This window comes from Amycolatopsis sp. NPDC049252, assembly GCF_043197175.1.
Classification (GTDB): domain Bacteria; phylum Actinomycetota; class Actinomycetes; order Mycobacteriales; family Pseudonocardiaceae; genus Amycolatopsis.
Genome location: NZ_JBICSQ010000002.1, coordinates 374,875 through 430,801 on the forward strand (window position 1 = coordinate 374,875; position 55,927 = coordinate 430,801).

The window sequence follows — 55,927 nt, forward strand, 5'->3', positions numbered from 1 at the left end:
GGGATGCTGGAAGGCGTCCACGGGAGTCCGAGTGATCGGGATCCCACAGGGGTGTAGCTCAATTGGCAGAGCAGCGGTCTCCAAAACCGCAGGTTGCAGGTTCAAGTCCTGTCACCCCTGCGTAACGGAACTGGTGGAGCGAAGGAGTGGTCGTGAGCGACAGCGACGCCAGCGGCGGCGAGCAGGAGCAGGACGGCACCGGGCAGAAGCCCGAGAGCCAGTCCCGTCCCGTCACAGCTGCTGCCCGGCGTGAGCGCCGCGCGACCGCTCGTCCGGCGGGCAAGTCCGCGGCACGTGCGGACGACAAGACCCGGCCGGCCGGGAAGTCGGGGGAGAAGACCGCCCCCGACGCGAAGGGCGCTGCGACCCCCAAGCGGGACCAGAAGCCGAAGAAGGCCTCCGTGTTCGCGCGGCTGGTGCGCTTCATCCGCGAAGTTTGGGCGGAGCTGCGCAAGGTCATCTGGCCCAACCGCAAGCAGATGGTCACCTACACCGCGGTCGTGCTGGTCTTCGTGGTGTTCATGGTGGCCCTGGTGAGTGGCCTGGACCTGCTGTTCAAGTGGGGCATCGGCCACGTCTTCGGCTGACGCGCCCCGGCGCGCGCCGAGTGGGGCTCAGGTCCCGGCCTGACCCCGGCAATGATCAACTGAGAGGACGGAACGTGACCTCCGACAACGGCACAGCAGCCGGTCAGGAGCTGACCGAGCTTTCCGACGAGCAGGTGCACGCGGCACTCGGTGACGAGGAGTCCGAGCACCTGGAGCCCGTCGACGTGCCCGAAGCCGAAGAGGTCGACGAAGCCGCCTCCGAGGAAACCGACGTCACCGACGAGGTGGCCGACGCCGCCGAGGCCGAGCCCGCGGTGGACGACGACCCCGTCGCCACGCTGCGCGCCGAGCTGGTCGCCGCCCCCGGCGAGTGGTACGTCGTGCACTCCTACGCCGGGTACGAGAACAAGGTGAAGACCAACCTCGAGACCCGGACCACGACCCTGGACGTCGAGGACTACATCTTCCAGATCGAGGTCCCGACCGAAGAGGTCACCGAGATCAAGAACGGCCAGCGCAAGCAGGTGCAGCGCAAGGTGCTGCCCGGCTACATCCTGGTCCGGATGGACCTGAACGACGCCTCGTGGAGCGCGGTGCGCAACACGCCGGGTGTCACCGGGTTCGTCGGCGCCACCTCGCGGCCGTCGCCGCTGACCGTGGACGAGGTGCTGAAGTTCCTCGCCCCGAAGGTCGAGAGCGAAGCCCCCGCGAAGGGCGGCAAGGGCGAGTCCGGCACGACTGCGGCCCCGCTCGGTGGCCCGGCCGTCGAGGTCGACTTCGAGATCGGCGAGTCGGTCACCGTCATGGACGGTCCGTTCGCGACGCTCCCGGCGACGATCTCCGAGGTCAACGTCGACGGGCAGAAGCTGAAGGTCCTGGTGTCGATCTTCGGCCGGGAGACCCCGGTCGAGCTGTCGTTCACGCAGGTCTCCAAGATCTGACGGCTGCAGCGCGGCCGCAGTCCCCACGTCCACGGCAGGTACGCGGGGAACGTAGTACAGGACAGGAAAAGAAATGCCACCCAAGAAGAAGAAGCTTGCGGCGATCATCAAGCTGCAGATCAAGGCGGGCGCGGCCAACCCCGCTCCGCCGGTCGGCCCGGCCCTGGGCCAGCACGGCGTCAACATCATGGAGTTCTGCAAGGCCTACAACGCCGCGACCGAGTCGCAGCGTGGGGACGTCGTCCCGGTCGAGATCTCCGTGTACGAAGACCGGTCGTTCGACTTCAAGCTGAAGACGCCGCCGGCCGCGCGCCTGCTGCTCAAGGCCGCTGGTGTCGAGAAGGGCTCCGGCGAGCCGCACAAGACCAAGGTCGCCAAGGTCACTTGGGACCAGGTCCGCGAGATCGCCAAGACCAAGGAGACCGACCTCAACGCGCACGACATCGACCAGGCCGCGAAGATCATCGCCGGCACCGCCCGCTCCATGGGCATCACGGTCGTCGACGCCTGACGTCTGCAGCACCGGTAGTACCGCGAGATCGCGCCGGTTTCTGACCGAGTGATTTCGATCGGCCCCAGGGCCGAGCGAAATCGGGAGGGAAGAAATCGGCTCGGGGCGATCTCGCCGCCTCGACGGAGTCGAGGCAGACAACACCGTGGGAGAGCCAGTGCTGGCTCCTACCACACTGATCCGTTTTCGAAGTTAAGGACAGAAGCATGACCAAGCACAGCAAGGCATACCGCCAGGCTGCGGAGCTTATCGACAAGGCGCGGCTGTACGCGCCCCTCGACGCCGCGAAGCTGGCGAAGGAAACCTCCAAGACCAAGATGGACGCGACCGTCGAGGTCGCGATGCGTCTCGGTGTGGACCCGCGCAAGGCCGACCAGATGGTCCGCGGCACCGTGAACCTGCCGCACGGCACCGGTAAGACCGCCCGCGTCATCGTCTTCGCCGTCGGTGACAAGGCCGCCGAGGCCGAGGCCGCCGGCGCGGACGCGGTCGGTACCGACGAGCTGATCGAGCGCATCCAGGGTGGCTGGCTCGACTTCGACGCCGCGATCGCGACGCCGGACCAGATGGCCAAGGTGGGCCGCATCGCCCGCATCCTCGGCCCGCGTGGCCTGATGCCGAACCCGAAGACCGGCACGGTGACCCCCGCGGTCGAGAAGGCCGTGAAGGACATCAAGGGCGGTAAGATCAACTTCCGCGTCGACAAGCAGGCCAACCTGCACCTGGTGATCGGCAAGGCTTCCTTCGACACCGAGAAGCTGGTCGAGAACTACGCGGCGGCGCTGGACGAGATCCTCCGCGCCAAGCCGTCGTCGGCGAAGGGCCGTTACCTGAAGAAGGTCACCTTCACCACCACGATGGGCCCGGGCATCCCGGTCGACCCGCTGCGGACCCGCAACCTCCTTTCCGAGGACGCGAACGTCTGAGTCGGACATCACCAGAAAGGGCGCTCCCGCTTACTGCGGGGGCGCCCTTTCTTCGTGTCTTATTGACGGCATGCCGACATTCGCGTCGTTCGACGGGCTCCAGCTGAACTACACCGTGTGGGAGGGCGACGCCGCCGTCCGCCTGGTGCTGCTGCAGCACGGCTTCGCGGCCGACACGAACGCGAACTGGATCGCCACTGGCGTCGTCGCCGCTCTGCGCAAGGCCGGTTTCACGGTCATCTCCCTGGACGCCCGCGGCCACGGCCGTTCGGAGAAGCCCCACGACGAGTCCCGCTACACCGAGACGACCATGGCGCGAGACGTCTCCGCGCTGCTGGACGAGCTGGCCCTCGACGAGGTCTCGATGGTCGGCTACTCGATGGGCGCGATCATCGCCCTGGCGGCAACGGCGGCGGACAAGCGCATCCGCTGCCTGGCCACGGGCGGAGTGGGCTCGGGCATCGTCGACTTCGGCGGCGTCGACCTGCGCGTGGTCAAGCCGGCCGACATCGCCTCGGCCCTGCTGGCCGAGGACCCGACCACGGTCCCGCCATCGGGAGTCCCGTTCCGCCTGCTGGCCGACGCGGTGGGCGGCGACCGCCAGGCCCTGGCGGCGGTGGCCCTGGCCTCCCGCGAGGGCGTGGTGGACCTGTCGGGGATCAGCGTCCCGACTCTGGTCCTGGCGGGCGACCAGGACGTCTTGGCCGCGGAACCCGAGCGCCTGGCGGCCGCCATCGCGGGAGCGAGGCTGGTCCGAATCCCGGGCGACCACATGACGGCGGTCATGTCCCCGGCGTTCTCAGAGGCCCTGGTCTCGTTCCTGTCGGCCCCACAGCCGCGCTAACGGGTCGTCGGTGTCGGCGCGGGGCACGGTGTCTGCTCGTTCGTGTGCCCGACGATCAGCCACTGGTTCTTTTCGACCTTCTGCACGGTGAACGCGCCGAGCGCCGGGCCGCCGCGGATGCCGAACTTGCACGAGCTGATCGTGAAGCTGTCGCCCGGGAGAGGCTCCGAGACGTACGAGGGCATCGACTCGGCGTAGTCGTTCTTGCTCTTGACCTGCCGGTTCAGCTCGTGCACCGCGACCTGGCAGTCGGCGTAACCCATGTCCTGGGCGAACTTCTGCTGGATCGGCTCGTCCATCCGCCCGCACGCCTGCGGGACGAGGTTCTGGGCGACGGCGTCGTAGACCTCGCGGACCGCCTCGTACGGGCTGGTCGAGAGGATGTGGTTCGTGTGGTAGGTCCCGCCGCCCTCCTGGGCGAGCTGCTCCGACGTCTTCCCGGTGTCATTGGGGAAGAAGTGGTTGTACAGCCAGGTTCCCGCCACCGCGAGGACCACGAACGCCAAGACCCAGGCGATGACCTTCTTGCCCAGCCAGGTCAGCCACTTCGGCGCCGGACGTCGACGGCGTTCGGCCGGGATGAGATCTCGCGGCGGGCCGGGTGGGACCGGTGGCTGGCCACCGGAGTATTGCTGGACCTGCCCGGTACCCGGCGCCGGCGCGGGCTCGTTGCCCTGCTGGGCTTGGGTGAACCTCAGGTAGTCCTGGAACTGCTGGAACTGGCGGAACTGCTCCAGCTGCGCCGGATCCATCGGCGGCTGACCAGGCTGAGCAGGCGGAGGGGGAGAAGCGGGCGTGTGAGAGCCCGCCGGTTCGACTTCCGCGCCCGGCTTTCCGTCATCACGCTGCTCCGCCACGTGACCATGATGCCTGCCGGAGCCCGTGAGGGAACCCCCAGGCGCCTTAAACGCAGGTCCCTGCAGACCCCGAGAGACCGCAAGGTACAGTGGAGAGAGTTCTACCGAAGACCGCTGGTTATCCGAGTGCCCCCACGGACACGAGGAACGAAGGTCCCGCATCGCCGGGCGGCCCGCGCAGGAGGAACGAGGCTCGGCACGTCTTGTGTCGTATTACGCCCCGCGCCTGTCTGCGCGAGGGCGTTTTGTCGTTTCGGGGGCTCTTCGGGCCAGTGGAAACACTAGCCAAGAGAGGAGGCGACCATGGCGAAGCCCGACAAGGTGGCGGCCGTCGCCGAGATCGCGGAGAGCTTCCGCAGCAGCTCGGCCACCGTCGTTACCCAGTACACCGGCCTCTCCGTGTCCCAGCTGTCCCAGCTGCGCCGCGCTCTCGGCACCAGTGCCAAGTACCGGGTCGCGAAGAACACCCTCGTGAAGCGGGCCGCCGAGGACGCCGGCGTTGCCGGGCTCGACGACCTGTTCGTCGGCGCGACCGCCATCGCCTTCGTCGAGGGTGAAGCGGTCGACGCCGCCAAGGCGCTTCGCGACTTCGCGAAGGACAACAACGCGCTTGTGATCAAGGGCGGCTACATGGACGGCAAAGCGCTGTCCGTGGACGAGATCAACCGGATCGCCGATCTCGACAGCCGTGAGGTCCTGCTCGCCAAGGCGGCGGGCGCGTTCAAGGCGAAGCTCTCCCAGGCCGCCGCGCTGTTCCAGGCGCCGGCGTCCCAGGTCGCCCGCCTGGCTGCCGCGCTGGAGGAGAAGCAGCGCAACGCCACCGGTACCGAAGCAGCCGAAGCACCCGCCGAGAGCTGAACCACCCCCACCCCGAACGTCTAGTTCGTTTTTCTGAGAGGAAGCCATCATGGCGAAGCTGAGCACCGCCGAGCTGATCGACGCCTTCAAGGAGCTCACCCTCCTCGAGCTGTCCGAGTTCGTGAAGGAGTTCGAAGAGGTCTTCGACGTCACCGCCGCCGCTCCGGTCGCCGTCGCCGCCGCCGGCCCCGCCGGTGCCGCTGCCCCGGTCGCCGAGGAGCAGGACGAGTTCGACGTCGTCCTCGAGGGCGCCGGCGACAAGAAGATCCAGGTCATCAAGGTCGTCCGCGAGGTCGTCTCCGGTCTGGGCCTGAAGGAGGCCAAGGAGCTGGTCGAGGCCGCTCCCAAGGCCCTCCTGGAGAAGGTCGACAAGGAGGCCGCCGAGGCCGCCAAGGAGAAGCTCGAGGCTGCGGGCGCCAAGGTCTCCATCAAGTGATCCCGGGCGCGCAAGCGCCTACGCACCACCTCGTGAAGGGGCGGGCATCCAGCGGATGCCCGCCCCTTTCGTCGTTCCCCCTAGGGGTGTTGTCCGATTGGCCCCGGGTCCCTAAATCGCGGATTCCGGGCTGGGTGAATCTGCGCCACTGCCCCGTTTGGACTACCGTGCTGCCAGTCGGCGATCACGGCGGGGTGACGATGCCGTCGGGGCTGGCCAGAAAAGAAAACTCGTGAGTAACCTGTTCGCACTCAGCTCGTTGCACCTGGTTGACGCGGGTTCTCGGGGCGCCTGGCCCGCACCCGCCGACAGGGTGTGGCAGCGGGCGCAATGACGCGGAACAGCTCCTGGAGGTGCGATGGGTGCCGAGGTGGTCATCGAAGGTCTGACCAAGTCCTTCGGTAAGCAGGCCATCTGGCGGGACGTCACGTTGACCCTGCCTCCGGGCGAGGTGTCGGCGATGCTCGGGCCGTCGGGAACCGGTAAGTCGGTGTTCCTCAAGTCGATGATCGGGCTGCTCAAGCCCGACCGCGGCCGCTGCGTGATCAACGGGGTGGACATCGTCACCTGCTCCGAGCACAAGCTGTACGAGATCCGGAAGCTCTTCGGCGTCCTCTTCCAGGACGGCGCGCTGTTCGGCTCGATGAACCTCTACGACAACGTCGCGTTCCCGCTGCGGGAGCACACGAAGAAGTCCGAGACCGAGATCCGGCAGATCGTGCGCGAGAAGCTCGAGATGACCGGTCTCGCCGGCGCCGACAAGAAGCTCCCGGGCGAGATCTCCGGCGGTATGCGCAAGCGCGCCGGCCTGGCCCGCGCCCTCGTGCTGGACCCCGAGATCATCCTGGTCGACGAGCCGGACTCCGGCCTCGACCCGGTCCGCACCACCTACATCTCGCAGCTGTTCCTCGACGTGAACGCGCAGATCGACGCGACGTTCCTGATCGTCACGCACAACATCAACCTGGCCCGGACCGTGCCGGACAACCTGGGCATGCTCTTCCGCAAGGAACTGGTCATGTTCGGCCCGCGCGAGGTGCTGCTGACCAGCGAAGAGCCGGTCGTCAAGCAGTTCCTCAACGGCAAGATGCAGGGCCCGATCGGGATGTCCGAGGAGAAGGACTCCGCGCAGATGGCCGCCGAGCAGGCGATGTTCGACGCCGGGCACCACGCCGGTGGGGTCGAGGACATCTCGGGTGTGCCGCCGCAGATGCAGACGACGCCGGGTGTTCCGCAGCGGATGGGCGCGGTCCGCCGCAAGGACCGCGTCATGGAGATCATGCACCGGCTGCCGCAGGCCGCCCAGGAGGGCATCATCGCCTCGCTGAGCCCCGAGGAGCAGCGCCACTACGGCGTCAGCCCGCGTCGCGTCGCGCAGGCCCAGCAGCAGCAGCAACAGCAGCAGGTCCCGGCCGGCGCCCGCCAGGGTGACGGCGTCCCGAACCAGCACCACGGCCAGCTGCCCGCCGACCAGGTGGCGCGCATCCCCGGCGGCCAGCAGCCGAGACCCGGCGGCTCGCACCGGATGCCACCGCCGCCGAACAACGGGCCAGGTGGCAGGTGAGTTCTCCCGCTTCACAGGCGAAGATCCCCGGGATCGGCATCCTCCGCGAAACCGGGAACCTGTTCGCCCTCGGCCTCGACATCGTTCGTGGCATCTTCCAGCGCCCGTTCCAGCTGCGGGAGTTCATCCAGCAGGCCTGGTTCATCGCGAGCGTGACAATCCTGCCGACGGCGCTGGTGGCCATCCCCTTCGGCGCGGTCATCTCGCTGCAGTTCGGTTCGCTCGCCCGCCAGCTGGGCGCGCAGTCCTACACCGGCGCGGGCTCGGTGCTCGCCACCGTGCAGCAGGCCAGCCCGCTGGTCACCGCGCTGCTGGTGGCGGGCGCAGGAGGAAGCGCGGTCTGTGCTGATATCGGGGCGCGGACCATCCGCGAGGAGATCGCCGCGATGGAGGTGCTGGGCGTCTCCGCGGTGCAGCGGCTGATCGTGCCGCGCACGCTCGCGATGATGCTCGTCGCGCTGTTGCTCAACGGCATGGTCAGCGTCATCGGCGTGCTGGGCGGCTACTTCTTCAACGTCGTGCTGCAGGGCGGGACGCCGGGTGCGTACCTGGCGAGCTTCTCCGCCCTGGCCCAGCTGCCCGACCTGTGGGTCGGTGAGCTCAAGGCGCTGATCTTCGGGTTCATCGCCGCCGTCGTCGCGTCCTACCGGGGTCTGAACCCCTCCGGCGGCCCCAAGGGCGTCGGGGACGCGGTGAACCAGTCGGTGGTCATCACGTTCCTCATGCTGTTCGTCGTGAACTTCGTGATCACCCTGATCTACCTGCAGATCGTGCCCGGAAAGCTGGACTAGCGGATGACGTTCCTCCAGGGCGCGAAACGCGTCGCCAACCGACCGTTGCAGACACTGGACACCCTCGGTGACCAGATGTCGTTCTACGGCCGCGCGCTGCTGTGGACGCCGCGGACGCTGCGCCGCTACACCAAGGAAGTCCTGCGGCTGCTGGCCGAGGTGAGCTTCGGCTCCGGCTCGCTGGCGGTCATCGGCGGCACGGTCGGGGTCATGGTCGGCCTGACGCTGTTCACCGGTGTCCTCGTCGGCCTCCAGGGCTACTCGGCGCTGAACTCGATCGGGACGTCGGCCTTCACCGGCTTCCTGACGGCGTTCTTCAACACCCGCGAGATCGCGCCGCTGGTCGCGGGGCTCGCGCTGAGCGCCACGGTCGGCGCCGGCTTCACCGCGCAGCTCGGCGCGATGCGGATCTCCGAGGAGATCGACGCGCTCGAGGTGATGGGCGTGCCGAGCCTGCCGTACCTGGTGACGACCCGGATCATCGCCGGGTTCGTCGCGGTCATCCCGCTCTACATCATCGGCCTGCTGAGCTCGTACCTCGCGTCGAGACTGGTCGTGATCTACATCTACAACCAGTCAGCGGGTACCTACGACCATTACTTCGACCTCTTCCTACCGCCGCAGGACGTGCTCTATTCGTTCATCAAGGTGCTGCTCTTCAGCGTCCTGATCATCCTGTCGCACTGCTACTTCGGGTACCGGGCCACCGGTGGCCCGGCCGGCGTCGGCGTCGCGGTCGGCAAGGCGGTCCGGCTCTCGATCGTCACGGTCTCGATCATGAACTTCTTCATCGGGTTCGCCATCTGGGGAACCGACGTCACGGTAAGGATCGCGGGATGACCACGTTGCGACGCAGGCTGCTGGGCCTGCTGCTGGTCGCCGTGATGGTCGGCGGCGTGGCGCTCTCCATCGCGCTCTACGACAAGGCGTTCACCAAGTTCGTCACGGTGAAGCTGCAGGCCGACAAGATCGGCAACCAGCTGATCCAGCAGTCCGACGTCAAGGTCCGCGGCCTGATCGTCGGCTCGGTGAAGGACATCTCGGCCACCGCCGACGGCGCGGAGCTGACGCTCGCGCTGAACCCGGAGTCGGCGAAGCTGATCCCGGAGAACGTCTCGGCGCGGTTCCTGCCGAAGACGCTCTTCGGTGAGCGCTTCGTCTCGCTGGAGATCCCGGCCAAGCCGTCGTCGAAGACGCTGACGAACGGCGACGTGATCCCGCAGGACCGGACGTCGAGCGCGATCGAGCTGGAGCAGGCGTTCGCGCACCTGATGCCGGTGCTGCAGGCGGTCCAGCCGCAGAAGCTGTCGGCGACGCTCACCGCGATCTCGACCGCGCTGTCCGGCCGCGGCGACCAGCTCGGCGACACGCTGACGCAGCTGGGCAGCTACATCGGCGAGCTGAACCCGCACGAGCCGGAGCTGCAGCACAACCTCAAGGCGCTGGCGGAGTTCTCCGACCACCTCAAGGACTCGGCCCCGGACCTGGTGCAGAGCCTCGACAACCTGAGCACGACCACCCGCACCGTGGTCGACCAGCAGCAGAACCTGTCGAGCCTCTACGGCACCTTGACCCAGGCGTCGGTGGACCTGCAGACGTTCCTGCAGAACAACAAGGACAACATCATCTCCCTCGCCTCCACCGCCCGGCCGACGGCCGAGCTGCTGGCGAAGTACGCGCCGGAGTACCCCTGCGTGATCTCCCAGATGGCCAAGAACGTCCCGCTGATCGACCAGGCGCTGGGCAAGGGCACCAACCAGCCCGGCCTGCACGCGACCATCGAGGTCGTCGTGCCGCGCGCGCCGTACCAAGCGGGCAAGGAAGAGCCGCGGTTCGACGACAAGCGCGGCCCGCGCTGCTACGACTCGGACAAACTGCCGAACCCGTTCCCCTCGGAGCCGCCGGACGGCGCCTTCAAGGACGGCACGATCCACCAGACCGCGCCGAAGACCGTCGGTGAAGGACTCAACCCGGCCAACTTCAAGGCCGACGCCACCGGCGGCAACGGGTCCGGCGGAAACCTGGCCTACTCGACGGCGGAGCAGGGCTTCCTGGCCGACCTGCTGGGCCCGCAGCTCGGCATGAACGCCGCGGACGTCCCCAGCTGGAGCGCGCTGCTCGTCGGCCCGCTGTACCGGGGCGCGGAGGTGACGGTCAAGTGAGGGGATTGCTCGCGCCGCTGATCAAGCTCGGCATCTTCGTGGTGGTCACCGTGCTGTTCACGACGATCCTCGGGATCAGCATCGCCAACATCAACACGACCAGCACCAACGCCTACAAGGCGCGCTTCACCGACGCGACGCTCCTGCTGCCCAACGACGACGTCCGCATCGCCGGTGTCCGGGTCGGGCAGGTCAAGGACGTCAAGATCGTCGACAAGCGCCAGGCCGAGGTCGAGTTCGAGGTCGACGCCGGACGGCAGCTGCCCGCCGGGGTGACCGCGCAGATCAAGTTCCGCAACCTGGTCGGCCAGCGGTACGTCTCCCTTGGCGAGGGCGACGACACCTCCGGCAAGACGCTCGGCCCCGGTGGCACCATCCCGCTGGAGCGGACGCAGCCGGCGCTGGACCTGACCGAGCTGTTCAACGGCTTCAAGCCGCTGTTCACCGCGCTCAACCCGGACGACGTCAACAAGCTGTCCTACGAGGTCATCCAGGTCCTGCAGGGCGAGGGCGGCACCGTGGAGAGCCTGCTGTCGCACACCGCGTCGCTGGCCACCACGATCGCCGACAAGGACCAGGTCATCGGCCAGGTCATCGACAACCTCAACTCGGTGCTCGACACGGTCAACGCGCACACCCCGCAGCTCAACGACCTGATCGTGAAGCTGCAGCAGCTGGTGTCCGGGCTGGCCGCGGACCGCAAGCCGATCGGCGACGCGATCGAGAGCCTCGGCAACCTGGCCCAGACGACCTCCGGCCTGCTCGGCGAGGTCCGCGAGCCGCTGAAGAACGACATCAGCGCGCTGGGCACGCTCACCGACAAGCTCAACAAGAACCAGCCGGAGCTGGAGCACTTCATCCAGTTCCTGCCGGAGAAGGTCAGCACGCTGACCCGCACCGCGGACTACGGCTCCTGGTTCAACTTCTACGCCTGCGAGTTCTCCGGGAGCGTCAGCTTGCCGCCACTGATCAACGACGTCGCGATCCCGCTGATCCCGGTCAACCGGGAGAGGTGCACGGGATGAAGTCCTTCCAGAAGCGCAACCCCGTCCCGATCGCGCTCGTCGGCATCGCCGTCCTCGCGCTGGCCTTCGTCGCCGCGCTGAACTCCGACGACCTGCCGGTGATCGGCGGCGGCACGACCTACACCGCCGAGTTCAGCGAGGCCTCCGGGCTGCAGACCGACAACGACGTCCGGATCGCCGGCGTCAAGGTCGGCAAGGTCAGCGACATCAAGCTCGACGGCGCGTCGGTCAAGGTGTCGTTCAAGGTCAAGGACGCCTGGCTGGGCGACCGGACCAGCGCCGCGATCAAGATCAAGACGCTGCTTGGGCAGAAGTACCTGTCGCTGGACCCGCAGGGTGAGGGCGCGCTCAACCCGGGCACCGGGATCCCGCGCGACCGCACGATGGCCCCCTACGACGTGCTCGACGCCTTCCGCGGGCTGTCCCAGACGGTCGACAACATCGACACCAAGCAGCTGGCGCAGAGCTTCGACACCATCTCGCAGACCTTCGCCAACACGCCGCAGGACGTGAAGGGCGCGCTGTCCGGGCTGTCGAAGCTGTCCGACACGATCGCCTCGCGCGACACCCAGCTGTCCAACCTGCTGGCCAACACCCGCGAGGTGTCGCAGACGCTGGTCGACCGCGACGCCGAGGTGCAGAAGCTGCTCACCGACGGCAACGCGCTGCTCGGCGAGCTGGCCAAGCGCGAGGACGCGATCACGTCGCTGCTGAACGGCTCCCGCGAGCTGGCCACGCAGCTGCAGGGCCTGATCGACGACAACGGCAAGCAGCTGGACCCGGTGCTCACCCAGCTCGACCAGCTGACCTCGATGCTGCAGCGCAACCAGGACGCGCTGGGCCAGGGCATCGCGAAGTTCGCGCCGTTCATCCGCGTCTTCACCAACACCATCGGCAACGGGCGCTGGTTCGACAACTACATCTGCGGCCTGGTCCTGCCGTCGTTCGGTCCGCTGAATGAAGAGGGGTGCTACACGAAATGAGTGACACCCGCTTCGGCCAGTCCCTGACCCGGGCCTTCACCATCGCGATCGTCCTCGCGCTCGTCGTCGCCGGCGGGATCTGGTGGACCCTCAAGGACGCCGGCCGCAACCACCTGACCGCGTACTTCGCCGGCGCCGTCGGCCTGTACGAGGGCAACAGCGTGCGGATGCTCGGCGTCGACATGGGCACGGTCACCAAGATCCAGCCCATGGGCAACCAGGTGAAGGTCGAGTTCGAGTACGACCGCTCGGTCGCCGTCCCGGCCGACGCGAAGGCGCTGATCGTCGCGCCGTCGCTGGTTTCGGACCGCTACGTCCAGCTGGCCCCGGCCTACACCGGCGGCCCGCGGATCGCCGACGGCGCCACCATCGGCCTCGACCGCACCGAGGTGCCCCTCGAGGTCGACCAGCTCGCGTCCAGCCTGGCCCGGGTCAGCGAGACCCTCGGCCCGAACGGTGCCAACAAGAACGGGTCGCTGTCGAACCTGCTGAACACCGCGGCGGCCAACGTCGACGGCAACGGCCAGGCCCTGCACGACACGATCACCAAGCTCGGCCAGGCCGCGGGCACGCTCGCCGGCAACAAGGACGACCTGTTCTCCACGGTCGAGAACCTCGGCAAGTTCTCGCAGACGCTGGCCGACTCCGACAGCCAGGTCCGGAACTTCGAAGGCCAGCTCGCCGACGTCAGCGGCTACCTGGCGTCCGAAAAGGACAACCTGGCCGCGACCGTGCAGCAGCTGGGCACCACGCTCACCTCGGTGCAGGCGTTCATCGACCAGAACCACGACCGGCTCAAGTCCAATGTGGACAAGCTGGCCGGGATCACCAACGTGCTCGTCGACCAGCGCAGCTCGCTGGCCGAGATCCTCGACGTCGCGCCGGTCGGCCTGAGCAACCTGGTCAACACCTACAACGGCGCGGCCGGCACGCTCGACGCCCGGCCGAACCTCAACGAGCTCACCCAGCCGCCGCTGGTGATGATCTGCCGGCTGCTCAAGCAGGTCGGCAGCAAGGGCATCCCGGACGTGCTCGGCAACGCCTGCGAGAGCATCGCCGGCGTGGTCGACAAGGTGATCCCGCTGCCGTCCGTGGCGCAGACCCTGCAGGCCCTGCAGTCCGGTCAGCTGCCGCCCTTGCCGCTGCCCATCGCCGGGCAGGTCTACGGAGGTGGCCAGTGAGGAAGCTGCTGACCGTCGGAGCGCTGGTGACGGCGTCCGCGCTGGTGCTCACCGGCTGCTCGTTCAAGGGCATCTACGACCTGCCGCTACCCGGCGGCGCCGACCTCGGCGACCACCCGTACACGGTGAACGTCGAGTTCCGGGACGTCCTCGACCTCACGCCGAAGGCGGGCGTGAAGGTCAACGAGGTGCCGGTCGGGCAGGTCGAGAACGTCGGCCTCACCAAGGACGGCTGGCACGCGCTGGTGACGCTCAAGGTCAACGGTGACGTCAAGCTGCCGGCCAACGCGCTGGCCAACGTGAAGCAGTCCAGCCTGCTCGGCGAGAAGTACGTCGAGCTGGCCTCGCCCGGTGACGACCAGGCCCAGGGCAAGCTCGCCGACAACGCGACGATCCCGCTGGCCCGGACGAACCGCAGCGTCGAGGTCGAGGAGCTGCTGGGCGCGCTGTCCCTGCTGCTCAACGGCGGTGGGGTCGACCAGCTCAACACCATCACCAAGGAGCTCAACAACGCCACGTCGGGCCGCGAGCCGGACATCAAGGCGCTGCTGGACAACGCGAACCTGCTGGTCACCAACCTGGACAACCAGTCGAAGAACATCACCCGGGCCATCGACGGGCTGAACCGCCTGTCCTCGACGCTCAACGACCAGAAGGACAAGCTGGTCGGCGCGGTCGACAACCTCGGGCCCGGCCTCGGCGTGCTCGAGTCGCAGCGCGGCCAGCTGGTCACCATGCTGAACGCGCTGGACAACCTCTCCGGGGTGGCCACCGAGACGGTGAACGCGTCGCAGAAGGACCTCGTCGCCGACCTGAAGGCGCTGACGCCGACGCTGCAGAAGCTCGGCGAGGCGGGCAACGACCTGCCGAAGGCACTGCAGATCCTGCTGACGTTCCCGTTCAGCGACCAGGCCGTCAACGGCGTCAAGGGCGACTACTTCAACCTCTACGCCAAGGTCGACCTGAACCTGCAGACCATCGTCAGCAACCTGGGCAACAGCCGCCAGAACATCCTGAACGGCCAGCTTCCGCTCCCAGGCCTGACCGGTGGCGTCCAGGGCACGCCGTCCAACCAGCCGCCGCCGCTGCCCATCCCGGGTGAAAGCGGTCAGACGGGACAACCCGGGAAGTCGCAGTCCGGCCTGTCCGGGCTCTTCGGTCTCCTGTCGGGAGGTGCCGGCTGATGCTGGTGCGCAGGACGAGGATCCAGCTGGTCGCGTTCGCGGTCATTTCGATCGTCGCGATCGTGTACGCCCTGATCCGGTTCGCCGGGCTCGGCACGGTGTTCGGCAACAGCGGGTACACGGTGAAGCTCGAGCTCAACGAGTCGGGCGGCATCTTCACCAACGCCGAGGTCACCTACCGCGGCTACAACGTCGGCCGGGTGGGGGAGCTGCGGCTCACCCAGACCGGCTTGGAAGCCGACCTCAACATCGACCCGTCGGCACCGCAGGTCCCCGCGGACCTCGACGCCGTCGTCGCCAACCGCTCGGCCGTCGGCGAGCAGTACGTCGACCTGCGGCCCAAGGCCGACAAGGGCCCGTACCTCGCGGCCGGCTCGGTCATCCCGGCGAACAAGACGACCACCCCGGTCAGCACCGACCGGCTGATCGGCGACCTCGACTCGCTCGCGGCGTCGGTTCCGGTCGACTCGCTGCGCACGGTCGTCGACGAGTCCTACGACGCGTTCCGCGGCACCGGCGGCGACCTGCAGAAGCTGCTCGACACCGCGCGCAGCTTCACCACGACGGCGCAGCAGTACCTGCCGCAGACCATCCAGCTGCTCGACGCCGGCGGCCAGGTGCTCGACACGCAGAACGACGAGGCGGCGAACTTCGCGTCGTTCAGCAAGAGCCTCAACGAGCTCACCGGCACGCTGAAGAACTCCGACGGCGACCTGCGCAAGCTCATCGGCATCACGCCGCAGGTGGCGTCGCAGATCAGCCAGGTGCTGAGCGAGTCCGGCCCGGGCCTCGGCGCCCTGACGGCGAACCTGCTGACCACGGCCAACCTGACCGTGACCCGGCTGGACGGCATCGAGCAGGGCCTGGTGACGTACCCGGCGCTGGCCGGCGCGGCCAGCAGCGTGGCGCCCGGTGACGGCACCGCGCACCTCGGGCTGGTGCTCAACCTGTTCAACCCGCCGGCCTGCACCAAGGGCTACATCCCGTACCAGCAGTACCGGACCGGGGCTGACCTTTCGGCGAAGCCGGCCAAGGAAGACGCGTACTGTGCCGAACCGAAGGGCAGCCCGATCAACGTGCGCGGCGCGCAGAACGCGCCGTACAACGGCGTGCCGGTCGCCCCGAGCAACGGTGAAGTCGCGGCGAACGCGAACCGGCCGGCGGAGGAGCTGGCCGAGGAGCGGGACACCCGCGGCGTGCCGGGCATCGTCGGCAGCCCCGGCGTCAGCCTGAACAGCCTGGGTTCGCTGCTCGGACTCGCCTGACGTGGATTTGATGACCGTTACCTACCCTGGAGTGTTATGAGTGCGGACGAGCAGGCCGCCGTCGCGGTGGCGGAGCCCGAAGAGGAGTCGTCGGGTGCCACGAAGGCGCCGTCGAACGAGTCGTCTTCGCGGATCCTCGTGCTCGGTGCCGCGGCGCTGGCGCTGGCCGCGCTGATCGCCGCGATCCTGTTCGGCGTGCTGTGGTGGGTGGCGGCGAACGACGACAACGCCGATCTGGCGGCGTCGCGCGAGGCCGTGGTCAAGGCGGGCACCAACGCGCTGAAGGCCTACACCGAGGTCGACTACCAGGATCTCGACGGCTTCTTCGCCCGGCAGAAGTCCGTCTCGGACGCCACGATGTCGCAGCAGATCGACCAGTCGGCGCCGACGTTCCGCAAGGCGCTCTCCGACGCCAAGACGAAGGTCACCACCGACGTCCAGGACATCGCCGTCGAGGAGCTCGACGACCACGAAGGCAAGGCCAGCTTCCTCGCCGCGATCGCCACGACCGTCACCCAGGGGGACAAGAGCAGCGCGAAGCCGCTGCGCCTCGAGGTGTCGATGACCCGCGTGGGCGACGAATGGAAGCTGTCCGGCATCGACAGCGTCCCCCTCGTCGCGGCCGGCCAGTAGAGCGTCACCCAGAAGGAGCTTCGTAGTGCCCCCCTCCCGCCGCCAGCCGCCTCGCAGCAGCACCCCGCCGCCGCGCCGCCCCCGCGTGGCCGGCCTGCGCCGGCCGGCCACGGACGAGTCGCCCGCCGAGCGGACCGGCCAGATTCCCGCCGTGCCGCCGGCCGAGACGCCCTCCGAGACCTCCACGACCGCCGCCGAGACCCGCAAGCCGCGGCCCCGGCCGGCGCCGCGCCCGATGCCGCGTCCGGTGGCCCCGGTCGCGAAGCCGCGGGCCGAGGAGCCGTTCGAGCCGGCCAGCGGGCGCATCGACACGGCGTCCGCCGAGGACACCGCGGTGTTCGCCGCGGTCGGCACCGAAGAGGCCGAGAAGGTCGACGCGCTGACGGGTGAGCCGGAAGCCCCCGAGGCTTCCGCGGAAGCTCCGGCCCGCCCGGCGCCGCGGCGGAAGAAGCGCGACACCGGGATCGCGAAGCCGACCGAGGTCGAGGAGGTCCCGGCGGCGGCCGACGACGAGCCGGAGCGCCCCGCGGGCGCCCGGACGCAGCGGCCGTACCTCGTGGCGGGCGCGCTGGTGCTCGTCGCGATCCTGCTCGGTGGCCTGGCGTTCTGGTTCCACACCAAGGAGAGCGCGATCTCGAACGCGACCAGCAACACCGCGCTGCTGGACGTCGCGAAGACCGCGCAGGTCAAGGACGCCGTGTCGAAGGCGGCCGAGTCGCTGTTCTCCTACGACTTCAACAACATCAAGAAGACCGAGGACGCGGCGAACGACCTGCTCGCCAACGACGACGTCCGGAACAAGTACAACTCGCTGATGGGCGAGGTGAAGCGGCTCGCGCCGGCGCAGAAGATGGTCGTCACGTGCAAGGTCACCCGCGCCGCGGTGATCATGCTGAACGACGACCTGGCGAAGGTGATGGTCTTCGTCGACCAGACCTCGACCCGCACGGACACCAAGAAGACGACCGCGGGCACCGCCCAGCTCCACCTGAACGCCCAGCTCCAGGGCGACAAGTGGAAGATCACGGACATGGACACCTACAACGCGCCCAAGGTCCCGGCGGCGACGCAGGCCCCTTCGTCGCCGGCTCCCGCTTCGCCGTCCCCGTCCAAGTAAGCCGCCGGGCGACGCTCGGTGCCGCTCGTCGATCTCGGCGGTCAGCGGGCGGTGGCCCCGCCGCTACGGTGGGCCGATGGGATTAGAACAGGCGTACGCCAGTCTCGTCGGCCTCGCCGTCGGTGACGCCTTCGGCGCGCAGATCCTCGAGCCCGGCGAGCACCCGGACGTCCTCGGCAGACAGCTGCCGGCCGCGCCGTGGAACTGGACCGACGACACCGAGATGGCGTGTTCGATCGTGGCCGTCCTGCAGCAGCACGGCCACGTCGACCAGGACGCGCTCGCCGGCGAGTTCGCCACCCGCCTCGACTCCGCCCGCGGTTACGGCCCGGGCGCGGAGTGGCGCCTGAACCAGATCCGGAACGGGCGGCCGTGGCAGGAGGTCAGCGAGAAGGACGGCCACGGCTCCTGGGGCAACGGCGGCGCGATGCGCGTCGCCCCGCTGGGCGCGTGGTTCGGCGACGACCTGCCGCAGGCGCTGCGCCAGGCGGAGCTGTCCGCCGTGGTCACGCACTCGCACCTCGAAGGCATCGCGGGCACGGTGGCCGTCGCGGCGGCGGCCGCGCTGCGGGCCGCGTCCCCCGGGCTCGCCGGGGCGGACCTGCTGGACGGCGTGATCCCGCTCGTCCCGCCCGGCCGCGTCCGCGACGGCATCACCTGGTCCTTGAAGTTCTCGGACGCGCGTGACGTCGCGGCCAAGCTCGGGACGGGCCGCGAGATGGCCGCACACGACACGGTCCCGCTGGCCCTGTGGATCGCTGCCCGCTTCGCGGACAGCTTCACCGAGGCCCTGTGGACGGTGGCCAGGTTCGCCGAAGACGTGGACACGGTGGGCGCCATCGTGGGCGGCGTCCTCGCCGCGGACGGGTCCGAGGTCCCGGAGGAGTGGCGAGCGGCTTGTGAGCCGCTGCCGGTTTGGGTGGCTGGACCGGCCTGAGGGGCGCTTGGGTCTGGCTTGAGGGGCTCGAGCGGAGCACCCGCCCGAGCCCGCGTTCCTTGGGCGCGGCCACGCCCCGGCGGCGGTTCGGAGTGACTGCGAGCTGCGGGTGGCTGGCCAGATCGACCTGAGGGGCCTTCGCCTGGCGTGTGAGCTGCGGATGGTTCGCTGGATCGGCCTGAGGAGGCTTTCGCCCGGCTGGCGAGCCGCAGGCGGCTTGCCGGATCGGTCTGAGGGGCCTTCGCCCGGCTGGCGAGCCGCAGGCGGCTCACCGGATCGGTGTGAGGGGCCCTCGTCTGGCGTGTGAGCTGCGGATGGTTCGCCGGATCGGCCTTAGGGGGCTTTCGTCCGGCTTGCGAGCCGCAGGCGGCTGGTCGGTTCGGCCCGGGAGCGCCCACGCCCGGCGTGTGAGCTGCGCGTGGCTGGCCAGATCGACCTGAGGGGCCTTCGTCCGGCATGCGAGCCGAAGGCGGCTGGCCAGATGGGACTGAGGGGGCCTTCGCCTGGCGTATGAGCTGCGGGTGGCGGGTCGATCCGGGCCCGGGCGTGCCCACACCCGGCGTGTGAGCTGGGTGTGGCTGGCCCGGCCTGAGGTGCCTTCGCCCGGCATGCGAGCCGAAGGCGGCTCGCCGGATCGACCTGAGGGGCCTTCGCCCGGCCGGCGAGCCCGCAGACGGCTCGCCGGATCGGCCTGAGGGGCCTTCGCCCGGCAGGCGAGCCGCGGGTGGCTCGCCGAACCGGCTTGAGGAGGCTTCGCCCCAGTGCGAGCCGCGGACGGCTCGTCGCGGCGTTCTGAAGGGCCTGCGCCCGGCGTGCGACCCCGTGGGCGGCTCGCCGGATCGGTCCGAGGGGCCCGCGCCGAGGCGTGCGAGCGGTGGACGGGGCTCCCCGAATCGGCCCGAGGCGCCCGGGCCCGCGGTGCCGCCGTGGGCGTCCGACCGGACCGGCGAGCCGCTCCGGGTCACGATCCGGTCGGCATCGAGCGGCCCGGCGTGCTCCCGGGGGCACCCGCGCGGTGTTCCGAAGCGACCACGAGCCGCCCTTCGTCCGCGCCGCGGCCCCTGAGGGCGCCGTAGCGCCTCCGCCGGACCGAGGGCGTCGAACCGGACCAGTGAGCCCTCAGCAGCCCCGGGACGGACGGGGCGCCTGGTGCGGGTGTGACATCACCCGCGCCGGCCCCGGAGCGGTTACCGAACTCCCCGCGACACGCCGCCAACGGAGGAACCCGAGGCCGTCCGAAGTGGCCTGGAGCACAGGCCGCACGTCCGAAGAACCGGGTAAATCCGCAGGTCCAGACGCAGTGGTGGCGCTACTGGCCGGTAACTGGGAGGATATTCGGCCGCTCACGCTCCGCAGACCTACTTCCACGCTGCGCCAACCGGCGGGACCCCCGTGTGGCATCTTGACTCTCGCGCCCGGTGGGTTCACGCTTACTCCCGAACGGCGAAACCGGGAGCCCTTGCGGGAGGGACCACCGGCTCGCCTGGAGGCATACCTGAAGACGTCGCGAAGCAGGCTGGGCCCCATCGGGAGCGCCCCCTGGACAGACCGCGCCGTTCGGGCTAGACTGCTTCTTTGCGCTGCCCTCTTTCAGGCTGCCCGGAGCCGGTAGTTAGGATAGTGGGCACACGGCACCCTTGACAGTCGCTGATAGCTGTTGCTATGGCGGCCGTCACCGCTCATTGTCCCCGGAAGGACGCATCTTGGCAGTCTCTCCCGCGAACCAGGCCACTGCTGCGACCACCTCGGCTGAATCTCGCTCGGAGTCCACGGGAATCCCCGGCGCGCCCAAGCGGGTTTCCTTCGCAAAGATTCGCGAACCGCTCAACACCCCCAACCTGCTCGACGTCCAGATCCAGTCGTTCCAGTGGTTCACCGGGGACGAAGCGTGGTTCGAACGCCGTGTCGAAGAAGGTGAAGAAAACCCGGTCGGCGGCCTCGAAGAGGTCCTCAACGAGATCTCCCCGATCGAGGACTTCTCCGGATCGATGTCCCTGTCCTTCTCCGCTCCGCGCTTCGACGAGGTCAAGGCCTCGATCGAGGAGTGCAAGGACAAGGACATGACGTACGCGGCCCCGCTGTTCGTCACGGCGGAGTTCGTCAACAACAACACGGGCGAGATCAAGAGCCAGACGGTCTTCCTGGGCGACTTCCCGGTCATGACCGACAAGGGCACGTTCATCATCAACGGCACCGAGCGTGTCGTCGTGTCCCAGCTGGTCCGCTCGCCGGGTGTCTACTACTCGAAGGACGTCGACAAGACGACCGACAAGGACGTCTTCAGCGTCCGTGTGATCCCGAGCCGCGGCGCGTGGCTCGAGTTCGACGTCGACAAGCGCGACACCGTCGGCGTCCGGATCGACCGCAAGCGCCGCCAGCCGGTCACCGTGCTGCTGAAGGCGCTGGGCTGGACCACCGAGGCGATCCGCGAGCGCTTCTCCTTCTCGGAGACGCTGCTGGCGACCCTCGAGAAGGACCACACCGCCGGCACCGACGAGGCCCTGCTCGACATCTACCGCAAGCTGCGCCCGGGCGAGCCGCCCACGAAGGAGAGCGCGCAGACCCTGCTGGAGAACCTGTTCTTCAAGGCGAAGCGCTACGACCTGGCGAAGGTCGGCCGGTACAAGGTCAACAAGAAGCTGGGCCTGACCACGCCGTACGACACCGGGACGCTGACCGAAGAGGACATCGTCACCACCATCGAGTACCTGGTCCGGCTGCACGCCGGCGAGGACAAGATGAACGAGGGCGACCTCGAGGTGCCGGTCGAGACGGACGACATCGACCACTTCGGCAACCGCCGCCTGCGCACCGTCGGCGAGCTGATCCAGAACCAGATCCGGGTCGGCCTGTCGCGCACCGAGCGAGTCGTGCGTGAGCGCATGACCACGCAGGACGTCGAGGCGATCACCCCGCAGACCCTGATCAACATCCGCCCGATCGGCGCGGCGATCAAGGAGTTCTTCGGCACCTCGCAGCTGTCGCAGTTCATGGACCAGAACAACCCGCTGTCGGGCCTGACGCACAAGCGTCGTCTGTCCGCTCTCGGCCCGGGTGGTCTGTCCCGTGAGCGCGCCGGCATGGAGGTCCGGGACGTCCACCCGTCGCACTACGGCCGGATGTGCCCGATCGAGACGCCGGAAGGCCCGAACATCGGCCTGATCGGCTCGCTCTGCTCCTACGCGCGGGTCAACCCGTTCGGCTTCATCGAGACGCCGTACCGCAAGGTCGTCGAGGGCCGGGTCACCGACCAGGTCGACTACCTGACCGCGGACGAAGAGGACCGGTACGTCAAGGCCCAGGCCAACGCGCCGATCTCGGACGACGGTACCTTCGTCGAAGACCGGGTCATGGCCCGCCGCAAGGGTGGCGAGGTCGAGCTGATCGATCCGCTCGACATCGACTACATGGACGTCTCGCCGCGGCAGATGGTCTCGGTCGCGACGGCGATGATCCCGTTCCTCGAGCACGACGACGCGAACCGCGCCCTGATGGGTGCGAACATGCAGCGCCAGGCCGTGCCGCTGCTCCGCAACCAGGCGCCGTACGTCGGCACCGGGGTGGAGCTGCGCGCCGCGGTCGACGCCGGTGACGTGCTCGTCGCCGAGCAGTCCGGTGTCGTCGAGGAGCTCTCGGCGGACCTGATCACGATCATGCACGACGACGGCACGCGGAAGAGCTACGGACTGTACAAGTTCCGCCGCTCGAACCACGGCACCTGCTTCAACCACCGCCCGATCGTCAACGAGGGCGACCGGGTCGAGCAGGGTCAGGTCATCGCCGACGGCCCGTCCACCGAGAACGGTGAGATGGCGCTCGGCAAGAACCTGCTCGTCGCGGTCATGCCGTGGGAGGGCCACAACTACGAGGACGCGATCATCCTCTCGGAGCGCCTGGTGCAGGACGACGTGCTCACGTCGATCCACATCGAGGAGCACGAGATCGACGCCCGCGACACGAAGCTGGGCGCTGAGGAGATCACCCGGGACATCCCGAACGTCTCCGAGGAGGTCCTGGCCGACCTCGACGAGCGCGGCATCATCCGGATCGGTGCCGAGGTCCGCGACGGCGACATCCTCGTCGGCAAGGTCACGCCCAAGGGCGAGACCGAGCTGACGCCGGAAGAGCGCCTGCTCCGCGCGATCTTCGGGGAGAAGGCCCGCGAAGTCCGCGACACCTCGCTGAAGGTGCCGCACGGCGAGACCGGCAAGGTCATCGGCATCCGCGTGTTCTCGCGCGAGGACGACGACGAGCTGCCCCCGGGCGTCAACGAGCTGGTCCGCGTCTACGTGGCCCAGAAGCGCAAGATCCAGCCGGGCGACAAGCTCGCCGGCCGGCACGGGAACAAGGGCGTCATCGGCAAGATCCTGCCGGTCGAGGACATGCCGTTCATGGAGGACGGCACGCCCGTCGACATCATCCTGAACACCCACGGTGTGCCGCGACGGATGAACATCGGCCAGATCCTCGAGCTGCACCTGGGCTGGCTGGCCTCGCAGGGCTGGACGATCGAAGGCGAACCGGACTGGGCGAAGAACCTGTCCCAGGAGCTCTACGACGTCGCGCCCGGCACGAACACCGCGACCCCGGTGTTCGACGGCGCGAAGGAAGAGGAGCTCACCGGGCTGCTCGGGGCGACCAAGCCCAACCGCGACGGCGAGCGCATGGTCAAGGAGAACGGCAAGGCGACGCTGCTGGACGGCCGCTCCGGCGAGCCGTACCCGTACCCCGTCGCGGTCGGCTACATGTACATCCTGAAGCTCCACCACCTGGTCGACGACAAGATCCACGCTCGCTCCACCGGCCCGTACTCGATGATCACGCAGCAGCCGCTGGGTGGTAAGGCGCAGTTCGGTGGCCAGCGCTTCGGTGAGATGGAGTGCTGGGCGATGCAGGCGTACGGCGCTGCCTACACGCTGCAGGAGCTGCTGACGATCAAGTCGGACGACGTGGTCGGCCGCGTCAAGGTGTACGAGGCCATCGTCAAGGGGGAGAACATCCCCGAGCCGGGCATCCCGGAGTCGTTCAAGGTGCTCCTCAAGGAGCTCCAGTCGCTGTGCCTGAACGTCGAGGTGCTCTCCAGCGACGGTGCGGCCATCGAGATGCGCGACTCCGACGACGAGGACCTCGAGCGCGCTGCCGCGAACCTCGGCATCAACCTGTCCCGCAACGAGTCGCCCTCGGTGGACGACGTCGTGCACTGATCGCGAGCTGAGCGAGGGAGGACCGGCCTCCCGCAGGTCCTCCCTCGCTCGCCCGCCAACCCCCTCTAGCCGAAACAACCCCAAGGGGATCTAGACGTGCTGGACGTCAACTTCTTCGATGAGCTCCGCATCGGTCTCGCCACGGCTGACGACATCCGTCAGTGGTCGTACGGCGAGGTCAAGAAGCCGGAGACCATCAACTACCGGACGCTCAAGCCCGAGAAGGACGGCCTCTTCTGCGAGAAGATCTTCGGTCCGACCCGGGACTGGGAGTGCTACTGCGGCAAGTACAAGCGCGTCCGCTTCAAGGGCATCATCTGTGAGCGCTGCGGCGTCGAGGTGACCCGCGCCAAGGTGCGCCGTGAGCGGATGGGCCACATCGAGCTGGCCGCGCCGGTGACCCACATCTGGTACTTCAAGGGTGTTCCGTCCCGCCTGGGCTACCTGCTCGACCTGGCGCCGAAGGACCTCGAGAAGATCATCTACTTCGCTGCTTACGTCATCACGGGCGTGAACACGGAGCTGCGCCACAACGACCTGCCGACCCTCGAGAACGAGATCGGCGTCGAGCGCAAGAACCTCGAAACCAAGCGTGACGCGGACATCGAGACCCGCGCGCAGAAGCTGGAAGCCGACCTGGCCGAGCTGGAGGCGGAGGGCGCCAAGTCCGACGTCCGCCGCAAGGTCAAGGAGGGCGGCGAGCGCGAGATGCGCCAGCTGCGTGACCGTGCCGGTCGCGAGCTGGACCGCCTCGAGGAGGTCTGGACGACCTTCACGAAGCTCGACACCCGTCAGCTGATCGCCGACGAGCTGCTCTACCGCGAGCTCGTCGACCGCTACGGCGAGTACTTCACCGGCGGCATGGGCGCGGAGGCCATCCAGAAGCTGGCCGCCGAGTTCGACGTCGCGGCCGAAGCCGACAACCTGCGCGACACCATCCGCAACGGCAAGGGGCAGAAGAAGCTCCGCGCGCTGAAGCGGCTCAAGGTCGTCGCGGCCTTCCAGGCGACCGGCAACGACCCGCGCGGCATGGTGCTCGACGCCGTCCCGGTCATCCCGCCGGACCTGCGCCCGATGGTGCAGCTCGACGGTGGCCGGTTCGCGACGTCGGACCTGAACGACCTGTACCGCCGCGTGATCAACCGCAACAACCGCCTCAAGCGGCTGATCGACCTCGGCGCGCCCGAGATCATCGTCAACAACGAGAAGCGGATGCTGCAGGAGGCCGTCGACGCGCTGTTCGACAACGGCCGCCGCGGGCGTCCGGTCACCGGCCCGGGCAACCGGCCGCTGAAGTCGCTGTCCGACCTCCTCAAGGGCAAGCAGGGCCGGTTCCGCCAGAACCTGCTCGGCAAGCGTGTCGACTACTCGGGCCGTTCGGTCATCATCGTCGGCCCGCAGCTGAAGCTGCACCAGTGCGGCCTGCCGAAGGACATGGCGCTCGAGCTGTTCAAGCCGTTCGTCATGAAGCGGCTGGTCGACCTGAACCACGCGCAGAACATCAAGTCCGCCAAGCGGATGGTGGAGCGCTCGCGGCCGCAGGTGTGGGACGTGCTCGAAGAGGTCATCACCGGTCACCCGGTGATGCTGAACCGCGCGCCGACCCTGCACCGCCTCGGCATCCAGGCCTTCGAGCCGCAGCTGGTCGAGGGCAAGGCCATCCAGCTGCACCCGCTGGTCTGCGAGGCGTTCAACGCGGACTTCGACGGTGACCAGATGGCGGTACACCTGCCGCTGTCGGCCGAGGCGCAGGCCGAGGCCCGGATCCTGATGCTGTCGGCGAACAACATCCTCTCGCCGGCGTCGGGCCGTCCGCTCGCCATGCCGCGTCTGGACATGGTGACGGGCCTGTTCCACCTGACCCGTCTCAACGAGAAGGCCGAAGGCGCGGGCGGCGCGTACTCCTCGCCGGCCGAGGCCATCATGGCCTTCGACCGCAAGGCGCTGGGCCTGCACGCCCCGATCAAGATCCGCGTGTCCGACCGTCAGCCGGCGAAGGCCGACGAGGCGCGGCTCGCGGAAAAGGGCTGGGAGCCGGGCAAGACCTGGCTGGCCGAGACGACCCTGGGCCGCGTGCTGTTCAACGAGCTGCTGCCGGCGGACTACCCGTTCATCAACGAGCCGATGCCGAAGAAGCGTCAGGCCGCGATCGTGAACGACCTCGCCGAGCGGTACTCGATGACCCAGGTCGCGCAGACCCTGGACCGGCTGAAGGACGCCGGTTTCTACTGGGCGACCCGGTCGGGCGTCACCGTCGCCATCTCGGACGTGCTCACCCCGGTGGGCAAGAAGGCCATCCTCGACGAGTACGAGGGCAAGGCCTCCCAGGTGGAGAAGCGCTACCAGCGTGGTCAGCTGTCGCACACCGAGCGCAACAACGAGCTCGTCAAGGTGTGGACGCAGGCCACCGAAGAGGTCCACAAGATCATGGAGACGGCGCTGCCGGACGACAACCCGATCGCCATGATCGTGAAGTCGGGCGCGGCGGGCAACATGACGCAGGTCCGGTCGCTGGCCGGCATGCGTGGCCTGGTGTCGAACCCGAAGGGTGAGTACATCCCGCGTCCGATCAAGGCCAACTTCCGTGAAGGCCTGTCGGTGGCGGAGTACTTCATCGCGACGCACGGTGCCCGCAAGGGCCTGGCGGACACGGCGCTGCGTACCGCCGACTCGGGTTACCTGACCCGTCGTCTGGTGGACGTCTCGCAGGACGTCATCGTCCGCGAGATCGACTGCGGCACGACCCGCGGCATCATGATGCCGATCGGCGAGGACATCGGCGACGGCAAGGTCCTGCGCGACCAGCACGTCGAGACCTCCGTGTACGCGCGGAACCTCGCGACGGACGCGGTGGACGCCAAGGGCAACGTCGTGCTGAACGCCGGTGACGACATCGGCGACCCGGCCCTCGACAAGCTGCTCTCCAGCGGCATCTCGAAGGTCAAGGTCCGCTCGGTGCTGACCTGCGAGTCGGCCGTCGGCATCTGCGCGACCTGCTACGGCCGCTCGATGGCGACCGGTCAGCTCGTCGACGTCGGCGAGGCCGTGGGTATCGTCGCGGCCCAGTCGATCGGTGAGCCGGGTACGCAGCTGACGATGCGTACGTTCCACCAGGGTGGTGTCGCCGGTGACGACATCACGACCGGTCTGCCCCGTGTCCAGGAGCTGTTCGAGGCCCGGGTCCCGAAGGGCAAGGCGCCGATCGCCGACGTCGATGGCCGCGTGCGCATCGAGGAGAGCGAGCGGTTCTGGAAGATCACGCTGATCCCGGACGACGGCGGCGAAGAGATCGTCTTCGACAAGCTGTCCAAGCGTCAGCGGCTCGCGAACACCCCGAACGGCCCGCTGGGCGACGGTGACCACGTCAACGTCGGGCAGCAGCTGCTCGAGGGCACCCCGGACCCGCACGAGGTCCTGCGCGTGATGGGCCCGCGTGAGGCGCAGATGCACCTCACCGACGAGGTCCAGAAGGTGTACCGGGCCCAGGGTGTGTCGATCCACGACAAGCACATCGAGGTCATCGTCCGGCAGATGCTGCGCCGGGTGACGGTCATCGACTCGGGTGGCACGGACTTCCTGCCGGGCGAGCTGCCCGAGCGGACCAAGTTCGAGGCACGCAACCGTTCGACGGTTTCCGAAGGCGGCGAGCCGGCTTCGGGTCGTCCGGTGCTGATGGGGATCACGAAGGCGTCGCTCACCACGGACTCGTGGCTGTCGGCGGCGTCGTTCCAGGAGACCACGCGCGTCCTGACCGACGCGGCCATCAACGGCCGCTCGGACCGGCTCGTGGGCCTCAAGGAGAACGTGATCATCGGTAAGCTGATCCCGGCCGGTACGGGCATCAACAAGTACCGCAACATCCAGGTGCAGCCGACGGAAGAGGCCCGGGTCGCGGCGTACGCGATCCCGTCCTACGACGACGGTTACTACACCCCGGACGTGTTCGGTACGGGTACCGGTGCCGCGGTGCCGCTGGACGACTACGACTTCGGCCGCGACTTCCGCTGACCGAGTCCCGCTCAACGGGAAAGGCCCTCGCCGGGTTTCCGGCGGGGGCCTTTCCCGTTTCCGAAATGTCACCTCCGCCTTTCCGAATCTCGCTAGAGTGGCCCGGTTCACGCGGTTCGGGGGCTTTGCGCGTTTCATCGGGTAATCAGGGGTGACTGTTCGTGAACAGAGTGAGTTCTATTGTGCGAAGAACGGCGATCTACGTCGCTGTACTCGCCACCGCGTCGGCGTTGACCGGTGTGTTCGCCGCACCGGCGGGAGCCGAGGAGCCGGATCCGGCGTCGACTTCCGTCGCGCCGTCCACATCGGAGGCACCGAGCAGTTCCACGGTGCCGGAGCCCAGCGCGCCGGAGTCCGCTGTGCCGTCCACCGCGCCGCGGTCCGATGCACCCGCTCAGGGTGAGCAGCCCGCGGCGCCGAAGGCAGCCGCGGAGCGCGCACAGGTCGACGTCTCGATCGCCTTCGACAAGGACCAGTACGGCACCGACGAGGATGTGCGGTTCACCGTCAAGCTGACGAACACCGGCGAGACGACCGCGACCGGCCTCACGGTCTACCAGATGATGATCGACACGACCGACCTGGCGGTGCCGAACGGCTGGGGTCCGCTTCAGAACCAGCCGGGTGTGACGCTTGAGCCCGGGAAGACGTTCGAACTGGCGCTCTCCGGGAAGGTCCGGGACCTCGAGGCGAACACCGCGGTCGTCCGCGGCATCGTGTTCGACGGGAGCGGGAACAGCGCCGGTCCGCAGTTCACCTTCAGCGTTCCGGTGACCAAGGTGGCCGGGCACGCGGCGGGCACCGTGTTCGGCGACAAGAACGGCAACGGTGCCCTCGACGGCGGCGAAGAGCTGGCCGGCATCGAGGTCACCCTGCGGTACGTCAACGGCACCGGCACGTACACCGCGACGAGCGGTGCCGACGGCAAGTTCACCTTCGACGTCCCGGCCGCGGACTACTACCTCGGCGGCGAAGTGGTCGGCGGCTGGCTGTTCCCATGGGACACCGTCCGGATCGGAGCGGACACGAAGGACCTGCTCGTCCGCGGCGCACCGCCGCTGAACGGCGCGCTCACGGCGTCGATGGCGTTCACCCAGGACAGCTACAAGGTAGGCGACCTGGCGCACGTCACCGTGACACTGTCCAACTCCGGCTCGACCCCGCTCACCGGCATCGTGGCCGAGTGCAACCGCGTCGGGAACGACTACATCCTGAAGGGCACCGGGCCCGGCTGGGGTGACCTGGTCCGGACGCGCGGGGTGACGCTCGCCGCCGGCGAGACCCGTTCGTTCGACGTCACGGAGACGGTGCCGAAGGCCGCGTACAGCCGCGGTTTCGTCGCTGCGGCCTGCGACTTCGGGTACTACGAAGTCGACATCGACAACCACGCGCAGGCCGACGACCGCGCCGTGGTGCCGGGCGCCAAGGCCGCGGTCGCCGGTGACGTCACCCACGGCGCCGGCGAGGGACTGGCCGGGGTCAAGGTGGTGCTGGTCTCCGACCAGCATTGCCCGGTCACCGGCGAGCAGACCACCGACGCGAAGGGGCACTTCGAATTCCACGACGTGGTGCCCGGACCCGAGTACCGGCTGTACCTCCTTCCGCCGACGGGCTGGAAGGTCCGGTACGAGAACCCGACCGCGATCGACGTCTGGGGAGACCAGGTTTCCCAGGTCGGGATCGACGTCGTGGAGGGCGACGCGCCGCTGCCGTCCGTGCCGGCCAACCCGGCGGACTGCGCACCCGGGGCGCCGACCACGACGACCGGCGCCGCGGGTGGTTCCGGTGGTGGTGAGAGCGGTGGCGGACTGGCCAGCACCGGTGTCGACGCGCTCGGGCTCGGCGCGCTGGCGCTGACCGCGCTGGCGCTCGGCGGTGGCCTGGTGATCGGCGCCCGCCGTCGCCGTCACTCGGCCTGATCGAACCGAGAGGGCGCCCCCGGTCCACTGTGGACCGGGGGCGCTTTCCGTCTAGCGGAGACTGCGGTGGCTCACCGGGAAGTCGAAGTAGGTGTCCGGGAACGGCTCGTTGTCGAGCGTGTAGTGCCACCACTCCTCGGGCAGGTTGTGGAAGCCGGCGGCGATCATGGCGGTCCGCAGCAGGTCGCGGTTCTGCCGCGCGACACCGGTGATCGCCGGGTTGTCGGTGTGGGCGAGCGGGTCGAAGCAGTCGTAGCCGGTGCCCATGTCGACCATGTTGTCGGGGAAGCGCTGGTTCTGCGGGTTGAAACAGGGCCGGAGCGGCTCTCCCGGGAAGTACGGCCGCTGGGGCCGCGGCGGGATCCGGACGATCGTGAGGTCCATGGTGCTGCCGCGGCTGTGCCCGGACTTCTCGGCGATGTAGCCGTCCTCGAAGAGCCGGTCCTTGGCGACGTTCGGGTAGAACTCGGCCTTCATCTTCTCGTCGGCGAGGTCCTTCGCCCACCGCACGAAGTGGTCGACGGCGCGCTGCGGCCGGTAGCAGTCGTAGACCTTGAGGGTGTAACCCTGCTTCCGCAGCTGCGCCTGGACCGTGCGGAGGCCGTCGGCGGCCTGCCGCGTCAGGATGCAGGTGGGCTCGAGGTACCCGTCGACGCGGGCGCCGACGAAGTTGTGCCGGGTGGCGTAGCGGATGTCCTGCAGGATCGAGGGCGCGACGTCGGACAGCGCGACGAACGAGCGGGTCGGGGTGGTCGCCTCGGCCGGTGCGGGGACGGCGAAGGCGGTCAGGGCGGCGAGGGTGACGGCGAGGGTGCGTATCCGGGTGGAAATCGGCATACCGCACGTCTAGCAGGAAATCGGCTCGCGATCAGCCGCCGCTCAGGGTGAAACCCAGCCCTGCGACGTCGTCGCGCGCAGGAAGTCGTCCGACGGCGGCTGGACCGGCCGGCCCTCGTACTGCGTCGACAGCACCACCGACGACCGCAGTTCGCCGTGCGTGCCGAGGCGTTCCAGCAGGCCCTCGAAGTGCTCGAGGGACGCCGCCCGCACCTTGAGCATCGTGCAGTGGTCGCCGCTGAGGCGGTGGATCTCGACCACCTCGGGGTAGTCCTCGGACTTCGACGTCTTGAGCAGGCAGCGGCTCAGCGCGCAGCGCATCTCGACGAACGCGTGCAGCGGCTGGCCCGCGCGCCGCGCGTCGACCTCCGCGCGGTAGCCCGTGATCACCCCGGTCTCCTCGAGCCGACGGACCCGCTCGGCCACCGCCGGCGCCGACAGGTTGATCCGCCGGCCCAGTTCCTTGAACGACAACCCCCCGTCGGCCTGCAGGGCTTCCAGCAGCCGCCAGTCGACGTCGTCCAGCGGCTTTTCCGAACGCAAGGTCATGGGCCCCATCTTCCTTCCGAACGGGGGCTGGAGCGACCGAATTGCCGTTGATCGCCCCTTCGTCCGGCGCCCGGAAATCCCTAAAGTTGCTGGTCATGGGGACTTTGACGACAGCGGGCCGGACCCGGTCGATGGCGGCGCTCTTCACCGGCGTCGCGCTGCTCAACACGGCCACGGTCGGGCTGAGCACCGCGGCCACGCTGATCGTCGCCGCGGGCAGCGGACCGGGGTGGAGCGGCCTGCCGAGCGTCGCGAGCGTTCTCGGGACGGCCGCCGGCGCGCTCGGCGCGGGCCTGCTGCTCCCGGCGCACGGCCGGCGTCGGGTCCTGGGTGTCGGGTACGGCGTCGCGGCGGCCGGCGCGCTGGTCGCCTTCGCGGGCGCCCTGACGACGTCGCTGGTGCCGCTGCTGCTCGGGATCCTCCTGGTCGGCGTCGGCAACGGCGGTGCGCAGCTGTCCCGCTACGTCGCCGCGGACCTGTACCCCGAGGTACGCCGGGGCCGCGCGCTCTCGACCGTCGTCTGGGCGGGCACGGTCGGCGCGCTCGCCGGGCCCGCGCTGATGGCGCCGGCGGCGAACGTCGTGACGCGGTTCGGCTGGCCGTCGCTGTCGGGGCCGGTCGCCGTCGCGGTGTTCGCCACGGCGGGCGCGGCGCTCGCGGCGGCGTTCCTGCCGCGCGGCGTCCCCGAACGCCTCCCGGACCGGCCGGCGGTGTTCGCCGCCGGCGGGCCGGTGCGTTCGCCCGCGGTGCTGAAGCCGTTGGTGGCGATGGTCGCCGCGCAGCTGACGATGGTCGCGGTGATGACGATGACGCCGTTGCAGCTGCAGGACCACGGGCACGGCCTCGGCGTCGTCGGCTGGGTGCTGAGCGCGCACCTGGTCGGCATGTTCGCGCTGGCGCCGCTGAGCGGCCGGATCGCCGACCGCTGGGGCCCGCGGGTGACGATCAACGCGGGGCTCGGCGTGCTGGCGCTGGCGTCGGCGACCGCGGTGGCCGCCCCGACCGCGCACACGACCGGCCTGCCGGTGGCGCTGTTCCTGCTCGGTTACGGCTGGAACCTGGTGTTCGTCGGCGGCAGCGCGCAGCTGAGCCGCGACCTCGCGCCGGAGACGCGCAGCCGGGTCCAGGGCGTGGTCGACGCGGTGGTCTGGTCTGCGTCCGCTTTGGCCGGTTTGGGGTCGGGACAGCTGTTTTCGGGCGGTGGGTACGGTTTGGTGGCGGTTGTCGGTGGTGTCCTCGCGCTGCTGCCGCTCGTTCTGTTGGCCCCACGGCGATCGTGACGTCCGGTAGCCGAGCCGTTGTCGGCAAATCTTCCGTCGCCGGGTGCGCGGCCGGCTGGGGAAGATGCGCTGTGGCTGACTCTGTGCCCTTCACGGACAACTTCTCGGACCTCTCCAACACGCAGGGGTACCAGTTCGAGTTCCGCTGTGAACGCTGCGGGAACGGTTTCCGTTCCGCGTTCCAGCGCGACAACATGGAAACCGGGCGAAGCGTGCTTCGCACCGTCGGCTCGTTCTTCGGCGGGACGCTGCGGGACCTGAGCAACTCGGCCGACCAGTGGCGCTACGACCGCGCGACGAACTCGCCCGCCAAGGACCGCGCGCTCGCGGCGGCGGTCAAGGAGATCACCCCGAGCTTCCGGCAGTGCCGCGGCTGCGGCGACTGGATGTGCCACGACCAGTGCTGGAACGAGGAGATCGGCCAGTGCCTGCGCTGCTCGCCGAGCGTCGCCGAGGAGATCTCGCGCGCGCAGGCTTCGGCGCAGCGCGACCAGATCTGGGACAAGGCCCGCGAGAAGGACTGGACGTCCGGCCTCGACATCGACACCCGCGCGAAGGTGTCCTGCCCGGGCTGCGGCCTCAAGGCCGAAGGCGGCAAGTTCTGCCAGTCGTGCGGCACCGCCCTGGCGCTGAAGGTCCGCTGCGGCGGCTGCGGCAGCGAGACCAACAAGGCCGGCGCGATGTTCTGCTCGGACTGCGGCACCAAACTCTGACCCACCGCAATCCGGCGTTTCTCCGCGAGTTCCCACGAAATCCGTCAGGTTCCTGATGTGCGGCCCGCTTCGGCGGGCAGTGAGCTTTCTCGAGCATCGACAACGGCCCGTGCTGCCGGTATTTGTCGGGGGTGCGCGAGGGGGCTCGTGGCACGGAACCGGATCGGGCGGCCGTTCCGGAACTCGTGGAGGAGGGTGCGGCGTGGGTGCCGACGGGCCGGGCGGAAACGAAACGGAATGGCCGGACGGCACGGTGCTGTCGCGCCTGCCGGGTGCGCTCACCAATGAGCTGCTGCTGCTGGGACCGCCGAAACCGTGCCGGGCCGGCACGGTTTTGCTGCACCAGGGTGAGCCCAGTACGCACGTTTTCGTCCTCGGACACGGGAAGCAACCCCGCCTGGCGTGCGTCAAGGTGACCGTGGCCGCCCGCAACGGCACCGAGAGCCTGCTGGGCATCAGGATCAGCGGCGACCTGGTCGGCGAGATGGGCGTGCTGCGCGAGGGGCCGCGGTCGGCCACGGTGACGACGTGCCGCGCGATGACGGTGCACCGGATCCCGATCGAGAGCTTCCGGCTCTTCCTGCGGCGCAGGGAAGAAGCGTGGCGGGTGGTGTGTCACATGATCGCCGACCGGCTCGACTGGGCCAACCGCCGTCGCCTCGACTTCGCCGGGTACGACACGGCTGTGCGGCTCGCCCGGGTGCTGGTCGAGCTGGCCACGCACCACGGCACCCCGGGAGAGGGCGGGATCCGGCTGGGAATCGAGCTTTCGCAGGCGGAATTCGGCAAGCTCATCGGCGCCGGCCGCGACTCGACCCAATTGGCTGTCCGCCAATTGCGGGAACTGAACTATATTGGGCACAGATACCGGACAGTAACCATTCTTGACCTGAACGGGCTAGCGGCGTTCGCTGATCCTGACTAACGAACAGGTACAGATCACGGAATTTTCCGGAGTCTTGGTCACGGAGTGGAGGCAGACTCTGCGCTCACCTCCCACCAGATCCGAAAAGGACAATGACCTTGGCTCGTGCCAGCGATTTCACTCGCCATCTTCTTGTTTCCATGGACGTGCAGGGTTACGGCAGCCGGGACGACCAGCAGCACGCCGCGATCCAGTCCGGCCTGCTCAGCGTGGCGGACACGGCCGCCGCCCGGTGTGGCCTGGACCGGTCGGTGTGGCACCGGCAGGGCGCCGGCGACGGCGAACTGGCGATCCTTCCCGGTGCCGTGCCCGAACCGGCCGTCACGGACGACTACGTCCGCGAGCTGGTCGCCGGGCTCGCCGACCACAACCACGATCTCGCGCCCGAAGCCCGGATGCGGATCCGGATCGCGATCCACCACGGTGTGGCGATGCCCGGCGCGAACGGCTGGACGGGGCAGGGCGTCGTCGGCGTCAGCCGCCTTGTCGACAGCGCGCCTCTTCGCGCCGCCCTGAACGCGTTCCCGGAAGCCGACCTGGCCGTGGTCGTCTCGCGGCAGATCTACACCGACGTCGTTGCCCAGCGGCACACCTCCCTGAAGCCGGCCGAGTTCCGGGAAGTCGTGGTGCAGCAGAAGGAATACACCGACGTTGCGTGGGTGCGGGTGCCGGGCTACGACGTGCACGGCGCCACCCTCGCCGCGGATCCGCCGGAGCGGCCGCCCGCCGCGGCGGCTGCCCCGGCCGGGCAGCACTACCGCGCCGAGGCGATCACCGTGCTCAACGGGAGTGTCGACGCGCGCGACGCGGTCTTCGGGATCAAGCGCGGCCGATGAGCGAGGAAGAATCGGCGGAGACGCCGGCCGAGGAGCCGGACCCGGCTCCCGGCGACGACTACATCGAACAGCTCACTGGCGCGGTGAACCAGTTCAACGGGCCGATCTACGCCGACGGCGCCCAGTTCGGCATCGGGCTTCAGCGGCCAGGGCGGGTCAAGGCGGCGACCGGCAAGCTCGACGACGCCGACGTCGTGGCCGAACTACGCGGCTACGTGCCACCCCGCTGTTACGACACTGCGCTCACCGCGCTGGGCAAGGACCACGTCGTCGGCCTGCACGGGGGCCAGGGAACCGGGAAACGGGCCGGCGCGACCGCCCTGCTGCGCGAGGTCACCGACGGGCCGCTGTACCTGCTGTCCCCGATGAATCGGCTGAAGAGCCTTGCCGAGCGCGAGTACACGGCCGGGAGCGGCTACATCATCGCCGACCGGATCGCGGAGCGGAAAGCCGTCGACGTCGACTTCACCTGGCGCACGGTGCGCGACCGCGTCCGTGACCAGGGGGCCTACCTGGTGGTCACGACGACCAGGCCGACCGGGCCGGGCGAAGTCGACTCCGTGGCCCAGGTCTGCTGGGAGCCGCCCGACCTGCGGACGGTGTTGCGCGCCCGGCTCGCCGGCCACGCGGGCAGCGAGGACGTGATCGAGCAGGTCCTGCGGGCCTGGCCGGACGGCGGGCGGTTGCACGACCTCGTCGGCGTCGCGGCCGACATCGCCGGAGGCACGCCGGTCGCCGAGGCGCTCCCGAAACTGGACGCGTCGCTGCAGGAGCAGGTCCGGATCTGGTTCGACGACGAGCGGGACGAGCGGGATTACCTGGCTGTCACTGCGCTGGCCTTCCTGGACGGGGCGCGCCAGCGGACGTTCGAGTCCGCGCTCGTCCAGCTCGAAGGCAAGCTCGCCGAGGCGGTCGTCGGCGGGGAGCCGGACGTCGTCGAACGCTCGCAACCCGAACTGCTCCGGCAGCACCGCCTGAAGCTCTACGCGCACGACAGCTTGATCAAGATCGAGCGGGTCGGCACGGACGGCGTGGCGCGGCACTGCCCGCGGTTCAGGGAGCCGAGGTACCGCGGCTTCGTGCTGGCGGAGCTGTGGGCTCGCGAGGAAGCGCCGTTCTGGGACGGCGTCTCCGCGTGGCTGGACGAAGTCATGCCGAAGGAAGGCCTGCGCGTCGCCGCCGGTCTCGCCGAGCTCGCGAGGTCCGCTTTCGACGAGGTCGACGACATCTTGGCGCCCTGGGCCGACGGGCGCCGGGGCTGGCCCGGCCAAACCACCGCGACGCACGTGCTGTGGTTGCTGAGTTACGACGACGCGCTCGCGCCGGAGGCGCTCCAGCTGGCCGCGCACTGGGCGGGCCGCGGCAGCCCGGCCGAACGGTGGACCGGTGCGGTCGCGCTGAGCGGGGAGCTCGGCGCCCGGTACCCGCACGAGGCGGCCAACCGCCTGTGGCAGCTCGTCCTGCAGAGCCACACCGTCACGGGAGACGCGCACGTCGCGCTCGCCGGCCTGTTCGTCACCCTCACCAGGCGGACCGACGACGCCGGGGTCGTGCTGACGTTGCTCGACGGGAAGCTGAGACGGCTGGCGAAGCCGGGTGCCACTCCCGGGTACATCCGAGCGACCACGCGGGCAATCCTCAGTGTGCTGTCCGCACGAGATCGGATCGCCGGCCGGCACGCCGCGATCGAGCACCTCTGCGCCGCGCCGGACCGGGCCGCGGCGGTCGAAGGCCGGCTGTGGGCCGCCGCGCTGTGCAACCGGCCGACCCGCAAGCGGGCGCTCACCGTGTTGCGGGCGTCCCTCGACGACCTCAAGCACCTCTGTGACGACCCGGTCGCCATCGCGACCTCGCTGGGCACGGCCATTTCGGACGCCTTGCCACCCGGCGAAGCCGACCTGCTCTTCACGGACTTCGCCGCGCTCGAAGCCCGTACCCGCAAAGACAGTTCCCCGCTGGTCGAGCACCTGCTCGCCGCGATCGCCCACCTGAACCGAGAGGCCGCCGCACTGCCATGACCCACCCCTACCCGATCGTCGAGCAGCGCTCCCTGGACCCCGCGCGGGTGAAGGGGAAGTGGCTCTGGCGCAAGGAGTTCCGCGACCACGGCGAGCTGCCCAGGCCGAACGCGCACCACGTGTTCGTGTACCGCGTGGACGGCGAGTACATCCTCGACAGCGCCCAGCGGCGCCTGGACGAGGAACAGGTCGTCAACGCCACGCACGTCAGCCTGGTGGACCTGACCCGCGACGCCGAGGTGCTCGTCGAGCTGGCCATCCCGTGCGCCGAGGCCGACGACTTCACCATGCGCGTCACGTTCGTCTGCACCGTGACCAATCCCATCAGCGTCGTGCGCGAAGGACGTGGTGACGCGCAGACGCTCCTGCGGGCCTACCTCAAGAGCCACCACCGGATCTTCGAACTCGGTCTCGAGTACCGGCTCGACCAGGTCAACGAGGTCCGCCGGGACGTGAACGCCCAGGTGAAGGCCTTCACGACGCTCAAGCCGCCGGTGATCTCCGGGATCGCCGTGGAGCTGCGCAGCGTCGAGGTGCTGACGCCGGTCGAGTACCAGAAGCTCATGGGCAACCGCCGGAGCATCGAATACCAGTACGAGCTGGACACGACGCAGCAGCGCCTGGACCACACGCTGACCACCGCGCGCCAGCACAACGACCACCACCTCGAACGGGACCAGACCGGCCACGACCACCTGCTCGGCAGCGAACGGCTGGTCCACGAGCAGCAGCTGGAACGGGCACGCGTCCACCACGAAGGATCGGTCGGGGCCCAGCGGCAGGGGTACGAGCTCGACCGGCTGGCCGACCGGAAGGCGTTCGACCGGGAGCAGCGCGGGCACGACCGCGAAGAGATCACGGCGCTGGCCGAGGTCATCCGCAACAACCCGGACAGCGCGCTGGCCAATGCGTACGTGGCCGGTTCGCTCGATGCGACCGACATGGCCGAGCGGCTCCTGACCGAGAACCGCTACCGCGCCGAGACCGAGCGCACCGACCGGCAGGCCGAGTTCGACCGGAAGCACGAAGAGCGGCTCTACGAAATCGAGCAGCGGAACGAGCAGCGCCGGTGGGAGCGGGACCAGACCCGGGAGGACCGCAAATGGCGGCGTGAGGACCACGGCCTGGCCCGGGCCGAAACCCGGCGCAAGGAGGAGATCACCCTCGAGGTCATCCGGGAGCTCGGCAAGCACGGCTACCTCGACATGACGAACCTCGACCCGAACCTGCTGATCTCCAAGCTCACCGGGGCCAAACCACCCGAGCGGCTCGACCGGGGCCGCAAACCGGAGGAGCTGGCTACCGGCGAACGCGCCGAGGCGGCCCCCGCTGCTGAAGACGGCGACGAAGACGACGACACCGGGGTGAGGGAAGAGGATGTCAGTTGACACCGAGGCGCCCGCACGGGGCGCCTTGCCGCCGGACGTCCCGCTCGGGACTTACCGGCCGGTGGACCCGCACCGCGGGTTCGGACGGCGGCTGCGGGCCCTCGCGGGGATCCGCGAGGAGATCCTGGACTGGGTGCCGGAGGAGCGGCCGCGGTACACCCGCCTCGGTGCCATCGTGTTCAACACCGGCCTGCTCGCCGGGGTGTCGCTGCTGGTCGCGCTCACCAGCCTGTCGACGGTGCCGTGGATCTTCCTGGTGCCGGCCGGGGCGTTGTGGGCCTACGTCATCATCAGCTTCGACGGCTGGCTGATCGCCAGCACGCACGGGATGCTCGGCGGTGGCAAGGCCAAGGTGTTCGTGCCCCGGCTGGTGATCTCGCTGCTCATGGGCGCGGTGATCGCGGAACCGCTGGTGCTGTGGATCTTCTCGCCCGCCATCCACAAGGAGGTCCTGGACGGCCGGGAGAACGAGCTGTCCGCCTACGAAAGCCAGTACCGGCGCTGCAACCCCGAAGGCGCGCCGGCGCTGAAGACGGACGACTGCGCCAACTACCAGTTGACGATCAAGGACTCGCCTGAGGCGGCGAAGGAGGAGCTGGACAAGGCCGTCAAGAACCGCGACGCGGCGAAGAAGGAGTACGACGGCCTTTACAGCCAGTGGGACGCATTGGAAAAGCTGGCGCGCGGGGAATGCAGCGGCGCTCGGGGTGACGGGCTCACTGGCGTCGCGGGCGACGGCCCCGAATGTGACCGGAACCGGACGGTGGCGGACCGCTTCCGCACCGACAACCAGCTGGACAAGCGCCAGGCCGACCTGACCGCCGCGAACGGCCGGATCGACGAGCTGACCAAGAAACTGGGAAGTGCCCAGCAGACCGCCGGGCAGCAGGTCAGCGCGGCCATCACCGCGAAGGTCACGGCGATGCGCGAGCACCAGGGCACGATCGGCATCCTCGACGAGTCCGCCGCGCTCGAGCGGCTGGCCGATCGGAGCGGGTTCGTGTTCGCGGCGCAATGGCTCGTGCGGCTGCTGCTCATCGCGATCGACTGCCTCCCGGTGCTGACGAAGCTGATGAGCGGGTCGACGGCGTACGACGTGCTCGTCTCGAGACAGGTCGAGGTCGCGCGGCGGCTGCACGACAAGCACGTCACGCTGCGGGAGCGGCAGGACACCGCCGACAACGACGTCTGGCTGCAGCGGACCGAGTACAACCTCCGGACGCGGATCGACAGCATCGAAGAGAAGGATCGCTCTGCCCGGGCCCGGCGCGAGTCGGACCTGGACACCGAGATCGACAAGCTCGCCGCGAAGCTGCGCAGCCAGCAGTAGTTCCCGAGCTTCGTGACGACTACCTAACCAGCAGCCCCGGCGTCCAGGCGCCGGGGCTGCTGGTTTTCGACTACCCGTGACGCTGGCGGACGACACAAACGCAGTGACGTAGTCGCGCCAACCCGTTCGGCGCGATGGTGGTGCGCAACTAGTCCGAGTCGCAGGAGATTCACCCGCTCGGGCCACGCCTCATTCTTTGATCACGACTGGACGCTGCCGCTGGCCACGGCGGCCGTGTTCACCGGCCTGGCCGGTGGTGTCGACCCGACCGATGGCTCGGTCTGAGTCGTGCCCAGCCTTCGCCGGTGTTCGACCTCATCACCGCCGTCTCCTGACACGAAAGGACAGAACCATAAAGAAGACCCTCATCCGCGCGGCCGGTGCCGCGGTGCTCACCGGCCCAGCGGCCGACACCCCCGGTCCGCCGGGGCCGAAGCTTTCCCCGGGAGTCCCCGTGGACCGGCAGCTGATCGGCAGGCTCGGCATCGCGGCGATCGCCGCCTGCATCAGACGCCTCAGCTGAGGGCCTTCGCGAACCAGTGCTCCGCGTACTTGTCGTTGTTGAAGGGCTCGACCTCGGCGTATCCGGTCCGCGTGTAGAGCGCCCGCGCCTCGACGAGGTCGTGGCGGGTGTCGAGCCGCATGAGCCGGGAGCCGAGCCGGCGGGCCGCGTTCTCCGCCGCCGCGACCAGGCGTGGTGCCGCTCCCGAGCCGCGGTGGGCGGGCTTGACGTACATCTTCGTCAGCTCGCTGAGCCCCGGCTCGAGGACGCGGGTGCCGACGCAGCCCGCGAGGACGCCGTCGCGCCAGCCCAGCAGGAACGCCCCGGTCGGCGCGACCAGGTCCGTGCCCGGCTCGTCGGCCAGCGCGGCTTCCAGTTCCGCGTCGGTGGCCGGGCGGCCGTAGTAGCGCGAAGCGACTTCGTCCATGTACTCGCGCATGATCGCGACGGCGTCCGCGTCGCCGACGGGGACCTCGGTGATGTTCCACTCCACGTCCCCATCCTGGGGAAGCTGTCCACCGAATTCAGCGGGCGCGGCCGACCCCGGGCACCATGGGGACATGACGACTGTCACGAAGCGCCTCACGGTGGTGGCCGTCCTGCTGATCACGGTGGGCGCGGTCCTGCTGTCGGTGGGCGCCATCGGGTTCCGGGCCACGTCCGACGAGCCCGACGCCAACATCGGCGCCGGGTTCGCGCTGCTCGCCGGGCCGTACGTCGTCGGCCTCGGCCTGGTGTTCGCGTTGTCGGCCGGGCTCACGCACCTGACGACGCGCCGCCGCTGACGCTCAGCGCGGTGAGTGCGCCCACAGCGCCGCGGGCAGGCTGCCGGCCAGGTCGACGAGGTAGTCGGCCTCGGCCACGAGGTTCTGCCGCGTCGCGCAGCCCTGGCCCCACGTCCGCGCGGACCCGTGCTCGATGACGACGTCCCGCTGCGCGAACCGCGGGTTCGCGGCCAGCCACCGGACGAGCTCGCCCTCCAGCCGGTCGTCCGGCGGCAGCGTCGGCATGGTCATCGCCTTGCCCGGCACGATTCGCAGCTCCGGGCACGGCGGCACCTGCACCTGGATGACGTGGGTGTCGCGGAAGTAGACGTGGTCGTCGAAGTGCCGGTACGACTCCTGGTCGTCGATCCCGATCAGCGGCCGGCGGTGAACTCGACGTCGAGGACCGCGCCACCCGGCCCGGTGGTCGCGGTGACCCCGCCGTCCGGTGACGACGCGCTCGCCCGCAGCTCGGTCAGCTTCTGCCGCATCGCGCCCAGCCCGGCGAACCGGTCGTCGACGTTCCGGATACTCGCCTCGAACCGCCGGAACTCGGCTACCACCTGGTCGAACTCGGCCGACATGTCCTGCTTCCTCCCCGAACGCCCGGTACGTGGTCCACCCATCGTGGCCACTTGACGACGGTGTGACGTACGGAACTGCGGATCCGATCCCACTGCGTCACCCGACCGGGTAATGGGTAGTTTCGGGCCCGAGGGAAGCAGGGGACGAGCGCTAGGAGTGTGTGATGAGCAGCACCGAAGGGGCCGGACGGTCCGAAGAGGAATCGAAGTCGCGCGGCAGCCACGCGGCGCCCGAGGGGGCCGACGTGCACCCGCTGATCGACCTTTCGCGCGACCCGAACCCGGGCAAGCCGGACCACGCGAAGCCCGACGAGGACTGAGCCGCCGGCCGCGAATCGGGCCCCTGGCGGGATTCCCGGCTCGCGCCGGTGCCCGCCGGGCCTCCGCGCGCCACCCCGTGGAATGTCCGGCGCGCCGTCGGCGTTGAGAGGTAGGCTGAAGGTTCGTCACCTTCAGACCCCCCGCTGCGCCCGTCCGGTAGATGGGCGGGTATCTTTGGAGACCGTGCCCGGCAGGCGTCGGGCCGCTCCGCGTGCCGTGCGGCATGGGCGGGGTGCTCAGGCACCCGGTCACCGGCTTCGGCAGGTCGGGGTTCCGACGGAAAATCCCTCCGGGAAGTTACCGGTCGACAGACCGTGACGCGGGCCGACACGCCCGACCGCGGGGGCCGGTGAAGACACGAAGAAGCAGATCACGACAGGAAGCTGGTCCATTGCCCACGATCCAGCAGCTGGTCCGCAAGGGCCGCCAGGACAAGGCTGCCAAGCAGAAGACCGCGGCCCTCAAGGGGAGCCCGCAGCGGCGTGGCGTGTGCACTCGCGTGTACACCACGACCCCCAAGAAGCCGAACTCGGCGCTGCGCAAGGTCGCGCGTGTGAAGCTGACCAGCGGCATCGAGGTCACCGCCTACATCCCCGGTGAGGGCCACAACCTGCAGGAGCACTCGATGGTGCTCGTGCGTGGTGGTCGTGTGAAGGACCTTCCGGGTGTCCGTTACAAGATCATCCGCGGTTCTCTCGACACCCAGGGTGTGAAGAACCGCAAGCAGGCGCGCAGCCGGTACGGCGCGAAGAAGGAGAAGAGCTAATGCCCCGCAAGGGTCCGGCCCCGAAGCGGCCGCTGATCTCCGACCCCGTCTACGCCTCCCCGCTGGTCACCCAGCTGGTGAACAAGGTGCTGAAGGACGGGAAGCGGTCCCTGGCCGAGCGCATCGTTTACGGCGCGCTCGAAGGCGCTCGCGAGAAGACGGGCACCGACCCGGTCGTCACGCTGAAGCGCGCCCTCGACAACGTGAAGCCCACCATCGAGGTGAAGAGCCGCCGCGTCGGTGGCGCCACCTACCAGGTGCCGATCGAGGTCAAGCCGGGCCGCTCCACGACCCTGGCGCTGCGCTGGCTGGTCTCCTTCTCGCAGGCCCGCCGCGAGAAGACGATGATCGAGCGTCTGCAGAACGAGCTCCTCGACGCTTCCAACGGCCTCGGTGCCAGCGTGAAGCGCCGCGAGGACACGCACAAGATGGCCGAGTCCAACCGGGCCTTCGCGCACTACCGCTGGTGATGACCGCCCGGCTGTCGACCAAGCCATGCCGGGCCCCAAGCATGAGAACAGGGGAACACTCTCGTGGCACGTGAAGTGCTGACCGACCTGAACAAGGTCCGCAACATCGGCATCATGGCCCACATCGACGCCGGCAAGACGACCACCACCGAGCGGATCCTGTTCTACACCGGGGTCAACTACAAGATCGGTGAAGTCCACGACGGCGCCGCCACCATGGACTGGATGGAGGAGGAGCAGAAGCGGGGCATCACCATCACCTCGGCTGCGACCACCACCTTCTGGGACGACCACCAGATCAACATCATCGACACCCCGGGCCACGTCGACTTCACCGTCGAGGTGGAGCGCAACCTCCGGGTGCTCGACGGTGCGGTCGCCGTCTTCGACGGCAAGGAAGGCGTCGAGCCGCAGTCCGAGCAGGTCTGGCGGCAGGCGGACAAGTACGACGTCCCGCGCATCTGCTTCGTCAACAAGATGGACAAGCTCGGTGCGGACTTCTACTACACCGTGAAGACCATCGTCGAGCGCCTCGGTGTCCGGCCGCTGGTCATCCAGCTGCCGATCGGCGCCGAGAACGACTTCGAAGGCGTCGTCGACCTGGTCCGCATGAAGGCGCTGACCTGGCGTGGCGAGGTCCAGAAGGGCGAGGACTACTCCGTCGAGGAGATCCCCGCCGAGCTGGCCGAGCTGGCCTCGGAGTACCGCGAGAAGCTCGTCGAGACCGTCGCCGAGGCGGACGACGCGCTGATGGAGAAGTTCCTCGAGGGTGAGGAGCTCACGGAAGCCGAGATCAAGTCCGGCATCCGCAAGCTCACCATCACCAGCCAGGTCTTCCCGGTGCTGGCCGGTTCCGCGTTCAAGAACAAGGGCGTGCAGCCCATGCTCGACGCGGTCATCGACTACCTGCCGACCCCGCTGGACGTCCCGGCCGTCGAGGGCCTGCTGCCCGACGGCGAGACCGTGGCGTCCCGCAAGGCGTCGGTCGACGAGCCGTTCGCCGCGCTCGCGTTCAAGATCGCCGCGCACCCGTTCTTCGGCAAGCTGACCTACATCCGGGTGTACTCGGGCAAGGTCGCCGCCGGGGCGCAGGTCGTCAACGCGACCAAGGAGCGCAAGGAGCGCATCGGGAAGATCTTCCAGATGCACTCCAACAAGGAGAACCCGGTCGACGACGCCCAGGTCGGCCACATCTACGCGGTCATCGGGCTGAAGGACACCACCACGGGTGACACCCTGGCGGACCCGCAGAACCCGATCGTGCTGGAGTCGATGACGTTCCCCGAGCCGGTCATCCGGGTCGCGATCGAACCGAAGACGAAGGCCGACCAGGAGAAGCTGTCCCTGGCGATCCAGAAGCTGGCCGAAGAGGACCCGACGTTCCAGGTCAAGCTGGACGAGGACACCGGCCAGACGATCATCGCGGGTATGGGTGAGCTGCACCTCGAGGTGCTGGTGAACCGGATGAAGTCCGACTACAAGGTCGAGGCGAACATCGGTAAGCCGCAGGTCGCCTACCGCGAAACGATCAAGAAGACGGTGGACAAGCTCGACTACGTCCACAAGAAGCAGACCGGTGGTTCCGGCCAGTTCGCGAAGGTCATCGTGAAGCTGGAGCCGCTGGAGCGCACCGACGGCGCGCTCTACGAGTTCGACAACAAGGTGTCCGGTGGCCGCGTGCCGCGGGAGTACATCCCGTCGGTCGACGCGGGCGCCCAGGACGCGATGCAGTACGGCGTCCTGGCCGGCTACCCGCTCGTCGGGTTGAAGTTCACCCTGTTGGACGGTGCTTACCACGAGGTCGACTCTTCGGAGATGGCGTTCAAGATCGCCGGTTCCATGGCGATGAAGGAAGCCGCGAAGAAGGCCCACCCCGTGATCCTGGAGCCGATGATGGCGGTCGAGGTGACCACGCCCGAGGACTACATGGGTGACGTCATCGGTGACCTCAACTCCCGTCGTGGTCAGATCCAGGCCATGGAGGAGCGGGCGGGCATCCGCGTCGTGAAGGCGCTGGTCCCGCTGTCGGAGATGTTCGGCTACGTCGGTGACCTCCGGTCCCGCACCCAGGGCCGGGCGAACTACTCCATGTTGTTCGACTCCTACGCCGAGGTTCCCGCGAACGTCGCGAAGGAAATCATCGCGAAGGCGACGGGGGAGTAACTCCCCCACCGCGCGCGGGCATTAAGGGACTCTCCTGAACGTCCGCTAGCACCGACGAAGGAACATTCGGGGGTCGGCAGCCACGCCGGCCCCCGAGCACAAAGCGAAATCAGTCCAGGAGGACATTCCAGTGGCGAAGGCGAAGTTCGAGCGGAGCAAGCCGCACGTCAACATCGGGACCATCGGTCACGTCGACCACGGCAAGACCACGCTGACCGCGGCGATCACCAAGGTTCTGCACGACAAGTACCCGGAGCTCAACGAGTCGCGTGCGTTCGACCAGATCGACAACGCGCCCGAAGAGCGCCAGCGCGGTATCACGATCAACATCTCGCACGTCGAGTACCAGACCGAGAAGCGTCACTACGCGCACGTCGACGCCCCCGGTCACGCTGACTACATCAAGAACATGATCACCGGTGCGGCCCAGATGGACGGTGCGATCCTCGTGGTCGCGGCGACCGACGGCCCGATGCCGCAGACGCGTGAGCACGTGCTGCTCGCCCGCCAGGTCGGCGTGCCCTACATCGTGGTGGCGCTGAACAAGGCCGACATGGTCGACGACGAGGAGATCCTCGAGCTCGTCGAGCTGGAGGTCCGCGAGCTGCTGTCCTCGCAGGAGTTCCCGGGCGACGACGCTCCGGTCGTGCGCGTCTCGGGCCTCAAGGCCCTTGAGGGCGACGAGAAGTGGGGCGAAGCCGTTCTCGAGCTGATGACCGCCGTCGACGACAACGTGCCGGACCCGGTGCGCGAGCTCGACAAGCCGTTCCTCATGCCGATCGAGGACGTCTTCACGATCACCGGTCGCGGCACCGTCGTCACCGGCCGCGTCGAGCGTGGCGTGGTCAACGTGAACGAAGAGGTCGAGATCGTCGGCATCAAGGAGAAGTCGACCAAGACGACTGTCACCGGTGTCGAGATGTTCCGCAAGCTGCTGGACCAGGGCCAGGCGGGCGACAACGTCGGCCTCCTCGTCCGCGGTATCAAGCGCGAGGACGTCGAGCGCGGCCAGGTCGTCGTGAAGCCGGGTACCACCACCCCGCACACCGACTTCGAGGGCCGGGTCTACATCCTGTCGAAGGACGAGGGTGGCCGTCACACCCCCTTCTTCAACAACTACCGCCCGCAGTTCTACTTCCGCACCACCGACGTGACCGGCGTCGTGACCCTCCCCGAGGGCACCGAGATGGTCATGCCGGGCGACAACACCGACATCTCGGTGGCGCTGATCCAGCCCGTCGCCATGGACGTGAACCTGCGCTTCGCCATCCGCGAGGGTGGCCGCACCGTCGGTGCGGGTCAGGTCACCAAGATCATCAAGTGATTCAACGCCCGGCCCGGGGGCAATACACCCCCGGGTCAGGGGCGTCAAATCACGTGTGCGACACTATTCAGGTTGCTCGTCCTGGGGCGGCCGATCCTCATCGGGGTTTTCCCGACAGGGGTCCGGCCGCCCTGGCGCGAGTGGCCACGGTCCGCCGAGCTCTTCCTTCGGGTAGGCGAGCGGGCAAAGGCAGTGAGACGGTCAGCCGGCTCATAGCCTCCTCACGTTGAGGAAGACCAGGCAAGACGACGATCCCGCGGGATCCGTCTGTGCGTCGGGCGCGACACGCCCGACCGCGTGGACCGGGGACAGGGCCGTTGAACTGCGGAAACTCGGGCTCGGGTGGGGACATCCAGCACGGGTTTGTGAGATAGCGGCACGAGACGACAAGGAACGAGCAGCCACCATGGCGGGACAGAAGATCCGCATCCGGCTCAAGGCCTACGACCACGAGGCGATCGACACCTCGGCGCGCAAGATCGTGGAGACGGTCACGCGCACCGGCGCCCGTGTTGTCGGGCCGGTGCCGCTGCCCACCGAGAAGAACGTTTACTGCGTCATCCGCTCGCCGCACAAGTACAAGGACTCGCGCGAGCACTTCGAGATGCGCACGCACAAGCGTCTGATCGACATCCTCGACCCGACGCCGAAGACGGTCGACGCGCTCATGCGCATCGACCTGCCGGCGAGCGTCGACGTCAACATCCAGTAAGCGTTGGGCGAGCGGCGGAGATAAGAGACTCATGTCTGACAGGCAGATGAAGGGCATCCTGGGCACCAAGCTCGGCATGACCCAGGTCTTCGACGAGCAGAACCGGGTTGTCCCGGTCACCGTCGTGAAGGCCGGTCCGAACGTGGTCACCCAGGTTCGGACGCAGGAGAAGGACGGCTACAAGGCCGTGCAGCTGGCGTTCGGCGCGGTCGACCCGCGCAAGGTGAACAAGCCGCGCACCGGCCACTACGACAAGGCGGGCGTGACCCCGCGGCGCTTCCTCGCGGAGCTGCGTACCACCGACGCCGAGACCTACGAGGTCGGCCAGGAGATCACCGCCGAGGTGTTCGCCGCCGGCGTCGAGGTCGACGTGACCGGTACCAGCAAGGGCAAGGGCTACGCCGGTGTCATGAAGCGCCACGGTTTCAAGGGCCAGGGCGCGAGCCACGGTGCCCAGGCCGTGCACCGCAAGCCGGGTTCGATCGGTGGCTGCGCCACCCCCGGCCGCGTCTTCAAGGGCCTGCGCATGGCGGGCCGGATGGGCAACGACCGGGTCACCACGCAGAACCTGACCGTGCACGCCGTGCGTGCCGAGGACGGCCTGCTGCTGATCAAGGGCGCCGTGCCCGGTCCCAAGGGCGGCCTGCTGTTCGTGCGCAGCGCCGCGAAGGGTGGTAACTCCGAATGACAAGCGTCGAGCTGAAGACCCCGGCCGGTAAAGCCGACGGCACCGTGGACCTCCCCGAGGAGATCTTCGACGTGCAGGCCAATGTCGCGCTGATGCACCAGGTGGTGGTGGCCCAGCAGGCCGCCGGCCGCCAGGGCACGCACGACACGAAGACCCGTGGCGAGGTTCGCGGTGGCGGCAAGAAGCCGTACCGCCAGAAGGGCACCGGCCGTGCCCGCCAGGGTTCGACCCGCGCGCCGCAGTTCGTCGGTGGCGGTGTCGTCCACGGCCCCACGCCGCGTGACTACTCCCAGCGCACCCCCAAGAAGATGAAGGCCGCCGCTCTGCGTGGCGCCCTCTCGGACCGGGCTCGCGCCGGCCAGCTGCACGTCGTCACCGAACTGGTGACGGGTGAGAAGCCGTCGACCAAGGCCGCCAAGGCCGCCCTCGCCGCGGTGACGCAGGCGAAGCGCGTGCTCGTGGTGCTGCACCGGGACGACGAGCTCAGCTGGGTTTCCCTGCGGAACCTCGCCGAGGTCCACCTGATCTGGTTCGACCAGCTCAACACCTACGACGTCCTGGTCAACGACGACGTCGTGTTCACCAAGGCCGCTTACGACGGCTTCGTCGCCGGCCCCGCCCGGGGCAAGAGCGCGAAGGCTTCGGCTCGGTCGAGCGAGATTTCGGAAGGGAGTGACGAGCAGTGAGTTCGGTCGCCATTGCCGATCCCCGCGACATCTTGCTCGCGCCGGTGATCTCCGAGAAGTCCTACGGGCTCCTCGAGGACCACAAGTACACGTTCATCGTCCGCCCGGACGCCAACAAGACCCAGATCAAGATCGCGGTCGAGAAGGTGTTCGGCGTCAAGGTGGTCAGCGTCAACACGGCCAACCGGCAGGGCAAGCGGAAGCGGACTCGCGCGGGCTTCGGCAAGCGCAAGGACACGAAGCGCGCCATCGTGACTCTTTCGCCTGAGAGCAAGGCGATCGAGATCTTCGGCGGACCCACCGCGTAAAGGACTGAGCTGACATGGGCATCCGCAAGTACAAGCCGACGACCCCGGGTCGTCGCGGTTCGAGCGTCTCGGACTTCGCCGAGATCACCCGCTCCACGCCGGAGAAGTCGCTGCTTCGTCCGCTGAGCGGTTCGGGCGGTCGCAACTCGTCCGGCAAGATCACCACCCGGCACAAGGGTGGCGGCCACAAGCGTGCGTACCGGCTGATCGACTTCCGCCGGAACGACAAGGACGGCGTTCCCGCCAAGGTCGCGCACATCGAGTACGACCCCAACCGGTCCGCTCGCATCGCGCTACTGCACTACGCCGACGGTGAGAAGCGCTACATCATCGCGCCGGAGAAGCTCCGCCAGGGTGACACGGTCGAGAACGGCCCCCGCGCCGACATCAAGCCGGGTAACAACCTGCCGCTGCGCAACATCCCGGTCGGTACCGTGATCCACGCGATCGAGCTCCGCCCCGGTGGCGGCGCGAAGATGGCGCGGTCCGCGGGCGCGAAGGTGCAGCTCGTCGCCAAGGACGGGCCGTACGCCCAGCTGCGTCTCCCCTCGGGTGAGATCCGCAACGTGGACGTGCGCAACCGCGCCACCATCGGCGAGGTCGGCAACTCCGAGCACGCCAACATCAACTGGGGCAAGGCCGGCCGCAACCGCTGGCGCGGCAAGCGCCCCACGGTCCGTGGTGTCGTCATGAACCCGGTCGACCACCCGCACGGTGGTGGTGAGGGTAAGACCTCCGGTGGTCGCCACCCGGTCAACCCGAACGGTAAGCCCGAGGGTCGTACGCGCCGCCGCAAGGCATCCGACGCGATGATCGTCCGCCGTCGCCGTACCGGCAAGAACAAGCGCTGAGCAGGGAGGTAGAAGAACATGCCACGTAGCCTGAAGAAGGGCCCCTTCGTGGACGACCACCTGCTCAAGAAGGTGGACGTTCTCAACGAGTCGGGCAAGAAGACCGTGATCAAGACCTGGTCGCGTCGTTCCACGATCATCCCGGACTTCCTGGGTCACACGATCGCGGTGCACGACGGCCGCAAGCACGTCCCGGTGTTCGTCACCGAGGCGATGGTGGGTCACAAGCTCGGGGAGTTCGCCCCGACTCGGACCTTCAAGGGTCACATCAAGGACGACCGGAAGTCGCGCCGCCGCTGAGCGGGCACGAGAGATCAAGGAACTAGCGATGAACGCCCAGAACGACGTGGCCGAGGCTCTGCCTGTGGCTTACGCGCGGGCTCGCTTTGTCCGGGACTCGCCTACCAAGGTGCGCCGGGTCATCGAGCTCATCAAGGGACGTAGCGCCGCCGACGCCTTGGCCGTGCTCCGTTTCGCCCCCCAGGCGGCGAGCGAGCCGGTCGCGAAGGTGCTCGCGAGCGCCGTGGCCAACGCCGAGAACAACCTTCAGCTGGACCCGGAGACGCTCTGGGTCAAGAACGCGTACGCCGACGAGGGCCCGACCCTCAAGCGCATCCGCCCGCGGGCCCAGGGGCGCGCGTACCGGATCCGCAAGCGGACCAGCCACATCACCGTCGAGGTGGAGTCGCGTCCGGCCGCCGCCGCGCAGAAGGCTCAGAGCAAGAAGAAGGCAGGTGGCCGGTAGTGGGCCAGAAAATCAACCCGCACGGTTTCCGCCTGGGTATCACCACGGACTGGAAGTCGCGCTGGTACGCCGACAAGCAGTACGCCGAGTACGTGGCCGAGGACGTCAAGATCCGCAAGCTGCTGGCGACGGGCATGGAGCGCGCCGGCATCTCCAAGGTCGAGATCGAGCGCACCCGTGACCGCGTCCGCGTCGACATCCACACCGCCCGGCCGGGCATCGTCATCGGCCGCCGCGGCGCGGAGGCCGACCGGATCCGCGGCGCGCTGGAGAAGCTGACCAAGAAGCAGGTCCAGCTGAACATCCTCGAGGTCAAGAACCCCGAGGCCGACGCCCAGCTGGTCGCCCAGGCGGTCGCGGAGCAGCTCTCCAACCGTGTGGCGTTCCGCCGCGCGATGCGGAAGGCGATCCAGACCTCCATGCGTTCGCCGCAGGTCAAGGGCATTCGCGTGCAGTGCGGCGGTCGTCTCGGCGGTGCCGAGATGTCCCGCTCCGAGCACTACCGCGACGGCCGGGTCCCGCTGCACACGCTGCGCGCCGACATCGACTACGGCTTCTTCGAGGCCAAGACGACGTTCGGTCGCATCGGCGTCAAGGTGTGGATCTACAAGGGTGAGCTCGTCGGTGGCCTGAAGGCCCGCGAAGCCCGTGACGCCGCCGAGCGCGCGCCGCGTCGCGAGCGCAGCGACCGGCCGTCCCGTCCGCGCCGTTCCGGCGCCTCGGGCACGACCGCCACGTCGACCGAAGCCGGTCGCGCCGCCGCTGCCGCCACGACCGAGGCGGCTCCGGCCACCGAGACCGCAGAAAAGACGGAGGGCTGAGACGTGCTCATCCCGCGCAGGGTCAAGCACCGGAAGCAGCACTCCCCGAAGCGCCACGGCGCCGCCAAGGGTGGCACGAAGGTCAGCTTCGGCGAGTACGGCATCCAGGCGCTTGAGCACAGCTACGTGACGAACCGGCAGATCGAGTCCGCTCGTATCGCCATGACCCGTCACATCAAGCGTGGTGGCAAGGTGTGGACGACCATCTACCCGGACCGCCCGCTGACCAAGAAGCCGGCCGAGACCCGCATGGGTTCCGGTAAGGGTTCGCCCGAGTGGTGGATCGCCAACGTGAAGCCGGGCCGCGTGATGTTCGAGATCTCGTTCCCGAACGAGGAGACCGCCCGTGAGGCGCTCCGTCGCGCGATCCACAAGCTGCCCATGAAGTGCCGCATCGTGACCCGTGAAGGTGGTGAGTTCTGATGGCGAACGCTGGTGCTGTGGCATCGGAGCTGCGTGAGCTCACCGCGGAAGAGCTCGTCCTGCGTCTGAAGGAATACAAGGAGGAGCTCTTCAACCTCCGCTTCCAGATGGCGACCGGGCAGCTCGACAACAACCGCCGTCTGCGCACCGTCCGCACGGACATCGCGCGGATCTACACGGTCATGCGCGAGCGCGAACTCGGCCTGTCCGTTGCCCCCGACGCCGAGAGTGAAGGTGCCGCATGAGCGAGCCCACCACCGAGACGCCGGCCCGGAACGACCGCAAGGTCCGCGAGGGCTACGTGGTCTCGGACAAGATGAACAAGACGATCGTGGTCGAGCTCGAGGACCGCAAGAAGCACCCCCGTTACTCGAAGGTCGTCCGCAGCACCACCAAGGTCAAGGTGCACGACGAGAACAACGAGGCGGGCGTGGGCGACCGGGTCACCCTGATGGAGACCCGCCCGCTGTCGGCAACGAAGCGGTGGCGCCTGGTGCAGATCGTGGAGAAGGCCAAGTAAGCAGGGCTCTCCCAAGAGTCCTTAGTTCCGCAAGGCTCGCTCGTCGGGGCGAGAACCGGCGCGACATACAGGAGTTGACGTGATCCAGCAGGAGTCGCGGCTTCGGGTAGCCGACAACACGGGTGCGAAGGAAATTCTCTGCATCCGCGTTCTCGGTGGCTCCGGGCGGCGCTACGCCGGCATCGGCGACATCATCGTCGCCACCGTGAAGGACGCCATCCCGGCTGCCGGGGTGAAGAAGGGCGATGTCGTCAAGGCCGTCATCGTCCGCACGGTGAAGGAGCGTCGTCGTCCGGACGGTTCCTACATCCGGTTCGACGAGAACGCCGCCGTGCTCATCAAGAACGACAACGAGCCCCGGGGCACCCGCATCTTCGGCCCGGTGGGCCGCGAGCTGCGCGACCGAAAGTTCATGAAGATCATTTCGCTCGCGCCGGAGGTGCTGTGATGAAGGTGAAGAAGGGCGACACGGTCGTCGTCATCGCCGGCAAGGACAAGGGCGCCAAGGGCAAGGTCATCATGGCCTACCCCGAGCGCGACCGCGTCCTGGTCGAGGGTGTGAACCGGATCAAGAAGCACACGCGGATCAGCCAGACCCAGCGCGGTGCGCAGTCCGGCGGCATCGTCACGCAGGAGGCGCCCATCCACGTCTCGAACGTGATGGTCGTCGACTCGGACGGCAAGCCGTCGCGGGTGGGTTACCGCATCGGCGAGGACGGCAAGAAGGTCCGGATCTCGCGCCGGAACGGTAAGGACATCTGATGACCACCGCAGAGAAGGTCGCGCCGCGCCTCAAGGTGCGCTACCGCGAAGAGATCAAGGGACAGCTGCAGGCGGAGTTCTCCTTCGTCAACGTCCACCAGATCCCGGGTGTCGTGAAGGTCGTCGTGAACATGGGTGTCGGTGACGCCGCTCGCGACAGCAAGCTGATCGAGGGTGCGGTCAAGGACCTCTCCCTGATCACCGGCCAGAAGCCCGAGGTCCGGAAGGCCCGCAAGTCCATCGCGCAGTTCAAGCTGCGTGAGGGTCAGCCGATCGGCGCGCGCGTCACGCTGCGCGGCGACCGCATGTGGGAGTTCCTCGACCGGCTGCTGACCATCGCGCTGCCGCGTATCCGCGACTTCCGCGGGCTTTCGCCGAAGCAGTTCGACGGCCACGGCAACTACACGTTCGGTCTCAACGAGCAGTCGATGTTCCACGAGATCGACCCCGACTCCATCGACCGCCCGCGCGGTATGGACGTCACCGTCGTCACGACCGCCACGAACGACGACGAGGGCCGGGCGCTGCTGCGCAAGCTCGGCTTCCCGTTCAAGGAGAACTGAGCCGATGGCCAAGAAAGCACTGGTCCACAAGGCCGCGAAGAAGCCGAAGTTCGCCGTCCGCGGCTACACCCGCTGCCAGCGGTGCGGCCGCCCGCACGCGGTGTTCCGCAAGTTCGGGCTCTGCCGGATCTGCCTTCGCGAGATGGCGCACGCGGGCGAGCTGCCCGGGGTCCGCAAGTCCAGCTGGTAGAAGCGTTTCTTTATCTTTAACTCCCACTTCGCCACAGGCCCCGCCGCCCGCACTCCGGGCGGCGGGGAACCAGGCGAGAAAGGTTGACAGGTCACCATGACGATGACCGACCCGATCGCAGACTTCTTGACCCGTCTGCGTAACGCGAACTCGGCGTACCACGACGAGGTCGTGCTTCCCCACTCGAAGCTCAAGGCGAACATCGCGGAGATCCTCAAGCGCGAGGGTTACATCGCGAGCTACCGCGACGAGCCGGGCGAGAAGCACAAGAACCTGATCGTCGAGCTCAAGTACGGCCCCAACCGTGAGCGCAGCATCGCCGGCCTCCGGCGCGTGTCCAAGCCCGGCCTGCGGGTCTACGCAAAATCGACCGAACTGCCGTCCGTTCTCGGTGGCCTCGGCGTCGCGATCATCTCGACGTCCTCGGGGCTGCAGACGGACCGTCAGGCCAAGCGCAACAGCGTGGGCGGCGAAGTCCTCGCCTACGTCTGGTAAGGAAGGGGGCACAGACATGTCACGCATCGGAAAGCTGCCGGTCGCCGTCCCCTCCGGGGTCGAGGTGACCATCAACGGTCAGCACATCAGCGTCAAGGGCCCCAAGGGGACCCTGGAGCACACCATCGCCGAGCCGATCACGGTCGAGCGCGACGAGGACGGCACCCTGCTGGTCAAGCGCCCGGACGACGAGCGCAACAGCAAGGCCATGCACGGCCTCACCCGCACGCTCGTGAACAACCTCGTCGTCGGCGTCACCGCCGGCTACGAGAAGAAGCTCGAGATCCACGGTGTCGGTTACCGTGTGCAGGCCAAGGGCTCGGACCTCGAGTTCGCCCTCGGTTTCTCGCACCCGGTGAAGATCGAGGCCCCCGAGGGCATCACCTTCAAGGTGGAGACCCCGACCCGGTTCTCGGTCTCCGGCATCGACAAGCAGAAGGTCGGCCAGATCTCGGCCGTCATCCGCAAGCTGCGGCGCCCGGACCCGTACAAGGGCAAGGGCCTGCGCTACGAGGGTGAGAAGATCCGCCGCAAGGTCGGAAAGACGGGTAAGTGATCATGAGCGACACGACTACGAAGCGCAAGCCGGTGGGCAAGGACATCTCGACCCGCCGCCGCGTTGCGAAGACCCGTCGGCACTTCCGGCTCCGCAAGAAGGTCTCGGGCACCGAACAGCGTCCGCGCCTGGTCGTCAAGCGGTCTTCGCGGCACATCGCCGTGCAGGTCATCGACGACCTGGCCGGTCACACGCTGGCGTCGGCGTCCACCCTCGAGGCGGACCTGCGGACGTTCGACGGCGACAAGAAGGCCAAGGCCGCCAAGGTCGGGGCGCTCGTCGCCGAGCGGGCCAAGAACGCCGGGATCTCGGCTGTGGTGTTCGACCGTGGGGGCAACGCCTACCACGGCCGCATCGCCGCGCTCGCCGACGCCGCCCGTGAGGCGGGGTTGGAGTTCTGACGATGCAGAAGCTTGTTAACGGAAGGAATGCCTGATGCCGGGACGTACACGGCAATTCGGCGGCGGACAGGGCGGACCCGGCGGGCAGGGCGGCAACGACCGCAATGAACGTCGCGGTGGCGGCCGGGACCGGCGCGACAGCGGCCGTGGCGGGGCCGGCCAGGACAAGACCCCGCACCTCGAGAAGGTCGTGACGATCAACCGCGTCGCCAAGGTCGTCAAGGGTGGTCGTCGCTTCAGCTTCACCGCCCTCGTCGTCGTCGGTGACGGTGACGGTCAGGTCGGCGTCGGCTACGGCAAGGCCAAGGAAGTTCCCGCGGCGATCGCCAAGGGCGTGGAGGAAGCGAAGAAGAACTTCTTCCGCGTTCCCCGCGTCGGCGGCACCATCCCCCACCCGATCACGGGTGAGGAAGCCGCTGGTGTGGTCCTGCTCCGTCCGGCTTCCGCCGGTACCGGCGTCATCGCCGGTGGCCCGGTGCGCGCCGTGCTGGAGTGCGCGGGCGTCCACGACGTGCTGTCGAAGTCGCTCGGCTCCGACAACG

Annotated in this window: 61 protein-coding genes and 1 tRNA gene (1 of these 62 cut by a window edge); 55 read left to right on the forward strand and 7 right to left on the reverse strand. The window is 68.6% G+C overall.

The genetic code is table 11. From position 1 onward, the window contains the following. Positions 1-47 precede the first annotated feature (47 nt). The 6 genes from ACGFMK_RS04720 to ACGFMK_RS04745 all read left to right on the forward strand — a co-directional run bounded on the left by ACGFMK_RS04720 (position 48) and on the right by ACGFMK_RS04745 (position 3,770). Positions 48-120 (forward strand) — tRNA-Trp (locus ACGFMK_RS04720). Positions 121-146: 26 nt separating this feature from the next. Then, positions 147-587 carry a preprotein translocase subunit SecE gene (gene secE, locus ACGFMK_RS04725; protein WP_392758420.1) on the forward strand — a complete coding sequence of 147 codons (441 nt, stop codon included), beginning with the start codon at positions 147-149 and terminating at the stop codon, positions 585-587. A 74-nt stretch (positions 588-661) separates the two neighbouring features. Further along, on the forward strand, positions 662-1,489 hold the full coding sequence (gene nusG / locus ACGFMK_RS04730) for a transcription termination/antitermination protein NusG (RefSeq protein ID WP_392758422.1): 828 nt from the start codon (positions 662-664) through the stop codon (positions 1,487-1,489). A gap of 73 nt (positions 1,490-1,562) precedes the next feature. Further along, positions 1,563-2,000, forward strand: coding sequence for a 50S ribosomal protein L11 (rplK, locus tag ACGFMK_RS04735; RefSeq protein ID WP_003079266.1), 438 nt, complete (start codon positions 1,563-1,565; stop codon positions 1,998-2,000). Between the two features lie 206 nt (positions 2,001-2,206). Beyond that, positions 2,207-2,926: a 50S ribosomal protein L1 gene (gene rplA / locus ACGFMK_RS04740; protein ID WP_284747830.1), complete on the forward strand. Its 720-nt coding sequence runs from the start codon at positions 2,207-2,209 to the stop codon at positions 2,924-2,926. Positions 2,927-2,996: 70 nt separating this feature from the next. After that, positions 2,997-3,770 carry an alpha/beta fold hydrolase gene (locus ACGFMK_RS04745; RefSeq protein ID WP_392758426.1) on the forward strand — a complete coding sequence of 258 codons (774 nt, stop codon included), beginning with the start codon at positions 2,997-2,999 and terminating at the stop codon, positions 3,768-3,770. Here ACGFMK_RS04745 and ACGFMK_RS04750 read toward each other — a convergent pair. Then, positions 3,767-4,627 carry a hypothetical protein gene (locus tag ACGFMK_RS04750; protein WP_392758428.1) on the reverse strand — a complete coding sequence of 287 codons (861 nt, stop codon included), beginning with the start codon at positions 4,625-4,627 and terminating at the stop codon, positions 3,767-3,769. The two genes, ACGFMK_RS04745 and ACGFMK_RS04750, sit on opposite strands and share 4 nt — an antisense overlap. Positions 4,628-4,930: 303 nt before the next feature. Here ACGFMK_RS04750 and rplJ point away from each other — a divergent pair, with 303 nt between their 5' ends. The 16 genes from rplJ to ACGFMK_RS04830 all read left to right on the forward strand — a co-directional run bounded on the left by rplJ (position 4,931) and on the right by ACGFMK_RS04830 (position 27,975). Beyond that, entirely contained in the window at positions 4,931-5,485 is a 555-nt protein-coding gene (gene rplJ, locus ACGFMK_RS04755) for a 50S ribosomal protein L10 (RefSeq protein WP_392758430.1), read from the forward strand. Between the two features lie 49 nt (positions 5,486-5,534). Next, the gene (gene rplL / locus ACGFMK_RS04760) at positions 5,535-5,921 is read left to right on the forward strand and encodes a 50S ribosomal protein L7/L12 (RefSeq protein WP_392758432.1); all 387 of its coding nucleotides are present in this window, start codon (positions 5,535-5,537) and stop codon (positions 5,919-5,921) included. 358 nt (positions 5,922-6,279) lie between these two features. Further along, positions 6,280-7,485 carry an ABC transporter ATP-binding protein gene (locus tag ACGFMK_RS04765; protein WP_392758433.1) on the forward strand — a complete coding sequence of 402 codons (1,206 nt, stop codon included), beginning with the start codon at positions 6,280-6,282 and terminating at the stop codon, positions 7,483-7,485. After that, positions 7,482-8,276: an ABC transporter permease gene (locus ACGFMK_RS04770; RefSeq protein WP_323329492.1), complete on the forward strand. Its 795-nt coding sequence runs from the start codon at positions 7,482-7,484 to the stop codon at positions 8,274-8,276. Before ACGFMK_RS04765 ends, ACGFMK_RS04770 begins: the two co-directional genes overlap by 4 nt. Positions 8,277-8,279: 3 nt before the next feature. Beyond that, complete coding sequence (locus ACGFMK_RS04775; protein ID WP_003060266.1) at positions 8,280-9,116, forward strand: ABC transporter permease; 837 nt, start codon at positions 8,280-8,282, stop codon at positions 9,114-9,116. Beyond that, the gene (locus ACGFMK_RS04780) at positions 9,113-10,438 is read left to right on the forward strand and encodes an MCE family protein (RefSeq protein WP_392758436.1); all 1,326 of its coding nucleotides are present in this window, start codon (positions 9,113-9,115) and stop codon (positions 10,436-10,438) included. The genes ACGFMK_RS04775 and ACGFMK_RS04780 overlap by 4 nt, the downstream gene beginning before the upstream one ends. After that, the gene (locus ACGFMK_RS04785) at positions 10,435-11,463 is read left to right on the forward strand and encodes an MCE family protein (RefSeq protein ID WP_392758438.1); all 1,029 of its coding nucleotides are present in this window, start codon (positions 10,435-10,437) and stop codon (positions 11,461-11,463) included. The genes ACGFMK_RS04780 and ACGFMK_RS04785 overlap by 4 nt, the downstream gene beginning before the upstream one ends. Next, a complete protein-coding gene (locus ACGFMK_RS04790) occupies positions 11,460-12,446 on the forward strand; it encodes an MCE family protein (RefSeq protein ID WP_392758439.1) in 987 nt (328 codons plus the stop codon). Before ACGFMK_RS04785 ends, ACGFMK_RS04790 begins: the two co-directional genes overlap by 4 nt. Continuing rightward, positions 12,443-13,627 (forward strand): MCE family protein, encoded by a 1,185-nt coding sequence (locus ACGFMK_RS04795; protein ID WP_392758440.1) that lies wholly within the window; start codon positions 12,443-12,445, stop codon positions 13,625-13,627. Before ACGFMK_RS04790 ends, ACGFMK_RS04795 begins: the two co-directional genes overlap by 4 nt. Next, a complete protein-coding gene (locus tag ACGFMK_RS04800) occupies positions 13,624-14,811 on the forward strand; it encodes an MCE family protein (RefSeq protein ID WP_392758441.1) in 1,188 nt (395 codons plus the stop codon). The genes ACGFMK_RS04795 and ACGFMK_RS04800 overlap by 4 nt, the downstream gene beginning before the upstream one ends. Beyond that, positions 14,811-16,076, forward strand: coding sequence for an MCE family protein (locus ACGFMK_RS04805; protein ID WP_392758443.1), 1,266 nt, complete (start codon positions 14,811-14,813; stop codon positions 16,074-16,076). Before ACGFMK_RS04800 ends, ACGFMK_RS04805 begins: the two co-directional genes overlap by 1 nt. Positions 16,077-16,112: 36 nt before the next feature. Then, on the forward strand, positions 16,113-16,709 hold the full coding sequence (locus tag ACGFMK_RS04810; protein ID WP_392758444.1) for a hypothetical protein: 597 nt from the start codon (positions 16,113-16,115) through the stop codon (positions 16,707-16,709). An 85-nt stretch (positions 16,710-16,794) separates the two neighbouring features. Further along, the gene (locus ACGFMK_RS04815; RefSeq protein ID WP_392758627.1) at positions 16,795-17,826 is read left to right on the forward strand and encodes a hypothetical protein; all 1,032 of its coding nucleotides are present in this window, start codon (positions 16,795-16,797) and stop codon (positions 17,824-17,826) included. A 76-nt stretch (positions 17,827-17,902) separates the two neighbouring features. Beyond that, positions 17,903-18,763 (forward strand): ADP-ribosylglycohydrolase family protein, encoded by an 861-nt coding sequence (locus ACGFMK_RS04820; RefSeq protein ID WP_392758446.1) that lies wholly within the window; start codon positions 17,903-17,905, stop codon positions 18,761-18,763. Between the two features lie 1,703 nt (positions 18,764-20,466). After that, positions 20,467-23,967: a DNA-directed RNA polymerase subunit beta gene (locus ACGFMK_RS04825; protein WP_392758448.1), complete on the forward strand. Its 3,501-nt coding sequence runs from the start codon at positions 20,467-20,469 to the stop codon at positions 23,965-23,967. 96 nt (positions 23,968-24,063) lie between these two features. Beyond that, positions 24,064-27,975 (forward strand): DNA-directed RNA polymerase subunit beta', encoded by a 3,912-nt coding sequence (locus ACGFMK_RS04830; protein ID WP_323329502.1) that lies wholly within the window; start codon positions 24,064-24,066, stop codon positions 27,973-27,975. A gap of 199 nt (positions 27,976-28,174) precedes the next feature. On the opposite strand, the gene ACGFMK_RS04835 is transcribed toward ACGFMK_RS04830, so the two are convergent. After that, positions 28,175-28,345, reverse strand: coding sequence for a hypothetical protein (locus tag ACGFMK_RS04835; protein WP_392758450.1), 171 nt, complete (start codon positions 28,343-28,345; stop codon positions 28,175-28,177). On the opposite strand from ACGFMK_RS04835, the gene ACGFMK_RS04840 reads away from it, so the two are divergent. Then, positions 28,335-29,894 carry a hypothetical protein gene (locus ACGFMK_RS04840; RefSeq protein WP_392758452.1) on the forward strand — a complete coding sequence of 520 codons (1,560 nt, stop codon included), beginning with the start codon at positions 28,335-28,337 and terminating at the stop codon, positions 29,892-29,894. The two genes, ACGFMK_RS04835 and ACGFMK_RS04840, sit on opposite strands and share 11 nt — an antisense overlap. Before the next feature lie 51 nt (positions 29,895-29,945). On the opposite strand, the gene ACGFMK_RS04845 is transcribed toward ACGFMK_RS04840, so the two are convergent. After that, a complete protein-coding gene (locus ACGFMK_RS04845; RefSeq protein WP_392758454.1) occupies positions 29,946-30,731 on the reverse strand; it encodes a M15 family metallopeptidase in 786 nt (261 codons plus the stop codon). A 42-nt stretch (positions 30,732-30,773) separates the two neighbouring features. After that, on the reverse strand, positions 30,774-31,280 hold the full coding sequence (locus ACGFMK_RS04850) for an Lrp/AsnC family transcriptional regulator (RefSeq protein WP_392758456.1): 507 nt from the start codon (positions 31,278-31,280) through the stop codon (positions 30,774-30,776). A gap of 95 nt (positions 31,281-31,375) precedes the next feature. On the opposite strand from ACGFMK_RS04850, the gene ACGFMK_RS04855 reads away from it, so the two are divergent. From ACGFMK_RS04855 to ACGFMK_RS04885, 7 genes are all read left to right on the forward strand, one after another. Continuing rightward, positions 31,376-32,560, forward strand: coding sequence for an MFS transporter (locus ACGFMK_RS04855; RefSeq protein WP_392758458.1), 1,185 nt, complete (start codon positions 31,376-31,378; stop codon positions 32,558-32,560). Between the two features lie 71 nt (positions 32,561-32,631). Further along, positions 32,632-33,273 carry a zinc ribbon domain-containing protein gene (locus tag ACGFMK_RS04860; protein WP_392758460.1) on the forward strand — a complete coding sequence of 214 codons (642 nt, stop codon included), beginning with the start codon at positions 32,632-32,634 and terminating at the stop codon, positions 33,271-33,273. 202 nt (positions 33,274-33,475) lie between these two features. Continuing rightward, positions 33,476-34,198, forward strand: coding sequence for a Crp/Fnr family transcriptional regulator (locus tag ACGFMK_RS04865; RefSeq protein ID WP_392758462.1), 723 nt, complete (start codon positions 33,476-33,478; stop codon positions 34,196-34,198). Between the two features lie 140 nt (positions 34,199-34,338). Further along, complete coding sequence (locus tag ACGFMK_RS04870; protein WP_392758464.1) at positions 34,339-35,034, forward strand: hypothetical protein; 696 nt, start codon at positions 34,339-34,341, stop codon at positions 35,032-35,034. Then, complete coding sequence (locus ACGFMK_RS04875) at positions 35,031-37,052, forward strand: hypothetical protein (RefSeq protein WP_392758466.1); 2,022 nt, start codon at positions 35,031-35,033, stop codon at positions 37,050-37,052. The genes ACGFMK_RS04870 and ACGFMK_RS04875 overlap by 4 nt, the downstream gene beginning before the upstream one ends. Continuing rightward, positions 37,049-38,440 carry a hypothetical protein gene (locus tag ACGFMK_RS04880; RefSeq protein WP_392758468.1) on the forward strand — a complete coding sequence of 464 codons (1,392 nt, stop codon included), beginning with the start codon at positions 37,049-37,051 and terminating at the stop codon, positions 38,438-38,440. Before ACGFMK_RS04875 ends, ACGFMK_RS04880 begins: the two co-directional genes overlap by 4 nt. After that, on the forward strand, positions 38,430-39,770 hold the full coding sequence (locus ACGFMK_RS04885) for a DUF4407 domain-containing protein (RefSeq protein ID WP_392758470.1): 1,341 nt from the start codon (positions 38,430-38,432) through the stop codon (positions 39,768-39,770). Before ACGFMK_RS04880 ends, ACGFMK_RS04885 begins: the two co-directional genes overlap by 11 nt. Before the next feature lie 515 nt (positions 39,771-40,285). Here the strand turns inward: ACGFMK_RS04885 and ACGFMK_RS04890 are convergent. Then, positions 40,286-40,765 carry a GNAT family N-acetyltransferase gene (locus ACGFMK_RS04890; RefSeq protein ID WP_392758472.1) on the reverse strand — a complete coding sequence of 160 codons (480 nt, stop codon included), beginning with the start codon at positions 40,763-40,765 and terminating at the stop codon, positions 40,286-40,288. Positions 40,766-40,832: 67 nt separating this feature from the next. Between ACGFMK_RS04890 and ACGFMK_RS04895 the strand changes: the two genes are divergently transcribed. After that, a complete protein-coding gene (locus ACGFMK_RS04895; protein ID WP_392758474.1) occupies positions 40,833-41,057 on the forward strand; it encodes a hypothetical protein in 225 nt (74 codons plus the stop codon). Positions 41,058-41,060: 3 nt separating this feature from the next. Here the strand turns inward: ACGFMK_RS04895 and ACGFMK_RS04900 are convergent, their stop codons facing one another. Next, on the reverse strand, positions 41,061-41,336 hold the full coding sequence (locus ACGFMK_RS04900) for a hypothetical protein (RefSeq protein WP_392758476.1): 276 nt from the start codon (positions 41,334-41,336) through the stop codon (positions 41,061-41,063). Positions 41,337-41,410: 74 nt separating this feature from the next. Then, positions 41,411-41,620: a YbaB/EbfC family DNA-binding protein gene (locus ACGFMK_RS04905; RefSeq protein WP_392758478.1), complete on the reverse strand. Its 210-nt coding sequence runs from the start codon at positions 41,618-41,620 to the stop codon at positions 41,411-41,413. A gap of 164 nt (positions 41,621-41,784) precedes the next feature. On the opposite strand from ACGFMK_RS04905, the gene ACGFMK_RS04910 reads away from it, so the two are divergent. The 24 genes from ACGFMK_RS04910 to rpsE all read left to right on the forward strand — a co-directional run. Beyond that, the gene (locus tag ACGFMK_RS04910) at positions 41,785-41,940 is read left to right on the forward strand and encodes a hypothetical protein (protein WP_392758480.1); all 156 of its coding nucleotides are present in this window, start codon (positions 41,785-41,787) and stop codon (positions 41,938-41,940) included. Between the two features lie 392 nt (positions 41,941-42,332). Further along, positions 42,333-42,707 carry a 30S ribosomal protein S12 gene (gene rpsL, locus ACGFMK_RS04915; RefSeq protein WP_003102113.1) on the forward strand — a complete coding sequence of 125 codons (375 nt, stop codon included), beginning with the start codon at positions 42,333-42,335 and terminating at the stop codon, positions 42,705-42,707. After that, on the forward strand, positions 42,707-43,177 hold the full coding sequence (gene rpsG / locus ACGFMK_RS04920; RefSeq protein ID WP_003102106.1) for a 30S ribosomal protein S7: 471 nt from the start codon (positions 42,707-42,709) through the stop codon (positions 43,175-43,177). Before rpsL ends, rpsG begins: the two co-directional genes overlap by 1 nt. A 63-nt stretch (positions 43,178-43,240) precedes the next feature. After that, entirely contained in the window at positions 43,241-45,340 is a 2,100-nt protein-coding gene (fusA, locus tag ACGFMK_RS04925; protein ID WP_392758484.1) for an elongation factor G, read from the forward strand. A 130-nt stretch (positions 45,341-45,470) separates the two neighbouring features. After that, positions 45,471-46,664, forward strand: coding sequence for an elongation factor Tu (gene tuf / locus ACGFMK_RS04930; RefSeq protein ID WP_323329516.1), 1,194 nt, complete (start codon positions 45,471-45,473; stop codon positions 46,662-46,664). Positions 46,665-47,070: 406 nt separating this feature from the next. Next, on the forward strand, positions 47,071-47,376 hold the full coding sequence (rpsJ, locus tag ACGFMK_RS04935) for a 30S ribosomal protein S10 (RefSeq protein ID WP_003102098.1): 306 nt from the start codon (positions 47,071-47,073) through the stop codon (positions 47,374-47,376). Positions 47,377-47,407: 31 nt separating this feature from the next. After that, positions 47,408-48,064, forward strand: a complete 657-nt coding sequence (rplC, locus tag ACGFMK_RS04940; protein WP_086675504.1) for a 50S ribosomal protein L3 — start codon at positions 47,408-47,410, stop codon at positions 48,062-48,064. After that, positions 48,061-48,750, forward strand: a complete 690-nt coding sequence (rplD, locus tag ACGFMK_RS04945; protein ID WP_323329517.1) for a 50S ribosomal protein L4 — start codon at positions 48,061-48,063, stop codon at positions 48,748-48,750. The genes rplC and rplD overlap by 4 nt, the downstream gene beginning before the upstream one ends. Next, complete coding sequence (rplW, locus tag ACGFMK_RS04950) at positions 48,747-49,058, forward strand: 50S ribosomal protein L23 (protein WP_091618496.1); 312 nt, start codon at positions 48,747-48,749, stop codon at positions 49,056-49,058. Before rplD ends, rplW begins: the two co-directional genes overlap by 4 nt. Positions 49,059-49,072: 14 nt before the next feature. Then, positions 49,073-49,909: a 50S ribosomal protein L2 gene (gene rplB, locus ACGFMK_RS04955; protein WP_323329518.1), complete on the forward strand. Its 837-nt coding sequence runs from the start codon at positions 49,073-49,075 to the stop codon at positions 49,907-49,909. An 18-nt stretch (positions 49,910-49,927) separates the two neighbouring features. Then, positions 49,928-50,209, forward strand: coding sequence for a 30S ribosomal protein S19 (rpsS, locus tag ACGFMK_RS04960; protein WP_026468892.1), 282 nt, complete (start codon positions 49,928-49,930; stop codon positions 50,207-50,209). Positions 50,210-50,237: 28 nt separating this feature from the next. After that, on the forward strand, positions 50,238-50,654 hold the full coding sequence (gene rplV, locus ACGFMK_RS04965) for a 50S ribosomal protein L22 (protein WP_392758490.1): 417 nt from the start codon (positions 50,238-50,240) through the stop codon (positions 50,652-50,654). Beyond that, a complete protein-coding gene (gene rpsC / locus ACGFMK_RS04970; protein ID WP_323329520.1) occupies positions 50,654-51,475 on the forward strand; it encodes a 30S ribosomal protein S3 in 822 nt (273 codons plus the stop codon). The genes rplV and rpsC overlap by 1 nt, the downstream gene beginning before the upstream one ends. Positions 51,476-51,478: 3 nt before the next feature. Continuing rightward, the gene (rplP, locus tag ACGFMK_RS04975) at positions 51,479-51,898 is read left to right on the forward strand and encodes a 50S ribosomal protein L16 (RefSeq protein ID WP_004558864.1); all 420 of its coding nucleotides are present in this window, start codon (positions 51,479-51,481) and stop codon (positions 51,896-51,898) included. Further along, positions 51,898-52,143, forward strand: a complete 246-nt coding sequence (rpmC, locus tag ACGFMK_RS04980; RefSeq protein ID WP_323329521.1) for a 50S ribosomal protein L29 — start codon at positions 51,898-51,900, stop codon at positions 52,141-52,143. Before rplP ends, rpmC begins: the two co-directional genes overlap by 1 nt. Continuing rightward, positions 52,140-52,418: a 30S ribosomal protein S17 gene (gene rpsQ, locus ACGFMK_RS04985; protein WP_013222609.1), complete on the forward strand. Its 279-nt coding sequence runs from the start codon at positions 52,140-52,142 to the stop codon at positions 52,416-52,418. Before rpmC ends, rpsQ begins: the two co-directional genes overlap by 4 nt. A 79-nt stretch (positions 52,419-52,497) precedes the next feature. Beyond that, positions 52,498-52,866 carry a 50S ribosomal protein L14 gene (gene rplN, locus ACGFMK_RS04990; RefSeq protein ID WP_004558867.1) on the forward strand — a complete coding sequence of 123 codons (369 nt, stop codon included), beginning with the start codon at positions 52,498-52,500 and terminating at the stop codon, positions 52,864-52,866. Then, positions 52,866-53,180, forward strand: a complete 315-nt coding sequence (gene rplX / locus ACGFMK_RS04995; RefSeq protein WP_392758494.1) for a 50S ribosomal protein L24 — start codon at positions 52,866-52,868, stop codon at positions 53,178-53,180. Before rplN ends, rplX begins: the two co-directional genes overlap by 1 nt. Further along, entirely contained in the window at positions 53,180-53,743 is a 564-nt protein-coding gene (gene rplE, locus ACGFMK_RS05000) for a 50S ribosomal protein L5 (protein ID WP_323329523.1), read from the forward strand. Before rplX ends, rplE begins: the two co-directional genes overlap by 1 nt. Positions 53,744-53,747: 4 nt before the next feature. Continuing rightward, complete coding sequence (locus tag ACGFMK_RS05005; RefSeq protein ID WP_284745392.1) at positions 53,748-53,933, forward strand: type Z 30S ribosomal protein S14; 186 nt, start codon at positions 53,748-53,750, stop codon at positions 53,931-53,933. A gap of 96 nt (positions 53,934-54,029) precedes the next feature. Next, complete coding sequence (rpsH, locus tag ACGFMK_RS05010; RefSeq protein ID WP_155548873.1) at positions 54,030-54,428, forward strand: 30S ribosomal protein S8; 399 nt, start codon at positions 54,030-54,032, stop codon at positions 54,426-54,428. A 16-nt stretch (positions 54,429-54,444) separates the two neighbouring features. Next, entirely contained in the window at positions 54,445-54,984 is a 540-nt protein-coding gene (gene rplF / locus ACGFMK_RS05015) for a 50S ribosomal protein L6 (protein ID WP_392758497.1), read from the forward strand. A 2-nt stretch (positions 54,985-54,986) separates the two neighbouring features. Then, the gene (gene rplR, locus ACGFMK_RS05020) at positions 54,987-55,385 is read left to right on the forward strand and encodes a 50S ribosomal protein L18 (protein ID WP_392758499.1); all 399 of its coding nucleotides are present in this window, start codon (positions 54,987-54,989) and stop codon (positions 55,383-55,385) included. A gap of 34 nt (positions 55,386-55,419) precedes the next feature. Next, a protein-coding gene (gene rpsE / locus ACGFMK_RS05025; protein ID WP_013222614.1) for a 30S ribosomal protein S5 crosses the window boundary here: on the forward strand, positions 55,420-55,927 show its 5' portion. It continues 140 nt past the right edge of the window; the window shows 508 of its 648 coding nt (coding positions 1-508); its start codon is at positions 55,420-55,422; its stop codon lies beyond the right edge, outside the window.

Coding starts and splice junctions, on each gene's coding strand:
- ACGFMK_RS04905 (WP_392758478.1), bottom strand. CDS start 41,620: ATGTCGGCCGAGTTCGACCAGGTGGTAGCCGAGTTCCGGCGGTTCGAG.
- rpsQ (WP_013222609.1), top strand. CDS start 52,140: ATGAGCGAGCCCACCACCGAGACGCCGGCCCGGAACGACCGCAAGGTC.
- rplA (WP_284747830.1), top strand. CDS start 2,207: ATGACCAAGCACAGCAAGGCATACCGCCAGGCTGCGGAGCTTATCGAC.
- ACGFMK_RS04745 (WP_392758426.1), top strand. CDS start 2,997: ATGCCGACATTCGCGTCGTTCGACGGGCTCCAGCTGAACTACACCGTG.
- rplL (WP_392758432.1), top strand. CDS start 5,535: ATGGCGAAGCTGAGCACCGCCGAGCTGATCGACGCCTTCAAGGAGCTC.
- rpsG (WP_003102106.1), top strand. CDS start 42,707: ATGCCCCGCAAGGGTCCGGCCCCGAAGCGGCCGCTGATCTCCGACCCC.
- rplD (WP_323329517.1), top strand. CDS start 48,061: ATGACAAGCGTCGAGCTGAAGACCCCGGCCGGTAAAGCCGACGGCACC.
- ACGFMK_RS04880 (WP_392758468.1), top strand. CDS start 37,049: ATGACCCACCCCTACCCGATCGTCGAGCAGCGCTCCCTGGACCCCGCG.
- rplX (WP_392758494.1), top strand. CDS start 52,866: ATGAAGGTGAAGAAGGGCGACACGGTCGTCGTCATCGCCGGCAAGGAC.
- ACGFMK_RS04895 (WP_392758474.1), top strand. CDS start 40,833: ATGACGACTGTCACGAAGCGCCTCACGGTGGTGGCCGTCCTGCTGATC.
- rplR (WP_392758499.1), top strand. CDS start 54,987: ATGAGCGACACGACTACGAAGCGCAAGCCGGTGGGCAAGGACATCTCG.
- ACGFMK_RS04790 (WP_392758439.1), top strand. CDS start 11,460: ATGAAGTCCTTCCAGAAGCGCAACCCCGTCCCGATCGCGCTCGTCGGC.
- rplF (WP_392758497.1), top strand. CDS start 54,445: ATGTCACGCATCGGAAAGCTGCCGGTCGCCGTCCCCTCCGGGGTCGAG.
- ACGFMK_RS04855 (WP_392758458.1), top strand. CDS start 31,376: ATGGGGACTTTGACGACAGCGGGCCGGACCCGGTCGATGGCGGCGCTC.
- ACGFMK_RS04845 (WP_392758454.1), bottom strand. CDS start 30,731: ATGCCGATTTCCACCCGGATACGCACCCTCGCCGTCACCCTCGCCGCC.
- ACGFMK_RS04805 (WP_392758443.1), top strand. CDS start 14,811: ATGCTGGTGCGCAGGACGAGGATCCAGCTGGTCGCGTTCGCGGTCATT.
- rplE (WP_323329523.1), top strand. CDS start 53,180: ATGACCACCGCAGAGAAGGTCGCGCCGCGCCTCAAGGTGCGCTACCGC.
- ACGFMK_RS04910 (WP_392758480.1), top strand. CDS start 41,785: ATGAGCAGCACCGAAGGGGCCGGACGGTCCGAAGAGGAATCGAAGTCG.
- ACGFMK_RS04875 (WP_392758466.1), top strand. CDS start 35,031: ATGAGCGAGGAAGAATCGGCGGAGACGCCGGCCGAGGAGCCGGACCCG.
- rpsS (WP_026468892.1), top strand. CDS start 49,928: ATGCCACGTAGCCTGAAGAAGGGCCCCTTCGTGGACGACCACCTGCTC.
- rplB (WP_323329518.1), top strand. CDS start 49,073: ATGGGCATCCGCAAGTACAAGCCGACGACCCCGGGTCGTCGCGGTTCG.
- ACGFMK_RS04850 (WP_392758456.1), bottom strand. CDS start 31,280: ATGACCTTGCGTTCGGAAAAGCCGCTGGACGACGTCGACTGGCGGCTG.
- ACGFMK_RS04765 (WP_392758433.1), top strand. CDS start 6,280: ATGGGTGCCGAGGTGGTCATCGAAGGTCTGACCAAGTCCTTCGGTAAG.
- ACGFMK_RS04795 (WP_392758440.1), top strand. CDS start 12,443: ATGAGTGACACCCGCTTCGGCCAGTCCCTGACCCGGGCCTTCACCATC.
- ACGFMK_RS04820 (WP_392758446.1), top strand. CDS start 17,903: ATGGGATTAGAACAGGCGTACGCCAGTCTCGTCGGCCTCGCCGTCGGT.
- rpmC (WP_323329521.1), top strand. CDS start 51,898: ATGGCGAACGCTGGTGCTGTGGCATCGGAGCTGCGTGAGCTCACCGCG.
- ACGFMK_RS04810 (WP_392758444.1), top strand. CDS start 16,113: ATGAGTGCGGACGAGCAGGCCGCCGTCGCGGTGGCGGAGCCCGAAGAG.
- rpsH (WP_155548873.1), top strand. CDS start 54,030: ATGACGATGACCGACCCGATCGCAGACTTCTTGACCCGTCTGCGTAAC.
- rplK (WP_003079266.1), top strand. CDS start 1,563: ATGCCACCCAAGAAGAAGAAGCTTGCGGCGATCATCAAGCTGCAGATC.
- ACGFMK_RS04780 (WP_392758436.1), top strand. CDS start 9,113: ATGACCACGTTGCGACGCAGGCTGCTGGGCCTGCTGCTGGTCGCCGTG.
- ACGFMK_RS04775 (WP_003060266.1), top strand. CDS start 8,280: ATGACGTTCCTCCAGGGCGCGAAACGCGTCGCCAACCGACCGTTGCAG.
- rplC (WP_086675504.1), top strand. CDS start 47,408: ATGTCTGACAGGCAGATGAAGGGCATCCTGGGCACCAAGCTCGGCATG.
- ACGFMK_RS04885 (WP_392758470.1), top strand. CDS start 38,430: ATGTCAGTTGACACCGAGGCGCCCGCACGGGGCGCCTTGCCGCCGGAC.
- rplJ (WP_392758430.1), top strand. CDS start 4,931: ATGGCGAAGCCCGACAAGGTGGCGGCCGTCGCCGAGATCGCGGAGAGC.
- rpsJ (WP_003102098.1), top strand. CDS start 47,071: ATGGCGGGACAGAAGATCCGCATCCGGCTCAAGGCCTACGACCACGAG.
- ACGFMK_RS04870 (WP_392758464.1), top strand. CDS start 34,339: ATGGACGTGCAGGGTTACGGCAGCCGGGACGACCAGCAGCACGCCGCG.
- ACGFMK_RS05005 (WP_284745392.1), top strand. CDS start 53,748: ATGGCCAAGAAAGCACTGGTCCACAAGGCCGCGAAGAAGCCGAAGTTC.
- rplV (WP_392758490.1), top strand. CDS start 50,238: ATGAACGCCCAGAACGACGTGGCCGAGGCTCTGCCTGTGGCTTACGCG.